Source organism: Intestinimonas sp. HCP28S3_D6 (genome assembly GCF_052065695.1).
Lineage (GTDB): Bacteria > Bacillota > Clostridia > Oscillospirales > Oscillospiraceae > Intestinimonas.
This window is the reverse complement of sequence record NZ_JBQHTM010000018.1, coordinates 1-56,608: the sequence shown is the minus strand read 5'-3', so window position 1 is coordinate 56,608 and position 56,608 is coordinate 1. Positions and strand designations below refer to the sequence as shown.

The window sequence follows — 56,608 nt, the reverse complement described above, 5'->3', positions numbered from 1 at the left end:
CTCCTCTTCGCCCTGCGCTGGGGCCTGAAGGACGGTCTGCTGGCCGGCTTCGTCTTTGGCCTTCTCCAGCTCATCTTTGACGGCGCCTACGCCTGGGGCTGGCAGTCCATGCTGCTGGACTACCTGCTGGCCTTCACCCCTCTGGGCCTGGCCGGTCTCTTTAAGGGCAAGGCCTGGGGCATCTTCCCCGGCACCGTGCTGGGCTGCGCCGCCCGCTTCGTCATCCACTACATCAGCGGCGTCACCATCTACCGCATCTACGCCCCCACCGAGGTGCTGGGGACGGTCTTTGATAACCCTGAGCTCTATTCCCTGGTCTACAACGGCTCCTACATGCTCCCCAACACCGTGCTGGCCCTGGTCATCGCGGCGCTGCTGTATGTGCCCATGAAGAAATACTATGCTGGGAGCGATCTTATCAGATAAGGTGTGATTTGATTGGGCAAATTTACGGGTGTGCTGCTGGCCAGCGACTTTGACGACACCCTGGTGGGGGACAGCTGTGTCCTCTCCCCCGCCAACCGGGCGGCGTTGGAGCACTTCACCGCCGAGGGCGGGGTGTTCACCGTCTCCACCGGCCGGGCCAAGCGGACCTTCGCCCCCTATGCCCACACCGTACCCATCAACGCTCCGGTGATCCTGGCCAACGGGGCCATGCTCTATGACTTTTCCGCCGACCGGGTGGTGGTGGACCTGCCCCTCCCGGAGACGGCGGCGGCCGACCTCAACGAGCTGAGCGAGGAGATGCCCGAGTTGGGCATCGAGTGCTACCACGGGGACGACGTCTACATCCACCGCCCCAACGCCCACACCCAGCGCCACGTGGAGCGGGTCAAGACCACCTGGACCGAGCGGTCCCTGCTGGACATGCCCACCCCCTGGAACAAGGCGGTGATCCAGGCCGACCACGAGGTGCTGCTGAAGGCCCAGGCGGTCATCCGGGAGCGCTGGGGGGACCGGTACGAGGCCATCTTCTCCAACGCCGTGCTGCTGGAGTGCACCGCAAAGACGGCCAGCAAGGGCGGCATGGTCCTGAAGCTGGCGGAGCTGCTGGGCATCCAGCGGGAGAACATCTACTGTGCCGGGGACAACCAGAACGACATCCCCATGCTCTCCGTGTCGGCCATCCCCTTCGCCCCGGGCAACTGCGCCCAGGCGGTGAAGGACTGGGGGGCCACCGTGCTGCGGCCCTGCGAGGAGGACTTCATGGCCCAGGTGGTGGGGATTCTGGACCTGCGCTACGGCGGCTGAAGCCCTCCGGGGCTTGACAAACGGCCCGGAAACGGATAAGATACTGTTCGCATATATGGAAAACGCGCGGAAAAGGACAGGTACCGCCCCCATCGCCGCACAGAGAGCCGCCGTATTGGTGCAAGGCGGAGGACGAGGGGACGGGAGGATCACCTTGGAGCGGCCCGCTGAACGGTCAGTAAGCGGGGACGGCAGGCACCGTTATCGGCCATGAAGTGGTCCGGGCATGTCCCGGGCAATGAGAGTGGTACCGCAGAGGTTTACGCGCCTTTGTCTCTTGAAGAGACAAAGGCGCGTTTTGTTTGGAGGGAATGCTGTGGAAGTTATGTGTCCAGACTGCGGAAAGCCCATGGAGGCCGGTCGTATTTTTGGTAAGATCCCCTTGCTGTGGAGTCCCAAGGATAAAAAATTCACCCTGATCAAGGGCAAGGAGGACGTGAGCCTGATCAAAGGACGCTTCCCCGAGGCCTGGATCTGCAAGGATTGCCAGACGGTGATTTTTCACTATGGAGAGGCCGCCCGGGCCCCCTCCGCAAAGAGTTCAAAATAAAAAATTCAGATAAAAGGAGAACACACCCATGGATTACAACCAGACCGTCCATCTGCCCCAGACCGACTTCCCCATGCGTGCCGGACTGCCCAAGCGTGAGCCCGACATGCTCCAGGAGATGTACGACCACGACCTCTATAAGAAGATGGTGGCCCGCAACGACGGCAAGCCCACCTTCGTGCTGCACGACGGCCCTCCCTACGCCAACGGCAACATCCACATCGGCACCGCCCTCAACAAGATCCTCAAGGACATCATCGTCAAAGAGAAGAACATGACGGGCTTCTGCGCCCCCTATGTCCCCGGCTGGGATACCCACGGCCTGCCCATCGAGTCCGCCGTGCTCAAGGATAAGAGCGTGAAGCGGGAGGAGATGACCACCGCCCAGTTCCGCACCAAGTGCCGGGAGTATGCCGAGAGCTACATCGCCAAGATGACCGAGCAGTTCAAGCGCCTGGGCGTCCTGGGCGAGTGGGACAACCCCTATATCACTTTGCTCCCCGAGTTCGAGGCCAAGCAGATCGAGGTCTTTGGCAAGATGGCCGAGAAGGGCCTCATCTACAAGGGCATGAAGCCGGTGTACTGGTGCCCCCACGACCAGACCGCTCTGGCCGAGGCCGAGATCGAGTACGCCGACGACCCCTGTACCACCATCTTTGTCAAGTTCCCGGTGAAGGACGACAAGGGCAAGCTGGGAGCGTACACCGACCTCTCCAAGACCTACTTCGTGATCTGGACCACCACCCCCTGGACCATCCCCGGCAACTTCGCCATCTGCCTCAACGCCGAGTTCGACTATGTCCTCCTCCAGGTGCCCTCCGGCGACGTGTATATCCTGGCCAAGGACCTGGCCGAGAGCGTGTGCAAGGCCGCCCACATCGACTTCGACGCCTGCAAGGTGCTGGCCACCCTGAAGGGCAGCGAGTTCGAGCTCATGACCGCCAAGCACCCCCTCTTCGACCGGGAGTCCGTCATCCTCAACGGCGAGCACGTCACCCTGGACGCCGGCTCCGGCTGCGTCCACACCGCCCCCGGCTTCGGCGCCGAGGACTTCCAGATCTGCCAGCAGTACGACAAGGCCGGCCTCACCCACATCGGCGTGCCCGTGCCGGTGAACGCCAAGGGCGTCATGACCGACGAGCGCTACAACGGCCAGTTCTACGCCAAGGGCAACGACATGGTGGTGGCCGACCTGGAGGCCGAGGGCTTCCTGGTGGCCAAGGAGAACATCACCCACTCCTACCCCCACTGCTGGCGCTGCAAGAACCCCATCATCTACCGGGCCACCGAGCAGTGGTTCTGCTCTGTGGAGGCCATCAAGGACACCGCTGTGGCCGCCTGCGACGGCATCCAGTGGCACCCCGGCTGGGGCAAGGAGCGCATGATCTCCATGATCTCCGAGCGCAACGACTGGTGCATCTCCCGTCAGCGCGTCTGGGGCGTGCCCATCCCCATCTTCTACTGCGACGACTGCGGCGCCGACATCGTGACCCCCGAGACCATCGCCCACGTGGCCCAGCTCTTCCGTGAGCACGGCTCCAATATCTGGTTCGACAAGGAGGCCAAGGACCTGCTGCCCGAGGGCTTCGTGTGCCCCAAGTGCGGCAAAGCCCACTTCTCCAAGGAGACCGACATCATGGACGTGTGGTTCGACTCCGGCTCCACCTGGGCCGCCGTGGCCGCCGAGCGTCCCTACCTGAAGTATCCCGCCGACCTCTACCTGGAGGGCGGCGACCAGTACCGCGGCTGGTTCCAGTCGAGCATGCTCACCTCCATCGCGGTGAACGGCGTGGCCCCCTACCACCAGATCGCCACCCACGGCTGGACCGTGGACGGCGAGGGCAAGGCCATGCACAAGTCCCTGGGCAACGCCGTCTCCCCCGACGAGGTCATCAAGGAGTACGGCGCCGACATGCTGCGGCTGTGGGTGGCCTCCGCCGACTACACCCAGGACATGCGCATCTCCAAGGAGATCATGAAGCAGCTCTCCCAGGCCTACCTGAAGATCCGCAATACCGCCCGGTACATGCTGGGCAACCTGTGCGACTTCGACCCCGACACTGACGCCGTGGCCCTGGACAAGCTGATGGACCTGGACCGCTACGCCCTCCACGCCCTCAACGAGCTGGTGAAGGCCGTCCGGGCCGCCTATGACCGCTACGAGTTCCACGGGGTTTATCGCGCCGTCTACAACTTCTGCGTGGTGGACATGTCCAACTTCTACCTGGACATCATCAAGGACCGGCTCTACTGCGGTGCGGAGGCCGAGCGCCGCTCCGCCCAGACCGCCCTCTACTATATCCTGGACGGCATGACCCGCCTCATCGCCCCCATCCTGGCCTTCACCTCCGACGAGATCTGGCACGCCATGAAGCATGCTCAGAGCGTGGACGCCGAGAGCGTGCTGCTCAACGACATGCCCTCTGACAACGCCGCCTTCACCCTGAGCACCGCCGATCAGGAGCGCTGGGGCAAGCTCATCTCCCTGCGCGACGCCGTCAACAAGGCCCTGGAGAACGCCCGCAACGCCGGCGTCTTCAAGAAGGCCCAGGACACCGAGGTCACCCTGTCCGTCTCCGCCGACGACGCGGCCTTCCTGAAGGACGTGGACCTGGCCTCCCTGTGCATCGTCTCCAAGGTTACCGTCACCACCGAGCACCTGGAGGGCGAGAAGAACGAGGAGTCCCTCATCCCCTGCACCATCGCCGTCAAGCTGTCCGAGGCCCCCAAATGCCCCCGCTGCTGGAACCACTGCGACACCATCGGCACCGCCGGTCACCACGCCGAGCTGTGCGACCGCTGCGCCGCCGTGGTGGGCGAATAATCATAACGCCATAAATCAAAAGAGACGTTCACCGACCGGTGAACGTCTCTTTTTCTATGTGGATGGGGCCGTAGAGGAACTCATATTCCCGAATGTGAAAGCGGAGGAGCTGACGGACGTGGCTGGACAGGGTGCGGTTGGCCTGGGCGGCCAGATAGGCGGCCTTTGCCTTGGTATCCCGGTCTACCTGCACGGAGATGGTCTGGTCTTTTTTCGGATAAGACATATTACTCACTCCTTTTGTATCTATATAATATCATATAGATACACCATGTCAATATCTTTTTGAATCTTTTAGAACTATTGAGACAATACCAAAAGGCAGATATGATGGTAGCATCTATTAGAGTCATAAGGAGTGACCGTGATGTCTGTGCAGGCCAATCCCTACCCCCTGCGGCTGGAAAAAGAGCATATGGACAAGATCCGTGTACTGGCCAAGGAGGGCCGCCGCTCCATCAATATGCAGCTGTGTATTGCCGTGGAGAGCTACTTGAAGGCATACGAACAGGAACACGGGGAGATCGTGACCGAGGAGTAGGGGCGGCTATTAGCCGCCCGCCGCGGCAGCATGGCATCCCCTTTGTGTGGGGCGCGACGTCGTCGGGGCAAAGTCCGCACCGCTCACCCCGGCCTGACGGCCAGGTCTCGCTTCGCTCCCTTGCCCCTCCTCTCCCCAGAAAAGCGCTGCGCGCTTTCCCGGGGCCCCTGATTGCGCGCCAAACCACCCCACGATTCTCTCTTGCTTATGGAGGAACGGCCTCCGGCGGCCTACTTTCGGGTGGCCGAAAGTAGGCAAAGGCCAGTCGGGAAGGGGGGATTTCGATTTCCCCCCTTCCCGACACCCATCCCCCTTGAAACGACCAAGCACAGGGGGGCTGCGGCCCCCCTATTGGATGTACCCCCCAGGCTCTCCTACCGTTCCGTCACTTGCACCGGCGGCTTACTCCGTAACGCCGCCGGTGCTCCGGCGTAGGGGCGGCTATCAGCCGCCCGTTAAACAACGCCGCAACTCGCACCCACTACGCCTCGACACCCGCCCACGCAGGCGGCGAAAAAAGTGAGGATCGAACCACAGCCTTTCCCTGTTCTACCGACGGAGTCTCCTGTGGACGGTGCTGGTCCTCAACGGGGGCGTAAAGACGGGCCGCCGGATTCCTATTTGGAGCCACTCAACCCACACGGGAGCCCCTTTTTCCTTGGATTCCAAAAACCGTTCTTTTTCCAGCAGGGAAAAAGAAACGGGTTTTGAACCGTCTCCCCCGTCCTTTCACGTAACAGAAAGCAATGAGCCAAAACGTGGTTTAGCGGGCGGATGATATCCGCCCCTACCCCCACCTTTGCGATGTGGTGCCGTGAGCGCGTCTGGGAAGCCGCGCCCCACTTTTTTGACTTTTCACCAAACAGTCAGCCCCCAGGGGAAGGCTGTGGGGTGCCTTGATCTGCCCAAAACGCAAAAAACGCGGGACCGCTTCAAACGGTCCCGCGTTTTTCATGTACTCACTTGATCTCGTAGTCCTTCCCGAACTGAAGGTGTTCCAGATCAATGCTCAGGCGCTTGGTGGGTTCCTCGTCCTCCGGCTCCGTGGCCTTGACCGGCTGTGCCATCTCAGCGGCCAGGCGCTCCGGGCTCACCTTGACCTTGCGCTCGGGCTCACCGTCATGGTCCACAAAGGTGGCGGTGAGGTCGCTGTAAAGCCCGCCGGGGCGCTCATCCTCCTGAGGAATGTCGTCCTCCTCCTCGGCCCGGGCCGGAGCGGGGACCTCCTCCTGGGCAATGCGGTCCACGGTGGCCTGGATCTCCTCGGCGGCGGCCTCCACCGGGTCGGCGGGGGCGGCAGGCTCGGGGGTGAGCTTGCCCAGACTGCCCAGGTAGTCCAGCTCGTGCTGGTAGAGCTCCTTGAGCTTGGCCACATAAGCGGTGGTGGCGTTCTGGGCGGCGGTGAGCCGCAGCTGTTCGGCCTCCACCTCCCGGCGCAGACCCTGGACACGGGCCTTGGCCTCTTCCTCAGCCTGATGCACCATGGTTTCCTTGCTCTCCTGGGCCTCTTTCACGATCTCATCGGCCATCCGCTGGGCGGTGAGCAGGGTCTTGCGCATGGCCTCCTCGGTGGAGCGGTACTCCTCCACCTTGTCCACCAGCACTTTCATCTTGCTCTTGAGGACGGCGTTCTCCTTGTAGAGCGTGGTATAGTCCTCGGTGAGCTGGTCCAGAAACTCGTCCACCATGGCCATATTGTAGCCGCCGAAGCCCGCCTTGGCAAAGGCGTGCTCGGAGACCTCCTGCGGCGTCAGCATAAAGGGTCACTCCCCGCTATTATAATCTCTTTTTGGTCGTCGTCGGCGCGCCGGGGCGCCAGAACGATATGTTAGAAGTAGAGACCGTTGTTCTCCAGTTCGTCGATGAGATCGCCCAGAATGTCCACGTTGTAGGGGGTGATGATGTAGGTGGAGATGGCCACCTTCTTGATCTTACCCTCGTTGGCGTAGGCCACGCCGGAGAGGAAGTCCAGCAGACGCCGGGCGATGTCCTTGTTGGTCTGCTCCAGGTTGAGGACCACGGTGCGCTTCTCCCGCAGGTGGTCGGCGATCTCGGCAGCGTTCTCAAAGCGGTCGGGCTTCACCAGCACCACCTGGAGCTGGGTGGTGGTGTGAATGTTGACCACCTTGTTGCTCCGACGGGGCTCAGGCTCGGCGGCGTAGATGGCGCCGGTGCTCTCACGGATGTCCCGGATCTTCTCCTTGCGCTCGGTGCGGGGGGCAGGGGCGTCATAGTCGTCGAACTCCTCATCGTCTTCCTCGTCCTCATAGGGACGGGCCAGACGCTTGATCTCATCAATGAATCCCATAGCGGTAACTTCCTTTCATTCTTCCTCACGCTGCCGGTCCCGGCAGGTTCAGGGGTGCATGGGGGGCCGGGGACCAAAGAGGGCGGTCCCCACCCGCACCAGGGTGGCGCCTTCCCGGATGGCGTCCTCATAATCGCCGCTCATACCCATGGACAGACAGTCTATATCAGTGTCATTATCCCCTATTTGACGTCTTATGTCAACATAAAGCTGCCGGGTAGCGGCAAAAAATCTCCGGTTGTCGCCGGGCTGGGCGGCCACGGGCGGAATGGCCATAAGGCCCCGGAGCCGCACATGGGGCAGGTCCATGGCCTGGCGGGCCAGGGCGGGCAGGTCCTCGGGGAGACAGCCCCCCTTGCTCTCCTCCCGGCCGATGTTGACCTCCAGCAGGACGTCCTGGACCAGGTTGAGCTTTTCGGCCTGGCGCTCAATGGCCTCCAGGAGCCGGGGGGAGTCCACCGACTCGATGAGGTCCACCCGGCCCACCACGAACCGGACCTTGTTGGTCTGCAAATGGCCGATGAAGTGGACCTTGGCGCCGTCGTAGGCGTAGTCGTCCAGGTGCCCGGTGAGCTCCTGGACCCGGTTCTCGCCGCAGATGGTGATGCCGGCGGCGATGGCGGCCCGGATGGTGTCCGAGGTCTGGACCTTGGTGGCGGCCACCAGGGCGATCTCCGCCGGGTCCCGGCCGGCCTCCAGGGCGGCCCGGGCCATATTGGCCTTTACCCGGGCAATATTTTCTTCCAGTGACATGGTGCGTTCCCTCCTGTCTTTCTCTGGGATCATTTGGTCATGACCTTGCCGTCATAGAGCTCGTCCGAGGAGACAATGACCTGGTCTCCGGCGCGGAAGGCGGTCTTGAGCTGGTTGTCGGTGGGCACATCGGGGAGCACCGCCTGGACCAGGTAGTAGTCGCCGTCGTCGGCCAGGATCTCCACCGCCTTGAACTCGGCCTGGGCGGCGGTGAGGACGTAGACGCCGATGACCTGCTTGGTGGTGGTCTCCCCGGTCTCCGGGTCGGTGACCTCCCGGTTCTCGGTGCGCACCGCCTTCTTGGGTACCCGGATGCCGCTCAGGCTGTTAAAGACGATGTCCACCGTCTGCTTGCGGAGCATGCTGGTGTCGGCCAGGTTTCGGGTGGAGGAGAGGATCACCAGGCAGGCGTTGTCCTGTGCCTGGCCCACCCGCTCAATCTTCATGGAGACCTCCCCCGACCAGTCCCGGGAGAAGCGCACCCGCACCGACCGGCCCGCCACCAGCCGCTCGGCTACCTCCGGCGAGACGGTGGTGGCCAGATACCACTTGGAGCTGGTGATGAGCTTGCCCACGGCGCCGGTGGGGGCGGCGGGGTCCTGGGTCATGAGCTGCTTGAGGCCGGTGGCGGTGAGGGTCTCCAGCATATCGGGGTAGAGGGTGGACTCGTAGCCGTCGGCCATGGCGGAGAAGGTCCCCGAGCAGGGAGCGTAGACGGTGGTGGTGTCCAGGGCGGAGGCGCTCTGGAGGGCCTGGATCTGGCCGTCCAGGGCGGTAATGGCGGCGGAGAGCTCGTCCACCCCGGCGTCGCTGGTGTAGCCGTGGCGGATGACCAGACTTTTGAAGGAGAGGGACTGCTCCTCCAGGCTGGTGAGGTCGCCGTAGGCGGCGGCCGTCCGCAGGCCCACCATGGCGTCCACAATGCTCTGGTCCAGGTGGCTGGTGTCGGAGCCGTCCTGGCCCTGGAGGGCGTATTTGGGCTGTTCCTCCTCCAGCATCAGGGTGCGCAGCTGGCGGCGGCGGTCCAGGGCGCTCTCGTCCTGGTAGAGGTAGGCCACGGCCGCCCCGGCGCGGACCTTCTCCCCCTGGTCGGGGAGCACGTCCACGATGGCGGCGGTCTGGCCGGTGACCACCGTCTCGGCCCGGATGAGCAGTCCGGTGGCCTCCACGGCGTCGTCCACCGTGTGGGCGTAGGTGGTCACGGTGTAGGTCCGGTCATCCAGGCTGCGGAGAACGGAGAAGAGAAGGTAGGCGCACACCATGAAGAACATGAGAACAATCATGATGCGGGTGATGACGGTACCCTGTTTCATAGGTCAAGATCCTCGATTTCTGCCCATTCCCTCCCCCGCTGGCGGGTCAGCCCTCCTGGGCCGGTTCCCCCTCCAGGGGCACCGCCCGCTCCGGGACGATGGTGGAAATGGCGTGCTTGTAAATGATCTGCTGCTTGTTGTCGGTCATGAGGACCACCACGAAGGAGTCAAAGCCGGTGATGATCCCCCGGAGCTGATAGCCGTTCATGAGGAAGAGCGTCACCCCCATCCGGCTGCGGCGGGCCCGGGTGAGAAAGGTGTCCTGAAGGTTGAATCTGGTCTGCATGGTATGTACACTCCTCTTTCTGTTGGAATGTACCCATCATATACCAAATTCTTCCATATATGCTGTCACTTTCTGTCGGCCCTGGGCCAGGTCGGGGGCATTTTCCCAGGTGACATACCGGATGCCGGGGGTGCGGCGGAACCAGGTGAGCTGCCGCTTGGCATACTGCCGGGAGCGGAGCTTGACCTCGGCCACCGCCTGGGCGATGGGCTCCTCCCCCCGGAGGGCGGCGGCGAACTCCTTGTAGCCGATGGCCTGCATGGAAGTGGCGGTGGGGGGCACGCCGGAGGTGAGGAGGTTCCGGACCTCCTCCTCCAGGCCGGCCTCCATCATCAGGTCCACCCGGCGGTCAATGCGGTCCCACATGTCTTCCCGCCGGGCGAAATTGAGGCACACCCGCAGGGCGTCGTACTTGGGGGGAAGGCTCCGGGTCCGCTCGTCGTGGGCGGTGATGGTCTCCCCCGTCTCGTACCACACCTCCAGGGCCCGGAGGATGCGCTTTTCATCGTTGGGATGAAGCTTCTCCGCCCGGTCCGGGTCGATGCGCCGGAGCTCTTCGTGGAGGGCGGGCAGGCCCTCCTCCCTGGCCCGGGCCTGGAGCCTTTCCCGCCAGGCGCCGGTGAAGGGGGCAAAGTCCCGGCCGGCGACGAGGTTGTCGATGTAGAGGCCGGTGCCCCCCACCACGATGGGGAGCTTTCCCCGGGCGAGAATGTCCCGGACGCAGGCGTCGGCGTCGTGGACGTACCGGGCCACGGAGTAGTCCTCCGCCGGGTCGGCCACGTCCAGCATGTGGTGGGGGACGCCCCCCATCTCTTCCGCCGTGGGCTTGGCGGTGCCGATGTCCATGCCCCGGTAGATCTGCATGGAGTCGGCGGAGACCACCTCGCCGTCCAGGGCCTGGGCCAGAGCCACCCCCAGGGCGGTTTTGCCCGAGGCCGTAGGGCCGCAGAGGACCAGCAGCTTGGGTTGATGTTCCATGGAGACCTCCTTTCGGGGTGATGGGGTTGGATGAGAGCCTTCCCCTGGGGGAAGGTGGCTGGCCGAAGGCCAGACGGATGAGGGGTAGCCTTGCGGCGTGGTTTATGTTACGGCCCGTGGGACTACTTTCCTTGTGAGGTGCGGCGCATCTCTTAAAACCTTCCCCCTTGCAGGGGGAAGGTGGCGGCATAGCTGCCGGATGAGGGTGCGCTAAGTGTTCCCTCAAGGAACGGTCAAAGACCGTTTCTTTTTCCCTGCTGGAAAAAGAACGGTTTTTGGAATCCAAAGAAAAAGGGGCTCCCGGGTGGGTTGAGTGGTCCCAAATAGGAATCCGGCGGCCCGTCTTTACGCCCCCATAGAGCACCGGCACCGTCCACAGGTGACTCCGCCGGTGGAACAGAGAAAAGCCGTGGTTCTATCCCCACTTTTTTCGCCGCCTGCGCGGGTGGGTGTCGGGACGTGGCACCCGCTGCCTGATATTCCCTTTGCTACGGCGCGGGGCGGTATTTATCGCTGTGTGGGCAGGCGTCGCGGCGTGCGGTGCGGCTCCGTCTCTCACCTATTCACTCTTCACTTTTCTCTCTTCCTTTTATTTGTGGGGCGCGACGACCCCGGCGCGCCAAACCACGCCCCGTAGATTGGGTAAGGGCGGATAGCATCCGCCCGCTGGCCTTACGCCCGCTTGAAGAGCTTCTCCAGCTGATTCCGGGTGAGCTCGATGGCCACAGGGCGGCCGTGGGGGCAGTATTTGACCTCCCCCGACATGACGGCTTCGGCCACCCGCTCCAGCTCGGGGGGACCGTTCTTCTGACCCCCCTTGATGGCGGCCTTGCAGGCCATGGTGGCCAGCAGGTGGTCCCGCACCCCGTCGGGGTCGGTCCGCCGGGCGGACAGCAGGTCCCCGGCCAGCTCCAGGAGGGTGGCCTCCACCTCACCGGCGTCCACATAGTCGGGACACTGGCGGACCACCACCGCCCCGCCGCCGAAGTCCTCACAGGAGAAGCCGAACCGCTCCAGCTCGTCGGTGTGCTCCAGCAGGGCGGCACACTCCTCCGGGGCGGGGGTGAACACCACCGGCGTCAGGAGCATCTGTACCATGGGGGTGTATCCCGCCGCCTTCAGCTTGTCGAAGTTCATCCGCTCATGGGCGGCGTGCTTGTCGATGATGAAAGCCTTGTCCCCCTGCTCCACCAGAACGTAGGTCTGGAAGAGCTCCCCCCGGACGGTCCAGAGTTCCGGTTCCGGCTGGGGTTCCGGCTGGGTGATCTGAGGCTTTGTCTCCACCGCCGGGACGGGTTCGGCCGTCGGCTCCGGCGCGGCTTTGACAACGGGTGTGGGCACCGTCTCCGGCTCCCGTGTGGGCGCTGCCGTGGGGACGGCCTCCTCTTTTACCGGCTCCGTCTCTGACTTCACCGGGGCGGGCTTTGCAAAGACCGGCTTTGCGAAATCGTGAATAGGCATTCCGCCAGTCTGCCGCACCGGGGGGACGGACTCCCGCCGGGGGGCCTCCGTTTTGGGCCGGGCCGGGGCCCAGGTTTTGGGCTGGCTCCGGGTCTGGACGGCCCGGCGGTACTCCTCCGATGACAGGTTGAGGAAGGTCTGATTGGGGGTGACGGTGTCGTGGCCGGCGGGTTTTCTGGGGGCGTCCAGGTGGGCCTGGGGAGGCTTGGCATTGGCCTCCAGCGCCCCCAGCACGGCGTGGTAGACGGCGTCAAAGATCTTCTTCTCGCTGACGAACTTGACCTCGGTCTTGGCGGGGTGGACGTTGACGTCCACGCCGTTGAGCCGGGTGGTGAGGTGGAGGACGCAGGCGGGGAACTTGCCCACCATGCGCTGGTTCTGGTAGGCCTGCTCCAGGGCGGCCATGAGGAGGCGGGACTTGATGAAGCGGCCGTTCACAAAGAAGAACTGGTAGTTCCGGGAGCCCCGGCAGCAGGCGGGCAGGGAGGCGAAGCCCTCCACGGTGACGGCGTCCTCGCCGGAGCCCTTCACGGGGAGCATGCCCAGGGCCAGTTCCCGGCCCAGCACGGCATAGAGGGCGGACTGGAGCTTGCCGTCTCCGGGGGTGAGGAGCTCCTGTTTGCCGTCCCGGAGGAATTTGAAGGAGACGCCGGGCCGGGCCAGGGCCTCCCGCTGGACGGCGGCAAAGACGGCGGCCCCCTCGGCAGTGTCCTTTTTCATGAACTTGAGCCGGGCGGGGGTGTTGTAGAAGAGGTCCCGCACCACCATGGTGGTGCCCTGGGGACAGCCGGCCTCCTCCCTGCCGGTGACCACGCCGCCCTCCAGGGTGAGGGCCACCCCCAGGTCGTTGCCGTCGGCCCGGGTGAGCACCTCGATGCGGGACACGGCAGCGATGGCGGCCAGAGCCTCGCCCCGGAAACCCAGGGTGCCGATGGCGGCCAGGTCGTGCTCGGTGCGCACCTTGCTGGTGGCGTGGCGGAGGAAGGCGGTCTCCACGTCGATGGGGGGGATGCCGCAGCCGTTGTCGGTCACCCGGATGTAGGACATACCGCCGTGCTGGATCTCCACGGTGACGGCGGCGGCGCCGGCGTCGATGGCGTTTTCCAGCAGCTCCTTCACCACCGAGGCGGGGCGTTCCACCACCTCGCCGGCGGCGATGAGGTCGGCCACGTGGCTGTCCAGGACTTGAATGTGGGGCATGGTGTCACCAGCTTTCTGCGGAGAGGATCAGAGGAGGGCCATGGCCAGGCTCAGGCCGTTGAGGGCCATGTGGAGGGCGATGGCCGACCAGATGGAGCCGCCCTTGTCGTAGCACCAGGTGAGGGCGGCGCTCATGGGGAGGTAGCGGACCAGCAGGAGCAGATAGGCGGGGTCGGGGCCCATGGGGGTCCACACAAAGGGAAGGACGCAGAAGAGGTCGTAACCCAGGATGGACACGGCGAAGGCCAGGCCCCGGCTGTACCGCCGCAGGCTGCCGAAGAGGAGCCCCCGGAAGAGGACCTCCTCCATGATGGGCATGAGGAGGACCAGCACGGCCACGGTGGCGGGGGGCGAGAGGAAGAAGGAGTCGGCGTAGGAGGCGGGGTTGGGGTCCTCCACTGGCAGGGGGAGGAGGGAGAAGAGGACCTGGAGGACGCCGCCCCCCACCAGACCGGCCAGGAAGGCGGTGAGATTTTCGGGCAGGTCGTCCAGGAGAATGTCGAAGCCCTGGCGCAGGAAGCTCCAGAAGAGGAGCAGGGTGGCGCACAGGAGAAGGAAGTAGTAGATGAGACTGAACTCGGGGGCCTGGAGGAAGAAGTCGAAGCGCTGGCTCAGCAGCATCTGGAGCCACCCCATGACCAGGGGGAAGACCAGCAGGTAGAGGACAAAAAACACCCAGCCCCGGCAGAATTCCGACGGGGTAAAGCGGGCTTTCCACTGTCGTTTGGGGTACATGGGAAGGGCCTCCTTCGGGTGTTTGTGGGAACGGCGGCCCCACATCCATCATATCAACTGTCCTTACAGAAGTTTTTTCAGCTCATAGACCAGATTGAGGGCCTCGATGGGGGTGAGGGTGTCCAGGTTGGTCTGCCGCAGGCGCTGGGCCACCTGGTTGGCCCCCATGTCCAGGAAGGACACCTGGTCGTCGGCGGGGGCCTGGACGGGGGCGGGGGCGGGACAGCCCTGACTCTCCAACTCGGACAAGATGTCCCGGGACCGGCGGATGACCCGGTCGGGCACCCCGGCCAGGGAGGCCACCTCGATGCCGTAGCTCTGGTCGGCGGGGCCGGGGACGATCTTTCGCAGGAAAATGACGTCGTCCTTCCGCTTCTTGGCGGCCACGTTGTAGTTCTTCACCCCGGGGATCTCCCCCTCCAGGCAGGTGAGCTCGTGGTAGTGGGTGGCGAAGAGGGTCTTGCAGCCCAGGCGGCGCTTGTCGGCGCAGTATTCCAGCACCGCCCGGGCGATGGCCATGCCGTCGTAGGTGGAGGTGCCCCGGCCGATCTCGTCCAGGATGAGGAGGCTCTTGGGGGTGGCGTTCTTCAGAAGCTCGGCCACCTCGGTCATCTCCACCATGAAGGTGGACTGTCCGGCGGCCAGGTCGTCGCTGGCGCCGATGCGGGTGAAGACCCGGTCCACCACGCCGATGCGGGCGCTCCTGGCGGGGACGAAGGACCCCATCTGGGCCATGAGCACCGTGAGGGCGGTCTGGCGCATGTAGGTGGACTTGCCCGCCATGTTGGGGCCGGTGATGATGGCCACCAGGTTGTCCTTGCCGTCCAGGTGGACGTCGTTGGGGACGAAGAGGGCGTCCTTGAGCACCTTTTCCACCACCGGGTGGCGGCCCTCCACGATGTCCAGGCGGTCGGAGAGGTCCACCTCCGGCTTGCAGTAGCGGCCCTCGGCGGCCACGGCGGCGAAGGAGAGGAGCACGTCCACCTGGGCCACGGCGGCGGCGGTGCGCTGGACGGCGTCCACCTGAGCGGCGGCGGCTTCCCGAAGCTGGCAGAAGAGCTCGTACTCCAGGGCGGTGAGCTTGTCCTGGGCGGAGAGGATGGTGTGCTCCATCTCCTTGAGCTCCTGGGTGATGAAGCGCTCACAGTTGACCAGGGTCTGCTTGCGGATGTAGTCCTCGGGGACCTGGTCGTAGTAGGACTTGGAGACCTCGATGTAGTAGCCAAAAACCTTGTTGTAGCCCACCTTCAGGCTCTTGATGCCGGTGCGCTCCTTCTCCCGGGCCTCCACCTGGGCCACCATGCCCTTGCCGTTGGTCTGGATGTCCCGGAGGTAGTCCACGTCGGCGTTCCAGCCGCCCCGGATGAAGCCGCCCTCCCGGACGGAGAAGGGGGGCTCCTCCACCAGGGCACGGTCCAGGGTGTCCCGGAGGGCGGGCAGGTCGTCCATGGCCTCCCGGAGGACGGTTAGGAGGGACGAGGAGAAGGGGGACAGAAGCTCCCGCAGCCGGGGAAGCTTCCCCAGGCCGGAGGAGAGGGCGGTGAGGTCCCGGGCCCCGGCGGTGCCGTAGACGATGCGGCCGATGAGCCGCTCCAGGTCGGTGACCTCCCGGAGGCAGGCGGAGAGCTCCTGGCGGGCGATGGCGTCCCCCACCAGCTCCTCCACGGCGTCCAGCCGCTTGTTGATCTGGGCGGGAGACAGGAGGGGCCGCTCCATCCAGGAGCGGATGAGCCGCCCGCCCATGGCGGTGCGGGTCTTGTCCAGCACCCACAGGAGGGAACCCTTCTTCTCCTTGCCCCGGAGGGTCTCGGTGAGCTCCAGGTTCCGCCGGGCGGTGAGGTCCAGCTCCATGAACTCGCCGCCGGCGGTGTAGTGGAAGGCGGTGAGGTGGGAGAGGTCGGTCTTTTGGGTGTCATAGAGGTAGGTGAGCATGCCGCCGCAGGCCCGGACGGCGTATTCCCCCTCCGGGGGCAGGTTATCCAGCCCCGAGCGGAACTGCTTTTGGCACAGCTCCAGGGCCCGGTCGGGGGCGAAGTCGGCCTCGTTCCCCTTCTCACACCGGCACTCCAGCCGGGCTTTCAGGAAGTCCCGCAGGTCCTTGCAGTCCCAGGCGGCGGCGTCCAGCACGGCCTCCCGGGGGGAGAACCGGCCCAGCTCGTTGGTGAGGTGCTCCTCCCAGCCCGGCCCGGTGAAGGCGGCGGCGGACACCTCGCCGGTGGAGATGTCGCAGAAGCAGACCCCGGCGGCGTCCTCGTCCAGGCAGACGGCGGCGATGAAGTTGTTTTTCCCCTCCTCCAGCATGGAGGACTCGATGAGGGTGCCGGGGGTGACGATACGGATGATGTCCCGGTCCACCAGGCCCTTGGCGGTGGCGGGGTCCTCCATCTGCTCGCAGATGGCCACCTTGTAGCCCTTGGCGATGAGCCGGGAGAGGTAGGCCTCCACCGAGTGGTAGGGCACGCCGCACATGGGGGTGCGCTGCTCGGGGGGCTTGTTCCGGTCCCGGGTGGTGAGGGTGAGGTCCAACTCCTGGGACACCAGCTTGGCGTCCTCGTTGAACATCTCGTAAAAGTCCCCCAGCCGGAACATGAGGATGCAGTCCGGGTGCTCCGCCTTCATCTGGAGGTATTGTTTCATCATGGGGGTGATTTCGGCGGGCATTGGGATTCCTCCTCTGGAAATAAATAAGGTAAGATCGTGGAGACGGTCTGTGTGGGAGCGCCGCAGGGTGCGTCTGGGAAGCCCCACGTCGCAATAAGGGCAATACCAGTCAGCGGCGCCACGCCCCGGTACCCACCCACGCAGGCGGCGAAAAAATGTTGGATAGGACCACAGCTTTTCCCTGTTCCACCGGCGGAGTCACCTGTGGACGGTGCCGGTGCTCAATGGGGGCGTAAAGACGGGCCGCCGGATTCCTATTTGGGATCACTTAACCCGTCCGGGAGCCCCTTTTTCTTTGGATTCCAAAAACCGTTCTTTTTCCAGCAGGGAAAAAGAAACGGGTTTTGACCGTCTCCCCCGTCCTATCCGGAGAAACCCGTCCAGCATAGCTGGCCGGGCCTACGCTAAAAATGTGCCACCGGCACATTTTCTTCACGCTGCGGCCTCATCAGTCTCGCTGCGCTCGACAGCACGGGCTGAGGAAGATATGATTTGCTCTGGCTGTCCCCCGGACAGCCAGACCCCCGGGGGAAGCCTTATGGTCAGGCCAGCTCGCCGAAAAGGGCCCAGGTGGAGGCGTCGGTGATCTTCAGATCCACGTACTGCCCCAGCAGGGACTCGTCCCCGGAGAAGTGGACCAGCCGTCCGCCGGCGGTGCGGGCGTTGAGGTTGTGCCGGGGGTCGTCGCTGAGCACGTCCACCAGGCAGCGCATGGTCCTGCCCACGTAAGCCGCCTGCTTCTCGGCGGAGATGGCGTTCTGGAGGTCCACCAGCCGCTGGAAGTTGGCCGCCTTCTCCTCCTTGGGCATGGGGTCGGGCATTTTGGCCGCCGGGGTGCCCTCCCGGGGGGAGTAGATGAAGGTGAAGAGGGCGTCAAAGCGGACGGCCTCCAGCACCTTGAGGGTATCCTCAAACTCCTCGGTGGTCTCCCCGGGGAAGCCCACGATGATGTCGCTGGTGAGGACGATGTCGGGGATGCGCTGCCGCAGGGCGGCGATGAGCCCCAGGTAGTGCTCCCGGGTATAGCCCCGGTTCATGGCCTTCAGGACCCGGTCGTTGCCCGCCTGGAAGGGGAGGTGGAGGTGGGGGGCCACCTTCTCGCACTTGGCCATCACGTCGAAGAGCCGCTCGGAGGCGTCTTTGGGGTGGCTGGTCATGAAGCGGATGAGGAAGTCCCCGGGGACGGCGTTCACCTGCTCCAAAAGCCAAGCGAAGTCCACCCCCTCCCGGCCCAGGTCCTTGCCGTAGGAGTTGACGTTCTGACCCAGGAGGGTGATGTCCTTGCAGCCCTCGGCGGCAAGCTCACGTACCTCGGCCAAAATGTCCTCCGGCTGGCGGGAGCGCTCCCGGCCACGGACGTAGGGGACGATGCAGTAGGAGCAGAAGTTGTTGCAGCCGTACATAATGGACACCCAGGCCTTCACCTTCCCTTCCCGGCGGACGGGGATACCCTCGGCGATGGAGCCGGCCTCGTCGGGGGTGTCGAAGATGCGGCCCCTCCGGGTGTGGATGCGCCACAAGAGCTCAGGGAACCGCCACAGGGCGTGGGGCCCGAAGACCAGGTCCACGTGGCGGAAGGACTGCCTGATCTTCTCGGAGACGTGCTTCTCCTGGGCCATGCAGCCGCAGACGCAGATGATCTGCCCCGGGTGGTTCCGCTTGGCGTGGACCAGGGCCCCCAGGTTGCCGAAAACCCGCTGCTCGGCGTGCTCCCGGATGGCGCAGGTGTTGAGGATGATGACGTCGGCGGCGTTCTCGTCGGCGGTGAAGCCGTAGCCCATCTCGCTCAGGTAGCCCCGCAGCCGCTCCGAGTCGGCCTCGTTCTGCTGGCAGCCGTAGGTGTCCACGTAGGCCAGGGGCTGGGCGGGCAGAGCGGCGTTCATGGCGTGGATCTGGGCGCAGAAGTCCTTCTGCCGGGCGATCTCCTCGGGGGAGATGCGGGTGGTATTCTGGTTCACGGCGGTTCCTCCATCGGTTCACGGTTTTCCCTTCATTTTATCAGCTTTTCCCCGGAAATACAAGCGCAGCGCCGGAGTTTTCCCCTGGAAAGGCAAGGGCTTTTCGTTGACGCTTCTGCCGGGGACTGATATAATGTTGTCTACGATACACCATAGACGAGAGAAAGGCGGCGACGCCGTGAAAACACTGGTGATCGAAAAGGAAGCCATCCGCCGCAACGCGGCGGTGATCAAGGAAAAGGCGGGGAGCGCGGCCATCTACGCCGTCCTCACCGGGGACGCCTGCGGCGCCGGGCTGGTGGACCTGGCCAGGCTCCTGCGGGAGGAGGGCATCGGCCGCTTCGCCGTGTCCGAGCCGGAGGAGGCCCGACAGCTCCGGAAGGCGGGCTTTGTGGACGAGGAGATCCTCATGCTCCGCTCCACCACCGACCGGGAGGAGCTGGAGGAGCTCATCGACCTGGGTGTGGTGTGCACCATCGGCTCCCACGACACGGGGGTGGCCCTCAACGGCCTGGCCGAGGCCCGCTCCACCGTGGTGGAGGCCCACATCCAGGTGGACACCGGCATGGGCTACGGCGGCTTTCTGGCCACCGAGCCGGAAAAGGTCCTGTCCATGTACCGGTACCTCCCCAACGTGGCCCTCTCGGGCATCTACACCCAGATCCACGCCGCCGGGAAAAAGGGCCGGGAGGCGGCGGAGCAGCTGGCCATTTTCCAGCAGGTGGTGGAGGCCGTCCACGCCGCCGGGTTTGAGACGGGCACCGTCCACGCCGCGGGGTCCAATGCCCTCATGAACTACGAGTTTGCTCGGCTGGACGCGGTGCGGGTGGGCTCGGCCTTCCTAGGCCGGTGCCGCCGCAGCCGCGGGGACCGGCTCACCACCGTGGGCACCGGAGAGGCCGCCATCGAGGAGGTCCGCTGGCTCCCCAAGGGCCACACCGTGGGCAACAGCGCCCTGGTGAAGCTGAAGAAGCCCACCCGGGTGGCGGTGGTGCCGGTGGGCTACCAGAACGGCCTGGGGGTGGAGCGCCCCCGGGAGACGGGACTCTTCTCCTTCCTGAGCGCCTGGCGGCGGAGCCGCCGGCGGTATGTCCGCATCGGGGAGCAGAAGGCCCGGGTCATCGGCCAGATCGGCGCCCTGGAGACCCTGGTGGACGTGACCAATATCAAGTGCGCCCCGGGAGACCTGGCGGTCTTTGCGGTGGACCCGCTCTACGCCAAGGGTCTCAAGCGGGTATACAGATAAAAAGGAGTTTTTTACGCCATGAGAGCAGTCGTGACAAGAGTGACCTCCGCCTCGGTGACCATCGACGGCAAGGTCAACGGCGCCATCGGCCGGGGCTTTCTGGTGCTGCTGGGCATCGGTCCCAACGACACCCCTGCCCAGGCCGCCAAGCTGGCCGACAAGGTGGTGGGCCTGCGGGTCTTTGAGGACGAGAACGAGAAGATGAACCTGAACCTGGCCACCGTGGGGGGCGAGCTGCTGGTGGTGAGCCAGTTTACCCTTTACGCCGACACCAAGTCCCGCCGTCCCAGCTTTACCGGGGCGGCCAAGCCGGACCGGGCCATCCCCCTCTATGAGGAGTTTTTGAGACAGTGTGAAGCCCTGGGCTTCCCGCCCCAGCACGGGGAGTTCGGCGCCGACATGGCGGTGGCCTCGGTGAACGACGGCCCCGTTACCATTCTGCTGGATACCGATACAATGTGAGGTGTTGAATATGCTGGTCAAGACCATGCAGGTGCCCCCCATCGGCACCAACTGCTACGTGCTCGCGGACGAAAAAGAAAAGGTCTGCGCCGTTATCGATCCCGGCGGGGACGCCGCCGGCATCCTGGAGCTGCTGAAGGAGGATGGCCTCACCCTGACTGCCATCCTCCTGACCCACGGCCACTTCGACCACACTGGCGGCGTGGCCGACCTGGAGAAGGCCTGCCCCAACACCCCCGTCTATATCCACAAGGGGGATGTGGAGGGGGCCAGCCCCTCCGTTTTCCCGCCCCTCACCGGCATTGCCCTCACCTACTACGACGAGAGGGACCGGGTCATGGTGGGCTCCATCCCCGTGGAGGTCCTCCACACCCCTGGCCACTCCAAGGGCTCGGTGGTGCTGAAGGCGGGGGATATCCTCTTCACCGGGGATACCCTGTTCCGGGGCTCCTGCGGCCGCACCGACCTGCCTGGCGGCAGCTATGAGGAGATCATGGCCTCCCTGAAGCGGCTCTCCGCCCTGCCCGGGGACTACCGGGTCTGCCCCGGCCACGAGGGGCTCTCCACCCTGGAGACCGAGCGGCGGCAGAACTACTATATGCGCGCGGCGGTGGAGGGCTGAGCCCGTCATCCCGCGACAGATAGGATCATATTATGAAGCTATACCTCAAAGGACACGACTATAAATACGCCACCGAACAGATGATGCTGATCTCCCCAGGGAATGTGCCATTCCGCGGGGACCCCGGTCATGATTTCACATCCTCGGCGGAAGTGAATTCCGCCTGCGGCAAGGTTTTGGCCGGAGGCCAAAACGCTTGGGACGCCCTGACGGGCGGCAGCATCAGGAGCGGGGAGAGGGGGAGCGTGCGATGAAGCTCTACCTCAAGGGGCACGACTACAAATACGCCACCGAACAGATGCTCCTGATGCTGTTTCCGGGCCAGCGGCCGGAGTACCCGGCCGAGCCGCCGGCGGAGGGGGAGGACAGTCTGGTGCTCACCCTGTCCCGGACCCAAGGCCGGGCCACCGGCCACGCCGTGCTCACATGGGCGGGGCGGCGTTACAGCCGCTTTGCCTGGGCGGGCGACCCGGGCGAGGAGGACCGCCTGGAGCGGGATCGGGTGCTCCAGCGGGTGCTCAAGAACGCCTTCTACCGGGCGGGGACCGACGCCCTGGGCCGGGAGCCGGCCTGGGGGGCCCTTACCGGGGTGCGCCCGGTGAAGATCCCCACCAAGGCTCTCACCAAGGGCCTCACGCCGGCCCAGGCCGACCGGCAGCTCCGGGACCTCTACCGTGTCTCCCCCGACCGGCGGAGGCTGGCCATGGACTGCGCCCGGGCCACCCTGGCCGTCCGGGACAGCCTGAAGCCGGAGGAGATCTCCCTCTACGTGGGGGTCCCCTTTTGCCCCACCCGGTGCGCCTACTGCTCCTTTGTCTCCGCCGACGTGGGCAAGACCCTGAGCATGCTCGAGCCCTACGCCCAGGCCCTGTGCCGGGAGATCGCCGCCGCCGGGGCCATGCTGAAGCGGGCCGGACGGAAGGTGCGCTCGGTCTACTTCGGGGGCGGCACCCCCACCACCCTGTCAGCCCAGCAGCTGGACCTTGTCATATCCGCCCTGGAGGAGCACGTGGACCTCTCCGGGTGCACCGAGTATACCGTGGAGGCGGGGCGGCCCGACACCATCACGGCGGAGAAGCTCTCCGTCCTCAGACAGCACGGCTGTGACCGGATCTCGGTGAATCCCCAGTCCATGTCGGAGGCGGTGCTGCGGGCCATCGGCCGCTCCCACACCCCGGAGGACATTCTCAAAGCCTGGGACCTGGTGGCCCAGGCGGGCTTCCCGGTGCGGAACATGGACCTCATCGCCGGGCTCCCCGCCGACAGCCAGGAGGGCTTCCGGGACTCCCTGGACCGGGTCATCACCCTGGACCCCGAGAACATCACCGTCCATACCCTGGCCCTCAAGAAGGGCTCCCGCCTCATGCTGGAGGGGAGCGGCCTCCCCACGCCGGAGGCGGTGGCCGCCATGCTGGACTACGCCTGGCAGACCCTGCGCGAGGCCGGGTACGTCCCCTACTACCTCTACCGTCAGAAGTACATGTCCGGCGGCTTTGAAAATGTGGGCTGGTGCCGACCGGGCACCGAGAGCCTTTACAACATCTGTATGATGGAGGAGCTCCACACCATCGTGTCCCTGGGCTCCGGCGGGGTGACCAAGCTCATCGACCCCGCCGCCGGGAGCCTGAAGCGGCTCAGCAACCCCAAATTCCCCAAGGAGTATATCGAGCACATCGACGACATCGTCGCCCAGAAGGAGGAGATCGCGTGGCCTATCAGCTAGAGGAGATCAACCGCCGCCTGAAAGAGGACCCGGCGGGATTTGTGGCCGAGTGCGACGGGGTGTACCAGAAGCGGCTGGAGACGGCCGCCGACCGCATCCTGGAGCGGATGAAGGAGAGCCCCATCGTCCTGCTGTCGGGGCCCTCCGGCTCGGGCAAGACCACCACCGCCCTGAAGCTGGAGCAGGAGCTGGAGCGGCGGGGGGTGCAGACCCACACCATCTCCATGGACAACTACTTCAAGACCCTCAACCGGAAGATGGCCCCCCGGAACGCCGAGGGGGACATCGACTACGAGTCCCCCGAGCTGCTGGACATGGACCTGCTGGACGAGACTTTTACCAAGCTCTCCCGGGGGGAGTGGGTCATCGTGCCCAAGTTTGAGTTCGCCCGCCAGATGAGAAACGACAGCCGGGGCACTCCCCTGAAGCTGGATAAGAACGAAATCGCCATTTTCGAGGGCATCCACGCCCTCAACGACGACATCGCCGGCCGCCACCCCGAGGCCACCACCCTCTACATCTCCGCCCGCTCCAACATCCTGGAGGGGGAGGAGCTGCGGTTCAAGGGCACCTGGATGCGCATTTCCCGCCGGGCGGTCCGGGACTATAATTTCCGGGGCACCGACCTGGTGGAGACGCTTTCCATGTGGTATAATGTGCGCCGGGGCGAGAAGCTGCACATCTCCCCCTTCAAGGGCCGGGCCAACGTCATCATCGACTCCTCCCTGCGCTACGAGGTCCCCGTCTTTGCCAACTACGCCGCCCCTCTGCGCCAGGCGGTGGAGCAGGTGCCGGCGGACAACGAGCGCCGGGCCGAGCTGGAGGCCATGGTGGACGCCTTTGGCTACTTCCAGCCCCTCTCCCCCGACCTGGTCCCCGCCGACTCCCTCATCCGTGAGTTCATCGGCGGCGGCAGCTATCACTACTGATCCTCCCCCATTCGGGGGTACAACAAAGGAAAGAAGGAAACGACACCATGTCAGAATGTACCCATGACTGTTCCACCTGCGGCGAGAGCTGCGGGGAGCGCACCGCCCCCATGGACCTGAGAGAGCCGGTCAACGGCCTGTCCAGCGTGGGCAAGATCATCGCCGTGGTCAGCGGCAAGGGTGGTGTGGGCAAGTCCACCGTCACCTGCTCCCTGGCCACCGCCATGGCCAAGCTGGGCAAGAAGGTGGCGGTGCTGGACGCCGACATCACCGGCCCCAGCGTCCCCACCGCCTTCGGCATCCATGAGCACGCCGTGGGCAGCGAGCTGGGCATCTACCCCGCCGTCAGCAAGGGCGGCGTGGAGCTCATGAGCCTCAACCTCCTCACCGAGCACGAGACCGACCCCGTGGTGTGGAGAGGCCCCATCATCGCCGGCACCGTAAAGCAGTTCTGGACCGACGTCATCTGGGGCGACGTGGACTACATGTTCGTGGATATGCCGCCCGGAACCGGCGACGTACCCCTCACCGTGTTCCAGTCCCTGCCTGTGGACGGGGTCATCGTGGTGACCTCCCCCCAGGACCTGGTGAGCATGATCGTCACCAAGGCGGTGAAGATGGCCGAGATGATGAACATCCCCATCCTGGGCCTGGTGGAGAATTACAGCTACTTCAAGTGCCCCGACTGCGGCAAGGAGCACGCCATCTTCGGCGAGAGCCACATTGAGCAGGTGGCCGCCGATCTGGGCCTGAAGGTCCTGGCCAAGCTGCCCATCGACCCGGCTCTGGCCGCCGCCTGCGACAACGGCGGCGTGGAGGACTACCAGCCCAATCCCCTGTCCGGCCTGGCCAAGGCCCTGGACGAGGGCACCGTATAAAAACTCTAAATCCCAAAAAGATCCCGTGGACCGCGGTCCACGGGATCTTTTTTGTCTGTCAACGTTTATACGGAGATGGTGCTTCCCCGGAGGCTGGCGTCCATGTTCTGGTGGTCCAGGGAGGCGAAATGGTCGCAGATGTGGCTGAAGAGCTGGTTGGAGGCGAAGGAGCGGTAGCCCTCCCGGCGGCGGATGATGGCGATCTCCCAGGGGATCGCCGGCTCCAGGGGGACGGTGACCAGCTCCTCGCACAGGTCGGGCTGGAGGATGGGCAGGGGCAGTACGGCGATACACTGCTGCATGCCCACCATCTTCAGGCAGAACCGGGTCATCAGGCTCTTATAGGCGATACGGGGGGCAAAGCCGCACTCGCCGCACATGCGGATGAAGCTGTCGTGAAGGGTGGCCGTTTCGCTGTAGGTGAGGATGGTCTCGTCCTTCAGATCCTTGATGTGTACGCTGCTCATCTGGGCGAAGGGATGGTGGCGGCTCACCACCAGGGAGCAGACATTGCTGAGGAGGGTCTTGCTCTCAAAGCGGTAGGGCTCATCCACCGGCAGCATGACCAGGCCCAGGTCGGCCCGGCCGGAGCCCACGGAGGCGGCGGTGAGCTTGGAGCCCTCTTCCACCACGGAGATGTCAATACCGGGGAAATGGCGGTGAAACCGGGTGAGCAGCGGGGGAAAGTAGACGTCCAGCAGCACGCCGGGGGTACTCAGGTGGACCTCCCCCACCCGCACAGAGCGCACGTCGTCCATGGTCTGAAAGAGATCGTCATATTGGAGGAGGAAGTCCAGGGCGCGGTCATAAAGGATGCGCCCGGCGTCGGTGAGGTAGAAGCTCTTGCTGGTGCGCTCGATGAGCCGGACGTTAAGCTCCTCCTCCAGGTGCTTAATGGAGCGGGTGAGCATGGGCTGGGTGACAAAGAGCTGGGCTGCCGCCTTGGTGAAGCTCTGCTGACGAACCACCTCTACAAAATACTTCAGCTGTTGAATCTCCATACCTATCCCTCCATATTCTCTCAAAAACGATAAAAAAGTGACAGTGCCCCCCTCACATCACTAAGACTTGTCCTTTATCATACCGGAAAACGGGCCATTTTTCCAATAAAACTTATCTAAATAATTGTGACGATTTTTGAAACAAATCCACAAATCCATTCTTTAGATGCATGGACCGATAACCAGGAGGTATAGTTCTGGAGAACTTCCACAAAAACCGGGAAATAATTTCTTTCGAAAGGTGTAAAGTGTAATTTTTTTGCATGCTTGCCGCCGGAAACGGCATTTTACACCTCCGGCCTTCTGCGGCTATACTTTGGCTACGCCGAGTGGCTTGTAGGCGTCCAACAGCCATTTTTCCCAAAAACTGTTTTCGTCTGCCCCCAAACGGCGCGGGACAAAAAACACGATCGCAAGTCAGGAAAGGAAGTGGTGTTCCATGCCAAAGGTCATGTCAGCACAGGAGGCCGTCCGCGCCTACATCCATGACGGAGCCACCGTCGCCTTCGGTGGCTTTGTGGGCGCCATGGTGCCGGAAGAAGTCAACAAGACCATTCAGGAACTCTACCTGAGCACCGGTTCTCCCAAGGGGCTCACCGCCATCTATGCCGCTGGCCAGGGCGACTCCGACCAGCGTGGCCTCAACCACCTGGGCGAGGAGGGCTTGCTCAGCCGGGTCATCGGCGGGCACTGGGGCCTGGTTCCCCGGCTGCAAAAGCTGGCCCTGGAGAACAAATTTGCTGCCTATAACTACCCGCAGGGTGTTATTTCCCAGCTTTTCCGCGACATTGCCGCCGGCAAGCCGGGGCTCATCACCCACGTGGGTATGAAGACCTTTGTGGACCCGGAGCTGGAGGGCGGTATGCTCAACGACAAGGCCCGGGAGGCCGGACCTCTGGTGGAGCGCATCGACATCGGCGGCGAGACCCGCCTGCTGTATAAGGCCCTGCCCATCAATGTGGCTGTCATCCGTGCCACCTACGCCGATACCCACGGCAACTGCACCTTCCAGCGTGAGGGCGTCAGCGCCGAGACCCTGGCCATCGCCCAGGCCGCCAAGAACTCCGGCGGCAAGGTCATCGTGCAGGTGGAGGACGTGGTGGAGTACGGCGCGCTGGACACCCGGCTGGTGCGGCTCCCCGGCATCTATGTGGACGCCATCGTGGTGGCCGCGCCGGAGAACCACATGCAGACCTTCGGTACCGGCTACAATCCCTCCTACTGCGGTGAGATCCGTGTGCCCATGAGCTCGGTGAAGCCCCTGAAGCTGGACCAGCGGAAGATCGTGGCCCGCCGGGCGGCCATGGAGCTGGTGCCCAACGCCATCACCAACCTGGGTATTGGTATGCCTGAGGGCGTAGCGGCGGTGGCGGCCGAGGAGGGCCTGGAGGGCATGGTGCTCACCACCGAGGCTGGTACCATCGGCGGCATCCCCGCCGGCGGCAAGGATTTTGGTGTCACCATCAACCCCGACTGTATTCTGGACCAGCCCTACCAGTTTGACTTCTATGACGGCGGCGGTCTGGATGTGGCCTTCCTGGGCCTGGCGCAGGCCGACGAGAAGGGCAACATCAACGTCTCCAAGTTTGGTCCCAAGATCGCCGGCTGCGGCGGCTTCATCAACATCACCCAGAACGCCAAAAAGGTGGTCTACTGCGGCACCTTTACCGCCGGCGGGCTGAAGATTGGTGTGGCCGACAGCAAGCTGCAGATCCTGCAGGAGGGCCGTGACAAAAAGTTCCTCAAGCAGGTGGAGCAGGTCACCTTCTCCGGCGAGTATGCCGTGGAGAAGGGCCAGCCGGTGCTCTATATCACCGAGCGCGCGGTCTTTGAGCTCACCCCGGAGGGTATGGAGCTCAAGGAGATCGCCCCCGGCGTCGATCTGCAGAAGGACGTGCTGGATCTGATGGACTTTACCCCCATCGTCAGGGACGTAAAGACCATGGACAGCCGCATTTTCCAGGAAGGCCCCATGGGTCTTTCCAATTGAGAGATGATTCAGTGAGAGATCCCCGCTCCTCCGGGAGAGAAAATGTGTTGAGGAGGTATCATTTATGAGTTTGTTGGGCATCGTATTGGGTCTGGTGCTCCTGATGTTCCTGGCCTACAAGGGCTATTCCATCATCTGGGTCGCCCCGGTGTGCGCCGTGGTGGTGGCCGTCCTGGGTGGCTACAGCATCCTGGACGCCTACATCGGCGACTACATGAAGGGTATGGCCGACTACGTATTCCAGTGGTTCCCCGCCTTCTTCCTGGGCGCCGTCTACGGCAAGATCATGGATCTCACCGGTTCCGCCCGCAGCCTGGCCAACGCCCTGGTAAAGCTGATCGGCTCCCGCTTCGCCGTCCTGGCCGTGGTTATCCCCTGTCTGCTGATGACCTACGGCGGCATTTCCCTCTTTGTGGTGGTCTTCGTCATCTACCCCATGGGCTATGCCGTCTATCGCGCCGCTGACCTGCCCCGCACCCTGCTGCCCGGCGCCATCGCCACCGGCGCCTTCGGCATCACCATGACCGCCATCCCCGGCACCCCCCAGATCCAGAACATGATCCCCACCCAGTACTACGGCACCACCGCCATGGCCGCTCCCGTGCTGTCCGTGGTGGCCTGCATCGTGATGTTTGTCCCCGCCTATCTCTATCTGGAGTGGCGTGCGGCCCAGTGCCGCAAGAAGGGCCTCCACTTTGTGCCCGATCCCAAGCACAAGGAGACCGACTTCAGCGACCGCAACCTGCCCTCCTGGCACTGGGTCACCGGCCTCATCCCCCTCGTCGTTGTGGTCCTGATGCTCAACCTCTTCCCCAAGCTGCTGCTGAACGCCACCGGCGTGGAGCTGGCCTCCAACTACGCCATCGTCATCGCTCTGGTCTGCGGCATCCTGGTGGCCTGCCTGCTCAACCTGAACCAGGCCAAGGTGCTGCTGCCCGCCATCAATGACGGCGCCAACGGCTCCATGGGCGCCATCATGAATACCGCCTGCGCCGTGGGCTTCGGCTCCGTGGTCAAGGCCGTTCCCGGCTTCGCCGTCCTCACCAATCTGGCCCTGAACATGCCCGGCTCCATCCTCTTCTCCGAGGCCGTGGCCGTCAACCTGCTGGCCGGCGCCACCGGCTCCGCCTCCGGCGGCATGTCCATCGCCCTGTCCGCCCTTGGCCCCAAGTACGCTGAGCTGGCTGCCGGCAACACTGCCATCCTGGAGGCCCTCCACCGCATCGCCTCCATCTCCTCCGGCGGTCTGGACACCCTGCCCCACAACGGCGCCGTCCTCACCCTGCTGGCGGTCTCCAACTGCACCCACAAGGAGTCCTACATCGATATCTGCATCACCACCTGCATCATCCCCCTGGTGGGTTCCCTGCTGCTGGCCCTGGTCTGGGGCTTCATCGGGATCTAAATTCCCCGGTTTGCTGTGCCCGGCCCCATCCACGGCTTCGGCACAGGCCAAATAGGAAGGAGCATACACCATGACCATTCAGGAAATGAAGATCGGTGATTCCGCCAGCACGGTGAAGACCATCGGCGAGTCCGATGTCTATCTCTTTGCCGGCATCACCGGTGACCTCAACCCCGCCCATACCGACGAGGTGTCGGCCAGCCAGACCCCCTTCGGCGGCCGGATCGCCCACGGTATTCTCTCCGCCGGCCTCATCTCGGCGGTGCTGGGCATGAAGCTCCCCGGTCCCGGCACCATCTATCTGGGCCAGGAGCTCAAGTTCACCAAGCCCGTCCACATCGGCGACACCGTCACCGCCACTGCCACCGTCAGTGAGATCGTGGCCGAGAAGAACATCGTCAAGCTGGAGACCATCTGCACCAACCAGAACGGCGATGTGGTCGTCAAGGGCATGGCCACCGTCATGCCGCCCAAACACTGAGTTCCCCTTTTTTCTGGGATCGTTCCCCTCCATACCAACAGCCATCGTGCCCCGGACGCTCTGCCGCGCATCCGGGGCACGGTGGCGTTTTGTGAGGTTCCATGAGAGACAGAAAAAAGCCCGCCGTGCGGCGGGCTTTTTCGCGGATTTGTGGATGTCACTGTCCCAACAGAGCGCGGTACTCCTCCTCGGCGGCGGGGCGGCCCACCACGGAGAGGGAGGCCTGGGAGAGCTGGAAGAGGCGCCCGGCCAGGTCCCGGACGTCCTCGGCGGTGACGGTGTTATAGGCGTCGATGACCTCTCTGGTGGTGAGGGTGCGGTTCTGGAGGAGGAGTCCCCGGCCCAGGGCGCTCATCCGGGACTGGGTGGACTCCAGGCCCATGAGGACGTTGGCCTTGGAGAGCTCCCTGGCCCGTTCCAGCTCCTCGGGAGTGGGTCCGTGTTCGGCGAAGTCGGCCACCACCCGGAGGATGGTCTCCAGGGCCTCCCGCTCGGTGTCCTTACTGAGGGCGGTGTAGATGGCGAAGACCCCCGTCTCGGCGTGGCCGGCGCCGTAGGTGTAGATGGAGTAGCACAGCCCCCGCTTCTCCCGCACCTCCTGCCACAGCCGGGAGGACATGCCGGAGCCCAGCATGGTGGAGAGAAGCTGGAGGACGAACCGGTCCTTGTCCCCGTAGGGCAGGCCGGGGAAGGCCAGGGTCAGGTGGTTCTGCTCGGTGGCCTTCTTTTTGAGGGTAATGGCGGGGGTGTAGACGGCGGGGACGGCGGTGGGGGTCTCCCCCGCCTCCAGAGGTAGGAGCCGGGCCTTCAGGGCGTCCACCATGAGGGGGGTGAAGCTTCCCGCCATGGCGGCGACCATGGAGCCGGGCCGGTAGTGGGTCCGCTGATAGCTTTTCAGCCACTCCCCCGTCATCTTGTCCAATGTGGCCTTCCGGCCCAGGATGGGCCGGGCCAGGGGGCTCCCCTTGTAGACGGCGGCCATGAGCCGCTCGGAGCACAGGTCCTCCGGGTTATCCTGGTACATGCCGATCTCCTCCAGGATAACCCCCCGCTCGGTGTCCACGTCGGCCTGGTCGAATTTGGAGTCAAAGACCATGTCGCACAGGAGGTCCAGGGCCCGGGGCAGGTGCTCGTCCAGGCACCGGGCGTAAAAGCAGGTGCACTCCTTGGTGGTGTAGGCGTTGACCTGGCCGCCGATGGCGTCCATCTCCTGGGCCAGCTCCCGGGCGGAGCGGCGCTGGGTGCCCTTGAAGACCATGTGCTCGATGAAGTGGGCGGCGCCGCTCTCCCCCGCCTTCTCGTGGCGGGAGCCGGTGGCCACCCACAGCCCCAGGGAGACCGACCGGACGGCGGGCACGGCCTCCGTGACGATGCGGGCCCCGTTGGGCAGGGTTTCAATGTCGTAGTGTTCTTCCATATGTGGTGACCTCTCCCGTGGTGAAAATGGGAACGCCTCAGCCGTCCCGGCGGATGGTGGTGCCCATGGTCTGGCCGGAGACGGCGTCCAGGAGCATGACGTGGTCGATGCGCCCGTCCAGGACCACCACCTCCGTCACCCCGTTTTCCAGGGCCCGGATGCAGCTTCTCAGCTTGGGCACCATGCCGCCCTGGATGAGGCCGCTGTCCAGCAGCTCCCGGGCCTCGGAGGCGGTGAGGGAGGGGATGGCCGTCTTGGCGTTGCGGCTGTCCATGAGGATGCCGTCCACATCGGTGAGAAAGACCAGCTTGTCCGCCTTCAGGGCCTCGGCCACGGCGCAGGCGGCGTCGTCGGCGTTGCAGTTATAGCTTTCCCCATTTTCTCCCGCGCAAACCGGGGAGATGACGGGAACATAGCCTCCGGAGAGGAGGAGGCGGATGAGCTCGCCGTCGGCGGCGGTGATGTCGCCCACGTGGCCCAGCTCGGGGTCCTTCTGCCGGGCGGTGAGGATGGCGCCGTCCTTGCCGGAGACGCCGGCGGCCTTCACCCCCAGGCCCCGGAGGGCCATGACCACCTGCTTGTTCATCTGGGCGGAGAGGACCATCTCGGCCACGGCCATGGCGGTGTCGTCGGTGACCCGGTAGCCGTCCCGGAACCGGGGGGTCTCCCCCAGTTTTTCCAGCCAGCCGGAGATGGTCTTGCCGCCGCCGTGGACCAGCACCACCCGGACGCCAGCCATCTGGAGGGCGGCCACATCCCGGAGGATGGAGTCCACCGCCCCGTTCTCCCCCAGGGCGGAGCCGCCGTACTTCAGAACCACCGTCTTTCCGGCGCTCCGGGCCAGCCGGGGCAGGGTGTCCAGCAGCCCCAGCACCTTCTCCATGCCGTCCAGGTGGTGCTCCACGTCGTACTCGTGGAGCCACTGCCTGGCATAGTCCACGTCGGAGGTGCAGTCGATATAGGCGGTGCCCCGCTTCTGGCGGGTCTCCGCCCCCTTGCCGGTGATGAGGATGACGGTGGGGGTCTCGGCCTCCATCACCGCCATGCGGATGGCCTCCCCCCGGTCGGGCTCGATGGAGTAGTCGCACTTGCCCTCGATGTGCCCGGCCATCTCACGGGAGATGTCCAGCACGTCCTCCTCACCGGGGTCCTCCTCGGTAATGATGATCTTGTCGGCGTATTTGGCAGAGATCTCCGAGAGGTCCTTCCGCCGGTCCAGGGCCTTCTTGCCCGGGCAGCCAAAGACGATGACCACCCGCTGGCCCGGGTACTCCTCCTTTACGGAGAGGAAGAGCTTTTCAAAGCTCAGGCGGTTGTGGGCGTAGTCCACGATGGCGGTGATGTGGCCGTCGGCGTTCTGGTAGACTTCCATGCGGCCGGGCACCCGGGCCTTCATGAGGCCCACGTAGATGTGCTGCTCGGGGATGCCCAGGCCCTCGCACACGGCGATGGCGGCCAGGGCGTTCTGGACGTTGAAGAGCCCCGGCATGGTGAGCCGGAACTCCCGGCTGAACCGGGGCGTCCGCACCCGGAAGAGGATGTCCCGGCCCTGCTTGCGCACGTCGGTGGCGTAGACCGTGGCGGCGGGGTCGTGCTCGGAGAAGGTGATGAGCCGCCCGCCGGCCTCCCCGGCGGCGTTCAATACGTCCTCCACCCGCTCGGTATCCAGGTTGACCACGGCCAGGGGGGCGTGGCGGAAGATTTTGAGCTTGGAGGCGAAGTAGTCCTCGAAGTCGGGGTGCTCGATGGGGGAGATGTGGTCGTAGCCGATGTTGAGGAAGACGGCGGCGGAGAGGGCCACGCAGTCCATGCGGTCGTACTTCAGGGCCTGGGAGGAGACCTCCATGGTGAGGTACTCCACCCCGGTGCCGGCGGCGTTGGCGAAGTGGCGCTGGAGGTCCAGGGGCTCCGGGGTGGTGAGGTGGGACTCGAACCGCTCCACGCCGTCGTAGGTGTCGATGGAGGAGATGACGCCGCTCTCCGGCTTTTTCCGGGCGGCCAGGTACTCGTCAAAGATATACTTGAGGTAATATGTGGTGGAACTTTTCCCCTTTGTACCGGTGATGCCCACCACGTGGAGCTTGGCGCTGGGGTGGTCGTAGTAGAAGTCGGCCAGGAGGGCCATGGCCCGGCGCACGTCGGTCACCTGGAGGCAGGGGGCGTCCCCGGCCTCGGGCCAGACGTGGTCGGAGAGGTAGATAAAGGCTCCCTTTTGGAGTGCGTCGGAGAGATACTGCCCCTTGAAGTGGGCCCCCTTGACGATGAAGAGGGTATTGGGGCGGACGTTCTGGGAGTCGCAGGAGACCAGCTCCACGGGGGTGGAGAGGAGGGCGGGCGAGAGGGCCTGTCCGCCGGTGAGGAGCCCCTCCTTCTGGAGGAGCTGCCAGTAGTCGCCCAGGGGGCGGATGGGAAGATCCATGTGTGTCACCTCATGAAAGATTATCGCAGGAGGGTATTTTCCGGGGTCACGGTCTCCATGCCGCTGCCGGCGGAGAAGTAGTACTCCAGAATCTCGGCGGCGATGTTGGCCAGGGTGGAGCCGGAGCCGCCCTTTTCCACCACGATGGCCAGGGCGATCTCGGGATTTTCATAGGGGGCGAAGGCCACGAAGAGGGCGTTGGACTCGGTGGCGCTGCTCACCTGGGCGGAGCCGGTCTTGGCGGCCACCTGGACGCCCAGGTCGGCGAAGTAGGCCTTGGCGGAGCCCTCGGTGGTCACCCGGAGCATGCCCTCGGTGACGGCGGAGAGGTTTTCGGGGTCGATGTCCAGCTGGTTGAGGACGGTGGGCTCATACTGCTCCACCACCTGGGAGAAGTCGTTGGACTTGACCTCCTTGAGGAGGTGGGCGGAATAGTGGGTGCCTCCGTTGGCCAGGGTGGCCACGTAGTTGGCCAGCTGGAGGGGGGTGAAGCGGCTGTTGCCCTGGCCGATGGCGGCGGGGAGGGTGTTGCCCTCGTACCAGGTCTGGCCCTGGCTCTCGGTGTACTCGGGGCCGTCCATCCAGCCGGTGGCCTCGTAGAGCTCGATGCCGGTGGGCTCCCCCAGGCCGAACATGGCGGTGTACTGCTCCAGCAGGCTGATGCCCAGCCGCCGGCCGGCGTCAAAGAAAAATACGTTGCAGGAGTCCTTAATGGCGTCGGAGACGTTCTCCTCGCCATGGGTGCTGCGGCCGCCGCTGTCGCGGTAGATCCAGCACTGGGGCCGGTAGTCGTCGTAGTAGAGGTAGCGGCCGGTGTCCAGGATCTCGGTGTCCGGCTCGATGATGCCCTCCTGAAGGGCGCCGATGGCGGTGACCATCTTAAAGGTGGAGCCGGGGGGATAGACCTCCTGGGTGGCCCGGTTCAGGAGGGGGTTGAGGGGGTCGGCCAGGAGGGTATTGTAGTTCTGGGTGTAGGTGGTGAGGTCGAAGGTGGGGTAGGAGGCCATGGCCAGCACGCCGCCGTCCCGGACGTCGATGACCACGGCGGCACCGCCCTGGGTGTCCTCTGACTTCAGGCCCTCGATGCCGGTGGCCAGGGCCCGCTCCACCGCCTCCTGGAGCTTGATGTCCAGGGTGAGGATCACGTTGTCGCCGGGGTCGGGGGCCTGGACCTCACCGGTGGTCTGATTCACCACCCAGTTGTCGTCCCCGCTGACCACCTTGCCCTGGTCGTTGGTCTCGATGTTGCGCTTGCCGGGGGTGCCGTGGAGGTAGGACTCGAAGGCCAGCTCCACCCCCTCCTTGCCCACGGTGGCGTTATAGGGGTAGTTGAGGGCCTGGTAGACGTTGTTCCACTCGTCGGAGTTCATGAGGCCCACCCGGCCCAGCAGGTGGGCGGCGTAGGCGGTGTTGTACTCCCGGACGGTGGTGGTGTCGATGTTGACGCCGGGCAGGTCGGCCTCCTTCACCGTGACGATGAAGGGCATCTGCACGTCCTGGGCAAAGACGTAGGCGGTGTAGGTCACCTCCCGGGAGCGGAGGGTGAGTTCATAGCGCACCCCCATCAGGGCCCGGGCCTCGCCGTCGGGCAGGAGGGGGTCGATCTCGTAGTACGTGCGCAGCTTGTCCAGGAAGGCGTCGGCGCTGGGGTAGCTGACCCCCTGGCCCTCCTGGGAGGCGGTGCGGATGGCGTCGGCCTCCTCCCGGGCGGGGAGGGTGTCCGTCCACTTCAGGCTCTCGGCCAGGGCATAGAGGTTGCTGATGGCGCCGGAGGAGGCGGTGTCAAAGGTGAAGACAAAGGGGGCCTCGTCGGACACGGGCAGGGTGTCGGCCCAGCTCACCCCCTGGGTGCGGCAGATGTCCAGGAGCTTGGTGAGGGTGGTGTTCACGTCCTCCATGAAGGAGGTGTCCAGGCTCACGTTGTAGCTCTCACGGTTGGTGACCAGCACCCGGCCGTAGCGGTCCAGGATCTCACCCCGGGCGGCCTCCACGGTCTCGGTCTTGGCGATCTTCCGCCGGGACTGGGCCAGGTAGTCGGCGCCGTGGACGTACTGGAGGTCGTAGAGGACCCAGGCGAAGAGGAGGATGAGGATGAGAAGCACGCCCACAATGCTGCGGACCCGCCAATGAAATTGTTTGCCGTCCATGAAGGCTCCTTTCTTGTATGGATGGGGGGTGCGGTCAGAGTCGAAGGGTTTTGATGATGCGCCGGCGGACCCAGTAGAACCAGGGGTACAGCAGGCACACGAAGCACAGGGACCAGAGGAGCTCGGGCACGGCCACCCGCAGCAGGGAGTAGAGGTCGGCCAGGCCGGTGAAGAGGCCGAAGGCCAGGTGGCAGAGCTCCAGCAGGCTCAATCCGGCGGCGCAGCAGAGGAAGCAGCCGCCGAAGTTCCGGCGCAGGACGTACTGGGAGGCGGCGCCGGCGCCCCAGCCCAGCAGGCACAATCCCAGGGTCATGCCGCCCCAGGCGCCGTAGTAGACGGCGTCGCATAGGACGCCCACGGCCAGGCCAAAGCCCGCGCCCCCCACGGTGCCCTCCAGCACCGCCACAGTGATGGCGGCCACGGGCAGCAGCCGGGGGCTCACCCCCAGGACGGTGAAGCGGTTGAGGACAAAGACGTCCAGCCACCACACCGGCAGCAGGGAGAGGCCGTAGAAGAGCCATTTTAAGATGAAATCCTGTCGGGTCAAAGGGGACACTCCTTGTGCTCAGATCATTCCACGATGTCGAAGGACTTGATGATAAAGACCTGGACCAGGCTGTCCAGATCGGCGGAGGGCTGGATGACGGCGTACCGGGAGACGCCGGAGGCGTCGGTGTGGATGGACTCAATGGAGCCCACCACCAGGTCGGAGGGGTAGTTGCCCCCCATGCTGGAGGTGAGCACCAGGTCGCCGGTGATGAGCTCGGTGTTCTCGGGCAGGTAGGTGAGCTTCAGCTTGCCCTCGGCCATGAGGGCAAAGTCGCCCTCCAGGATGGCGATGGACTCGGTGCGGGAGAGGAAGGCGCCCATCTCCAGGTTGGCATCCACCACCGTGAGCATGGTGGACCAGTTGGTCCCCACCTGGTCGATGATGCCCACCAGGTTGCCGGCGGCGTCCACCACGCAGTTGCCCGCCGCCACCCCCTGGTCGCTCCCCTTGCTCAGGGTGAGGGTGGAGGACCAGTTGGTGCTGCTCCGGGCGGTCACCGTGGCCGACTCAAACTCCAGCTCCCGGCGCTTCTGCCGCAGGCCCAGCAGCTCCCGGAGCCGCTCGTTCTCCTTGCTGTCGGCTTCGCCCTCCCGGGCGTCCTCTTCCAGCTCGGCGATCTCGGCCTTGAGACGCTCGTTCTCCGCCTGGAGCTCCTCATAGCGGAAGGAGTAGTTGTACACACCCTCCGCCCAGCCGGCCAGGGAGGAGATGCCGTTGCGGACGGGGGTGGTCACCACCCCCAGCACGTTGCCCAGGGGGTTGGGCACCCCCTGAAGGGCATAAGAGGCCACCGCCGTGATGGCACAAAGCAGCACGGCGATGACCAGAATGAGCCATCCGTTGTTGCGGAAAAAGTCCTTCAAGGCGTTTCCTCCCCGGTCCCGCCGGCCAGGGGGTCCAGGCCGAAGCGGGTGAGCATCCTGCCCACACGGCACAGGGGCAGGCCCATGACGTTGAAGTAGTCCCCCTCCAGTCGCTCGGCCAGCAGGGCGCCCAGGCCCTGGATGCCGTAGGCGCCCGCCTTGTCCATGGGCTCGCCGCTCTGGACATAGGCGTCGATTTCGGCGGTGGTGAGGGAGCGGAAGGTAACGGCGGTGACCTCATGCTCGGTGAGGATGTCCTCCCCCCGGGCCAGGGTGACGCCGGTGTAGACCTGGTGGGTGCGGCCGGAGAGAGCGGTGAGCATGCTCACGGCCTCCCCCCTGCTGTGGGGCTTGCCCAGGATGGCCCCGTCCAGGGCCACCACCGTGTCGGCGGAGAGGATGAGGTCCCCCTTCCCCGCCTGGGCCCGGGCCGCCTCCCCCTTCCGCCGGGAGAGAAGCTCCACCGCCGCGCCGGGGGCGATGCCCGCGGGCAGGGACTCGTCGGCGTCGGTGGGCCGGACCACGAAGTCGCGGATGCCGATCTGTTCCAGAAGCTGGCGCCGCCGGGGAGACCCGGAGGCCAGAATGAATTCCATAGGGATGTGCTCCTTTCGAGCGCGTGCTTGCACGTGCGAGAGATGGCTTATGTGCCGGTCGAGCCGAAGCCGCCGCTCCCCCGCTCCGTCTCGTCCAGGTCGGCCACGGGCACGGGGCTCACCTGGACCACGGGGACCACCGCCAGCTGGGCGATGCGGTCGGCGGGGGAAATGGTGTAGGGGGTGCGGGAGAGGTTGGTGAGCCCCACCTTGATCTCCCCCCGGTAGTCGCTGTCGATGACCCCCACCCCGTTGGAGAGGGCGATGCCGTGCTTGACACCCAGGCCGGAGCGGGCAAAGACCAGGGCCACATAGGCCGCCGAGGGGAGGGCGATGGCGATGCCGGTGGGGATGCTCACCAGCTCGCCGGGGGCGATGGTGACGGGCTCGTCCAGGCAGGCGTGCAGGTCCATGGCGGCGGCGCCGGCGCTGGCGTAGAAGGGATAGGGGATCTCCCCGCCGATCTTGGGGGAGACAGCCTTGATGGGTAAATCCATAGATACCTCCAGGGAAAAGGGGTTACTCCACGTCGCGATAGTAGAGCCCCCGGGTAATATCGTCCAGGGCGGGGCGCTCCTGGCCCAGGTACTGCCGGGCCACGTGGAGGCACTCCTGGGCGCTCTCGGTGGTGAAGCTCAGGCGGGCGGCCCAGGCGCCCACCCGGCGGTAATCATTGGCCTTGTCGGCCAGGTAGAGCCGCTTGGCGTTGAAGATCTCGCTGCGGCAGCCGGGGGCCCGGAGCACCGGGAAGCGCTCCCCCTTCCGGTCCACCAGAAGGCGGTTTTGGCCCTCACAGGACCGCTTGCAGCCGCCGTCCCGGTTCTTGAGGATGCAGTTTTCGGTGATCATCAGGGGCAGCCGGCCGTAGACCACCACCTCCAGGTCAATGAGCTTGGAGAGGTCCCGGATCTGGGCCAGCTTGAGCTCAAAGGAGGCGGTGCAGGAGGCGAAGCCCATGCGCTTGAGCTCCTTGATGGCCTGGGAGTTAAAGACGGAGAGGCCAAAGTCTCCCCGGAGGGTGAAGCCGTGGTCACGGGCGGGGGCGATGAGGTCCAGGGTGCCCACCAGGGCGTCGGTGACCCCCAGGCTCCGGGCGGCCTCCAGCTGCTTGTCCAGCTCCTCCCGCTCCCGGTCCCAGCAGATTCGGGGCAGGGTCACTCCCACCCGGACCCCGGCGGCCAGGGCGGTTTCGGCGGCCTCGGGATGGGCGGCAAGCTCCTCCGCCGACAGGTAGAGGAGAGCGGGCTTCAGGTCACACAGCGCCGGGGTGAGCTGCCCGGCGGAGCGGAGGGACAGGGTGAGGACGGGGGGCTCCTTGCGGTTCTCGTACCGGACACCGGTGTGGAAGGGTCCCACGTTGGGGGCGGCGGGGGCGGCACCCCGCTGGCGGGTGAGCTCCTCCAGCACCTGGCGGCGCAGGGCGTTGAGGGCGGCCACCGGCACGGAGAGGTCGGGCTCTACCAGGGCCCGGACCTTGGCGCAGCGGTAGGGGGTGCCGCCGGTGCGGGCGAGCTGCTTTTCCACCGCCTCGGGGGTGAGGGGTTTGGTGCGGGCGGCCTCGGGGACGGGGCCGGAGGCGGTGACCACCCGGCCGTCCACGTCCTGGACCCCCACCTGGATGGGTTCGCCGGGACGGACCATGGCGTAGAGGATCACGTCCACCCGCTGGAGCTCGCCGCTCTGATACTGGCTCCGGGCCTGGGCGAAGAGCTCCCGGGGCTCCGGGGTCTCCTCCCGGACGCCGAACATGGCGGGGCCTTTTTTATCCTGATAGTAGCCGTCGGTAAAGCCCTGGCGGGAGAAGGCGGCCTCCAGGTCCCGAAGCTCCTGGTCGGTGGGCTCCCGGTCCTCCTTGATCGCCCGGGCGTAGACCCCGGTGACCACCGAGACGTACTCCGGCCGCTTCATGCGGCCTTCAATTTTCAGGCACTTGACCCCCAGCTTCTTGAGGTCCTGGATGTAGCCGGCCAGGGACATGTCCTTGAGGGAGAGGGGATTGCCGTCGGCCTTCTTGCCCCAGCCGTATTTGAGGCGGCAGGGCTGGGCGCACAGGCCCCGGTTGCCCGACCGGCCGCCGATGACGGAGGAGAAGTAGCATTGGCCGGAGTAGCACATGCACAGGGCCCCGTGGACGAAGGTCTCGATCTCGATGGGGGAGTTGAGACAGATGTGCTCGATGGCGTCCCGGGAGAGCTCCCGGGAGAGGACCACCCGGGACATGCCCAGCTCGGCGCAGCGGCGCACGCCGTCCAGGGAGTGGACGGTGAGCTGGGTGGAGCCGTGGACGGCCAGACCGGGGGCGGCCTGGCGGAGCATCCGTAGGATGCCCAGGTCCTGGATGAGGACGGCGTCCACCCCCACCTCGGCGGCCTGGGCGGCCACCTGGGCGGCGGCGGGGAGTTCCCGGTCGGTGACCAGGGTGTTGAGGGTCAGATAGACCTTGGCGCCCCGGACGTGGCAGTAAGAAACCGCCGAGGCCAGCTCCTCCAGGGAGAAGTTTTTGGCGTTGCGGCGGGCGTTGAAGTCCCCGTAGCCCAGGTAGACGGCGTCGGCGCCGGCCTGGATGGCGGCGGTGACAGCCTCAGGAGACCCGGCGGGGGCGAGCAGTTCCAGCATGGCAAAAGTCCTCCAGGGAGAAGAATGGTGGGTGCGTCACCGCCGCAGCCGGCGCAAGCCGGCCCGGCGCAGTGCGCCGCACAAGCGTTTTGGGCGCAGCCCAAAACCTTGCCGCAGGGGCAATTCACTTGCCCCGAGGATGTGAAGTGAAAGGGGGAGCCCCGCGGGAGCGGTCAGCTCCCGTGGGGGGCGGTGACGGCCTCCGGCGACCCGGCGGGGGCGAGCAGTTCCAGCATGGCAGAAGTCCTCCAAGGGGGAAAGATGGTGTGGGGGAAAAGAGGCTGGGGTAGATCGCGGCATCACCTTGATGTGGGGCGCGACGACCCGGCGCGCCAAACCACATTTCGGTCCATTACCGTTCTGCAACGTAGAAGGACGGAGGATACGGCTCAAAACCCGTTTCGCTTCCCTGCTGGAAAAAGAACGGTTTTTGGAATCCAAAGAAAAAGGGGCTCCCAAGCGGGTTGAGTGGTCCCAAATAGGAATCCGGCGGCCCGGCTTTACGCCCCCGTTGAGGTCCAGCCCCGTCTACGGTAGACTACCTCGGTGGAACAGGGAAAACCAGTGGTCCGATCCCCACTTTTTTCGCCGCCTGCGCAGGTGGGAGTCGGGACGTGGCGCCGCTGCCTGGTATTACCGTTGCTGCGGCGTGGGTGGCACTCATTGCTGCGCCAGTGGGTGCTGCGGCGCGGGGGTGGCGTTGGCCGCCCGCGGTCCCGCTTATTTCTTGTTCTGGAGCTTGAAGATCTCCCGCTTGGCCTCGGAGAGCTCCATTTTCAGCTTGGTGGCCTCCTCCAGATATTCCTTGAGCTGGCGGCGCAGGTTCTCGGAGGCCTCGACCTCCTTGTAATATTCGTCGGCGATGTTGAGGGCGCCCAGGATGGCGCCGTCTACCAGGGAGACCTTGGACTCGTCCAAAACCTCCTGGACCTTGGCGTCCACGTGGGACGCCACTTTTTCCATATAGGCCGCGTCCTCGGCGGCCACCAGAGTATAGCTCTGACCGGCGATATTGACTGTGATCTTGTTTTTCACGACGGGCCCTCCCTATCTGTTTTTTCAGGCGTGTTCCGGTGGGGAAAGTCCCATAGACCGGAGCAGAGATGCTTGGAGAATATTATACCATAACTCCCCCCGCCGGGACAAGGGGCGGTGGGGCTTTCCGACCTGGGCCACAGGAGGGAAAGTGGCAGAAATTTGTCTTTTCTTCCGACGGATTTTGAGATAAAATAGTTCCTACGTAAACAAGGAAAGGAGGAGATGGATATGGCCGCAGGGGTGCTGCTTCCGGGGGGCGTACTCTCCATGACGTCTTCGGCGGCGGAGCGGCTGGTCCGGTCCGGCAGCGGGGACGCCGCCCTGCTGTATCTCCAGCTCCTCCGCCAGGGTGGACAGTTCGACGCCGAGGGGGTGCGGAAGGCCCTGGGCTGGTCGGCGGACCGGATTTCCACCACCTACACCCAGCTGGCCGACCTGGGCCTGGCCCGGAAGGATGCCGACCTCTCCCCCGCCCCGGCCCCGCCGGAGCCGGACAGCCCGCCGGACTACACCTCCGCCGACATCGCCCGGGAGATGGAGGGCCCCGGCGCCTTCCCCCACCTGGTCCGGGAGCTGGAGCGGCGGCTGGGAAAGGTCCTCTCGGCCTCCGACCTGAAGATGCTCTACACCATGTTCGACTACCTGGCCCTGCCGGCGGAGGTCATCCTGCTGCTCACCACCTGGTGCATCGAGGAGACCGAGCGGAAGTACGGTCCCGGCCGAAAACCCCGGATGTCCCAGCTGCGCAAAGAGGCCTTCCTGTGGCGGCGGCTGGGGGTGGACACCCCCGAGGCCGCCGACGCCCATGTCCGGGCCCTCTCCGCTCTCCGGAGCCGGGAGGCCCGGCTGCTGCCCCTGCTGGGCATCTCCGGCCGGGTGCCGGTGGAGGGGGAGCGCAAGTACATCAACGCCTGGATCGAGATGGGCTTCGACGACGAGGCCATCGCCCTGGCCTTTGAAAAGACCGTCCTCAAGAAGGGGTCTCTCAACTGGCCGTACATGAACTCCATCCTGCGCAGCTGGCACCAGAAGGGCCTCCACACCCGGCAGCAGGTGGAGGCCGGGGATTCGGCCTGGCCCAAGGACCGGCCGGCCAAGGCTCCGGCGGCCCAGGGTCCCGGCGCCCAGCCCACCGGCAAGGCGGTGGAGCGGCTCAAGGAGGACATGGACTGGATGGACCGCTTCCTGGAGCAGACCGGGGGAAAGGAGTAAGCCATGTCATACAGCCCCAACGTACTGCGCCGGGCCCAGGCCCGGCTTTCCCAGCGGCGGGAGGAGCGGCAGGCCCGGCAGGAGTCCCTGCGGCGGCAGGTGTACGCCCAGCTGCCCCGGGTGGCCGAGATCGACCGGCTGCTGCGCCGCACCATGGCCCAGGTCATCGCCGCCGCCCTCCGGGAGGGGGGCGACCCCACCGCCGAGGTGGCGGACATCCGTCAGAAGAACCAGGCCCTCCAGCGGGAGCGCTCCGAGCTGCTCACCGGCCACGGCTTCCCCGCCGACGCCCTGGACGACAAACCCCTGTGCGCCAAGTGCGGGGACTCGGGCTGGGTGGGCTCCGACATGTGCGACTGCCTGAAGGTGCTGTGCACCCAGGAGCAGATCAAGGAGCTCTCCCAGCTCCTGGACCTGGGGGAGCAGTCCTTCGATACCTTCGATCTGGGCTTTTACTCCCCGGAGGTGTGGCCGGCCTGGGGCCGGTCGCCCCGGGAGAACATGGAGAAAGTGTTGAAGATCTGCCGGGATTATGCCCAGAATTTCGGCCGTTACTACTTCAACAACCTCTTTCTCAGCGGCAGCACCGGCCTGGGCAAGACCTTCCTCTCGGCCTGCATCGCCCGGACGGTATCGGAGAACGGCTTTTCGGTGGTCTACGACACGGCAGGCGAGGTCTTTGCCCGGTTCGAGACCCAGAAGTTCTCCCGGGACGAGGAGGACGCCCGGGAGGCCCGGGATGACACCCGGCGGTATTTGAAGTGCGACCTGCTGATCCTGGACGACCTGGGCAGCGAGATGACCACCCCCTTTGTACAGTCGGCCCTCTACCAGTTGGTGAACAGCCGGCTGACGGCGGAGAAGCGGACGGTCATCAGCTCCAACCTGACCATGGACGACGTGCGGGGGCGGTACAGCCCCCAGATCGCCTCCCGGCTGGAGGGCGAGTACCGGGTCCTCCCCTTCTTCGGCGAGGACATCCGCCTCCAGCGGAAGGGACGCATGTGAAAGACGAAGGGAGGGGCCGCGGCATCTGCCGCGGCCCCTCCCTTTTTGCCGCGGGGCATAAAAAAGCCGCCCCTGAGCGTTGGCTCAGGGGCGGCTTTGCGTTTTTAGTTGAGGTAGGCGGCGGGGTTGACGGCGGTGCCGTTTATGCGGATCTCGAAGTGGCAGTGGCTGCCGGTGGAGCGGCCGGTGGAGCCGGCCTTGGCGATGACCTGGCCCTGGTAGACCTTGTCGCCGGCGGAGACCAGCAGGCTGGAGTTGTGGCCGTAGTAGGTCTGCTCGCCGTTGCCGTGGTCGATGATGACCAGGTAGCCGTAGCTGCCCTTGTAGCCGGCGAAGGTGACGGTGCCGCCGTCGGAGGCCTTCACGCTGGTGCCGTAGGGGACGGCGATGTCCAGGCCGGAGTGGTAGCTGTAGGAGCCGAAGATATACCGGTAGCCGAACCGGGAGGTGATGGAGCCGTACACCGGCCAGATATAGTTGCCGGTGGGGTACCAGGTGGGACGCTCCTTGGTGCCCACGGCGACGACCTTCTCGGTGGCCTCACGGACGGTGGTGGAGGAGGTGATGTTCCGCTCCCGCTCCACGCCGTTGACGTAGGTCACGTCGGCGGTGATGAGGGCCTCTCCGGGGACGCCCTCGTCCAGGACCTTGGAGTCGCCCTGGTACATGCTGTTGTCCTCCACCTCGCGGACGGGGCACTCAATGGCCTCGGTGTAGGTGAGGGAATCCACCGTCTCCACGCCCAGGAAGGGGATCTCCTCCTTGATGTTGAGGATCTGACCGATATAGAGCTTGTTGATGTCCACGTCGGGGTTGAGGGCCTCCATCTCGGCCATGGTCATGTCGTTGTCGAAGGCCAGGGCCATGAAGGTGTCGCCCTTCTGGACCTCATAGGTGGTCTGGCCGTTGGTGTTGGCGGTGAGGGCGGCCATCATGTCGGTCACGTCCTGCTCCACGTCGGAGGGGACGTACTCCCGGGTGATGTGGACGTTCTTGGTGTAGTTCACAGAAATGGTGTTATCGTTGACATAGGGGGCGGCCAGGTCCTCCAGCAGCTGGTCCAGGGCGGCCCGGTCGTCGGCGGCGCCCACCACCTGGCCGTCCACGGTGAGGACGTAGCTCTTCATGACCTCGCCGATCTGATCGAAGAGGTAGGTCTCCAGGTCGGCGGCGGGGGTGAGCTCATCCTGCTTCACCAGGGCGGAGGCGTAGGTCACGGTGTGGTCCAGGGTGTAATCATAGCCCAGGATGTTGCTGGCCCGCTCTTCCACCCGGGCCTCGGCCTGCTCGAAGACGGCCCTGTTCCGGACCACGCCCACGTCGGTACCGTCCACGGTGACCACATAGGCGGGGGTGTATATGGTGCCCACCACGGCCGCCACGCCGATGACGGCACTGATGGCCAGGAAGGGCAGAGGCGCCATCTTGGGCTTGCCGGCGATGGCCGACCAGGCCCGGTGGTAGATCCGGGTACCCTGCCGGTGGAGCACCTGGCTCCTGGCGCCGGCGGCGTCCATGAATTTGAAAAACCGCTCCTTCAGGCGCTCGGCCCTCTCTTCCCCGGCGGGGACGGAGCCTTTGCGCTGCCGACGGCGCGGCAGTTCTCGCTGTGGTGAATGCAGGATTTCATCCATGCAGGTGATGCCTCCCTTGCACGATCTACAGAAATTCCGACTGGAATAGTCGGACAAAAATGACAAACCGATCATAAATAATTACAAAAGGTTACAAAGGAATGATACACGCTTTCCCCCCCACCGTCAAGTCCTTTTTGGTCGAAGCAGGTCGGGCGGTACAGCACTTTTTAAACAAGAAAAAGTGAATATATCATTGGTTTACAATGTTATTTCGCATGTTTTTGTCGATATGGGACCTGAAATGGGGGGCTTGTTCCCCCGGCGCCGAGGGAAAATTTCGTGATTTTGCCGTAACAATTCTGTAACATAGCGAGAAAGATCGCCCACTTTAACTTCCAAAAAATAACTAAAAAAGGCACTCTCACCCTCCGGCTTCCACCGGTGGGCGGGAGTGCGCAGAATGTCAGGAGACGTTGTTTGACTGAAAATGGTGGAGGTGCCGGCTTTGTCAGCCCACGGCGGGGGTCATGAGGCGCTGAAGGATGACGGCCAGCTGGGCCCGGGTGGCGGCGCCGGCGGGCTCCAGGTTGCCCTCGTCGGTGCCGGTGATGAGCCCGGCGCCTACGGCGTGGGCCATGCCCTCCTTGGCCCAGGTGTGGACGCTGTCCACATCGTTATAGATGTCCAGGACGCCGTTGGCCAGCTCCTGACCGGCGTACTGGCTGTACCGGTAGAGAAAGACGGACAGCTGTTCCCGGGTGACGATGTAGCCGCCGCCGAAGGTGCCGTCACCCAGGCCGCTGGCGATGCCCACCTGCTGGGCCCAGGCCACGGCGTCAGCGTAGTAGTACCACTCCTCCACGTCGGGGAAGGTGCTGGGGGCGCTGGGGGCGGGGCTGCCGGAAAGCCGCCAGAGGACAGCCATCACCATGCCCCGGGTCACCTGCTCGTCGGGGGAGAAGGTGGCGGCGGTGGTGCCGTTCATGATGCCGGCGGCAGCGACCTCGTTCACCGCCTGGGCGTACCAGGCGTCGGAGGCCACATCGGTAAAAGCGGCGGCGGAGGCGGGCAGGGCGGTGCCGACGGCCAGGCCCAGGGCCAGAAGCCACGCGCAGATCGGTCGTTTCATCCTTGGAGTCACCTGCTTTTCTCTGTCCCGCCGGTGAGAGGGGCGGGCATAGTATTTGAGCAGGATACATTTTATCCTACTTTTGTTTCTAAACTGTGAACAAGTTCAAAAAAAAGAAAAAGGACCCCGGTCAGATGGCCAGGGCCCAGTTGAGGAGGAGGAGCAGACCGAAGCCCGGGGCGCCCAGCAGGGCCATGACCAGGGCATTGGCCAGGTTGACCCCCAAGGAGCAGCCCAGGAGGGCGCCCAGGGGGCTGAAGGCGGCCAGGGCGCCCAGAGAGACCAGGGTGCGCAGGCACAGGCCGCCCAGGCGGCGGATGGGCTCCCGGAGGAGGAGCAGGGCGCCCACCGCCGTGAGGCCCACCAGCAGCCAGGGCAGGGTGTCACCCAGCATGGCCATCCTTGGTCACCTGCCCTTCCAGGCCCTTGACCCGGCGCAGCAGGTAGGCATACCGGGCCTGGAGGGAATTGATCTCAAAGACGTAGGACTCGATGAGGTCGGGGTCGTCGGTGCCGTTGAAGCCGGCATAGGCCTGGTTGATGAGGACGCGGGTGCGGTCCAGGCCATCCTTCAGGGCGCGGAGTTCCCCCTCCCGTACGCTCTCCCCTTTGCGGCGGAAGAAAAAGACTTTTTTGCGCTGGGCCTCCACCATGGCAGCGCCTCCTTTCCGGTTGGTCCTGTTCTCACTGAACTCTATGCCTATTCTGGACAAATATGACAGGCTTTATACCAGAAAATGGGGTGCATCTCCGCCGGGGTACGGGACATACTAGACTCGGACAGGCCGAAAGGCAGTCCGCTGGACCTGGACAAAGACCTCTCCTTTTAAGCCGGTGCCGGGTGACGTCACCCTCTGGCGAAAGGCGAAAGGACGGGGCGTTTCCTCCGACGAAGGGGGAGACGGACAGCGGAATTGGACCCTGTGGTCCCTGTCCCGCAAATCCGGGCCGGTCCGGGTCGGGGCAATGTCCCCGGCCAGACGGACCGGGCACGGTAAAAAGGCCCTCCGCCGGGTAATCCGGCGGAGGGCCTTCAGCATACATTTCTATATTTATGGTAGAGCGGACCTCAATAGGCGGGGGCGGAGGTGGGGATGCCGTGGAACTCCTCCCGGGGCAGGAGCCCCTTGAAATCCCGGTCCAGCCAGGGGTCCAGGGCGGCGCCGGTCTCCACGGCCCGGAAAAGGCGGGTAATCTGATTGGCGGCCTCGGGGACGGTGTCGGCCAGGCGGCGGCTGAGGAAATCGTTGCTCTTGGCGTACCGGCTGTGGGAGTCGGCGGTGAGGAAGACCCCACGGAGGGCCCGCAGGGCGGGCAGAGAGCCCACCAGCCGGTTCACCGGGCGGCTGAGCTTATGGCCGGAGAGCCGGGCGAAGAGGGCCGTGTCCCGGCACATGGAGCGGTAGCCCTCCTCCACCTGCTCCGGGGAGGACCTCACATAGGCCCGGGCGGCGGCGGCAAAGACGGCGGCCTCCGGGGGCTCAGGCAGGTAGGACTTGCCCAGGGAGACCAGCCCCGCCCGGTCCATGAGGAGGCGGTCGAACTCGGCCTCCATGGCCAGGTGGGTCACGGGGCCGGCGGCGGCCTGCTGGTCCACCCACTTGTGGCAGGCGTTGTCCAGGGCCAGGTGGCACAGGAAGCCGGCGGCATAGCCCGAGGCCATGGGGAGGCCCTCCTCCAGAGCGCCCCGGAGCCGCTCAAAGGCGGGCATGGCGGATTTGGCGTGCATGGTCATGCCCTCCCGGCGGACGGCGTTGGGTCGGCCCACCCGGTAGAAAAAGAGAGGGTCCGGGCCCAGACAGCCCAGATCGAAGGCGGGCCGCTCCCGCTCCAGGCGCGCGCGCAGCTCCCGGGGCAGGCGGTCCAGACACTGGGCGCCGAAGGTCAGATGGGCAAAGTAGTTGGGCATGACCGCTCTCTCCTTTTTTATGAAACGGATATCAAGTGGTATTTTACCACCATTTCCGTCTCGGGAAAAGTGGGAAATTTGCCAAAGAAAAAAGTGCCCGGCGAAGTTTCGCCGGGCGCTGGGGCTGAAATTCTTTCGAACACCTGCTTGTGCGTGCGAGAGGCGGTCAGCCGCCCAGGTAGGCCTTTTTCACGGCCTCGTCGGCCAGCAGCTCCTTGCCGGGGCCGGTGAGGGTAATGCGGCCGGTCTCCAGCACGTAGCCGCGGTCGGCCACGGAGAGGGCCATCTGGGCGTTCTGCTCCACCAGGAGGATGGTAGTGCCCGCCTTGTGGAGGCGCTGGATGATCTCAAAGATCTGCTCCACCAGGATGGGGGCCAGGCCCATGGAGGGCTCGTCCAGCATGAGGAGCTTGGGGTTGGACATGAGGGCGCGGCCCATGGCCAGCATCTGCTGCTCGCCGCCGGAGAGGGTGCCGGCCACCTGCCGCCGCCGCTCCTTGAGCCGGGGGAACTGCTCGTACACCCGCTCCATGTTGGGGGCGATGGTGGAATTGGCCTGGGTAAAGGCCCCCATCTCCAGGTTTTCCTCCACAGTCATCTGCTGAAAGACCCGGCGCCCCTCGGGCACCTGGGCCAGGCCGTGGGCCACCAGCTTGGAGGCGGGCACGTTCTGGATGGCCTTGCCCAGAAACTCGATGGACCCGGTGCGGGAGCGCAGCAGGCCGGAGATGGTCTGGAGGGTGGTGGATTTGCCGGCGCCGTTGGCGCCGATGAGGGTGACGATCTCCCCCTCGTCCACGTAGAAGGAGATGTCCTTGACGGCGTGGATGGCGCCGTAATAGACGTTGATGTTGTCCACTTGGAGCATGCTCATAGCGTCACTCCCCCTTTCCCGAACCCAGGTAGGCCTTGATGACCTCGGGGTCGTTCTGGATCTCGTCGGGCGTGCCCTTGGCGATGATCTGGCCGAAGTTGAGCACGGCGATGCCCTCGCAGATGCCCATGACCAGGCTCATGTCGTGCTCGATGAGGAGGACGGCGATCTGGAAGGTGTCCCGGATCTTGACGATGTTCTCCATGAGCTCGGCGGTCTCGGAGGGGTTCATGCCGGCGGCGGGCTCGTCCAGCAGCAGCAGGCTGGGGTTGGTGGCCAGGGCCCGGACGATCTCCAGCCGGCGCTGGGCGCCGTAGGGCAGGCTGCCCGCCTTGGCGTTGGCCAGGTCCTGCATGTCGAAGATGGAGAGGAGCTCCAGAGCCCGCTCATGGGCGATCTTCTCCTCCTTCCAGTAGTTGGGGAGACGCAAAAGACCGCTGAAAAGACCGTAGCCGATGTGGTTGTGCAGGCCGATCTTCACGTTGTCCTCCACGCTCAGGTTGGAGAAGAGGCGGATGTTCTGGAAGGTACGGGCGATGCCCATTTTGTTGACCTGGACGGTGGTCTTGCCGGCGGTATCGTGTCCGTCCAGCAGAATGGTGCCCCGGGTGGGCTGGTAGACCTTGGTGAGCAGGTTAAAGACGGTGGTCTTGCCGGCGCCGTTGGGGCCGATGAGACCGGCGATCTCGGTGCGGCCGATGGCCATGTTGAAGTCGTTGACGGCGGTGAGGCCGCCGAAGTCGATGCCCAGGTGGCGGGCCTCCAGGATGGGGGACTTGTCCACGTCGCGCTCGGGGATCTTGTTGGTGCTGGGCACCGGCACCAGCTTGGTGGGCTCTTTCTGGAACTTACTCATGGCCTTCGCCTCCTTTCGCCTTGGCATCGGCCTTGGCCATGGCCCGCTCCCGGAGCCACTCCTGGAACCGGCCCTTCAGATCCCGGAAGAAGGGGCTGTTGGTGGCCAGCATGACCAGGATGAGGACGATGGCGTAGATGAGCATGCGGTAGTCATAGAAGTCGCGGAGGAGCTCCGGCAGCACGTAGAGGAGGGCGGCGGCGATGATGGAGCCCCGGATGTTGCCCAGGCCGCCCAGCACCACGAAGACCAGAATGAGGATGGAGGTGTTGAAGTCAAACTTCTTGGCGGCCAGAGAGGAGTAGTTCATGGCGTAGAGGGCGCCGGCGGCGCCGGCCAGCACGGCGGAGGTGACGAAGGCGGTGAGCTTGAACTTGGTGGCGCCGATGCCCACGCTCTCGGCGGCGATGCGGTTGTCCCGCAGGGCCATGATGGCCCGGCCGGAGCGGCTGTTCACCAGGTTGAGGACCACGGTGAGGGCGATGAGCACCAGGATAAAGCCGGCGGTGAAGGTGGAGAGCTTGGTATTGGTCGTGACGCCCATGGGCCCCTTGAGGATGGCCTTGCCGCCCTCGGCCAGATTGAGGGCCATCTCATTCTGGGTGGAGAAGTGGAGGCCGTTTTCATCCACACCGATGTAGAGGATGTTGATGATGTTCTTGATGATCTCGCCGAAGGCCAGGGTGACGATGGCCAGGTAGTCGCCCCGGAGCCGGAGGACGGGGACGCCCACGATGGTGCCGGCGATACCGGCCAGAATGGCGCCGATGACCATGGCCACCAGCAGCCGGACGGGGCCGGAGGGGATGGCGGACTGGAGGGAGAGGTTGGCCACCACGCCGGAGAAGGCGCCCACGCTCATGAAGCCGGCGTGACCCAGGCTGAGCTCGCCGGAGATACCCACCACCAGGTTGAGAGAGATGGCCATGGTGACGTAGGCGCAGATGGGCACCAGCTGGCCCTGGAGGGAGGGGGAGAGCATGCCGCCGGCGTTGAGGATCTGGAGGATCACAAAGGCGGCGATGACCATGGCGTATGTAATGATGTTGTTGAAGAGCCGCTTGCGGCCGGGAGCGATCGTTTTCATAGGGACCACCTCACACTTTCTCCCGCACGACCTTGCCGAGAAGGCCGGTGGGCTTGACCAGCAGCACCACGATGAGCACGGCAAAGACCACTGCGTCGGAGATGTTGGTGTTGAAGGCCTTGGCGAAGATCTCGATGATGCCCAGCAGGATGCCGCCCAGCATGGCCCCGGGGATGGAGCCGATGCCGCCAAAGACGGCGGCGGTGAAGGCCTTGATGCCGGGGAGGGAGCCGGTGGTGGGCATGAGGGAGGGATAGGTGGAGCACAGCAGCACGCCGGCGATGGCGGCCAGGGCGGAGCCGATGGCGAAGGTCATGGAGATGGTACGGTCCACGTCGATGCCCATGAGCTGGGCGGCGGCCTTATCCTCGGAGCAGGCCCGCATGGCCTTGCCCATCTTGGTGCGGCCGGTGAACCAGGTGAGGGCCAGCATGATGACCACGCAGGCCAGCACGGTGACGATGGCTACGTGGGTGATGGTGAGCTGGCCGCCGAAGAGCTTCACGGAGCCGTTGCCCACCACGGAGGTGAACACCTTGGGGTCGGACTTCCACAGGAGCAGGGCGGAGTTCTGGAGGAAGTAGCTCACACCGATGGCGGTGATGAGGACGGCCAGGGAGGGCGCCTGGCGCAGGGGCTTGTAGGCCAGGCGCTCGATAACCATGCCCAGCACGGTGCACACCACCATGGCCAGCAGCACGCCCACCAGGGGGGGCAGGCCGAACTGACCGGTGGCGAAGAAACAGACGTAGGCGCCCACCATGATAACGTCGCCGTGGGCGAAGTTGAGCATCTTGGCGATGCCGTAGACCATGGTGTAGCCCAGGGCGATGATGGCGTAGACGCTGCCCAGGCTGATGCCGTTGATGAGGTTATTGAGGATGCTCATATCGGGTCACCTCTTTCTTTCTCTCTCGGGGAATGGCTGTATGGCAGGCACATCCGCGGCCGGCGTGGGCTGCGGATGTGCCCGCCATACAGGCGGGTAGGGCCGTGAGGCCCGAAACGGGGAAAAAGGGCTGCCGGCGCAGGCCGACAGCCCTTTCTTCAGGGCCGTTGGAAAGGTCCTTACTGGGTGACGTAGACGCCGCCCTCGACCTTGACCACGACGGGGGCCTTGGAGACCTCGCCGCTGGTGGACCAGGTCATACCGGTACCGGTCAGGCCGTCCACGCTGAAGTCGGCGGAGGTGAACTGGGCGATCAGGGCCTCGCAGATATCCTGGGCGCTCATGTCGGCGGTGATGCCGGCGGCCTGGCAGGCCTCATAGATGGCGTACATGCAGTCGTAGCCGTCAGCGGCGAACTGGTTGGGGATGCCGCCGTAGGCCTCCTGGTACTCGGTGACGAAGTTGACGGTGCGCTCATCCTCGCCCCAGGCGTTGAAGGGGGTCATGAGCATCAGACCCTCGGCCAGGGAGGTGTCGAAGCCCTCCAGGTCCAGGATGCCGTCCATGCCGTCGCAGCCGAAGAAGGTGGGCTCATAGCCCATGGTCTTGGCCTGATTCAGGATCAGAGAGGTGGGGGTGTAGTAGATGGGCAGGAACACCAGGTCGGCGCCGGCGCTCTGGGCGTCGCCCAGCTGCACGGTGAAGTCGGTGTTGGTGTCGTCGGGGAAGGTGGTCACGGAGACGATCTCCAGGCCGATCTCGTCAGCGGTGGCCTGGAAGGCGTTGTAGATGCCGGTGGAGTAGGCGTCGCCGTTGTTGTAGATGACGGCCACCTTGGTACCCAGGTTGTTGTCCTTGATGTAGTTGGCGGCAGTGATGCCCTGGTTGGGGTCGGTGAAGCAGACCTGGAACACGTTGTCCTTACCGGCGGTGACGTCGGTGGAGGAGGCGGAGGGGGTCAGCTGGAAGTAGCGGGCGGCGTTGGTCTCGGCAGCCACGGCCACGCAGGGGGTGGTGGTGGTGCAGCCGTAGATGATCTGAGCGCCGTCGCCGATGAGGGCGTTGTAGGCGTTGACGGCCTTCTCGGCGTCACCCTCGTCGTCCTGGAAGTCCAGCTCGAACTGGAGGCCGCCCAGGGCGTTGATCTCGTTCACGGCCACCTCAGCGCCCTGCTTGGTGGCAAGGCCGTACACGGCGGCGGAGCCGGTCAGGGGGCCGATGCCGCCGATCTTGATGACGCCGGAAGCAGCGGTGGAGCCGGTCTCAGCGGGAGTGGTCTCGGCGGAGCCGGTCTCGGTGGGAGCGGGAGTGCTGCTGGTACCGCCGCCGCAGCCAGCCAGCAGGCTGAGGCCCAGCGCGCCAGCCAGAGCAAGAGACAAAGCGCGATTCATTTTCATTGTAAAAACCTCCTTTAGGTTGTTGACAATTATAAGCCTGCGCCCCGTAAATTGTCAACCGTCGTTTTGACCAACCGGATGGGGGAAATGTGTCCGAATCATGAACAAAAGACACAATGTCCGCCTTTAGAGGAATCCCCCGTCCACCCCGATGACCTGTCCGGTGAGGAAAGACGCCTCCGGGGAGGCCAGAAAGAGGAGGGCGTTGGCCACGTCCCGGGGGGTGCCCAGCCGGCCCAGGGGGGTCTCCCCCGCCAGCTCATCCAGGGCCTCGGGGCCCAGATGGGCGTTCATTTCGGTGTCGATGACCCCCGGGGCCACACAGTTTACGGTGATGCCGGAGGGGCCAAGCTCCTTGGCCAGGGCCTGGGTGAGACCGATGACGCCGGCCTTGGCGGCGGAATAGGCCGCCTCGCAGGAGGCCCCCGACCGGCCCCACATGGAGGAGACGGTGAGGATACGCCCGGTCTTTCGGGAGACCATGTGGCGGTAGACCGCCCGGCAGCAGTAAAAGACGCCGTCCAGGTCGGCCCCCATCAGTGTCCGCCACTCCCGGTCGCTCATGTCGCACAGCAGACCGGTCCAGGCCCGGCCGGCATTACATATCAGAATGTCAAGTTGACAAAAATTATCCAACACATTGTCAACCATTGCCCGGACCTGCTCCGGGTCGGAGACGTCGGCCCGGACGGCCATGGCGGTGTGCCCGGCGGCGGTGAGCTGGGCGGTGAGGGCCAGGGCCTCGGCCTCGGAGGTGTGGTAGTGGACGGCCACGGCGTAGCCGGCGGCTGCAAAGGCCCGGGCGGCGGCGGCGCCAATGCCCCGGCTGGCGCCGGTGATGAGGACGGTCTTTTGTTCCATATAGGGCTCCTCCCTTCCGGGCCCGGGCGGCGGCCCGGGTCACCGTCTGATGTCGTAGTTCATGTTCATGAGGTTGAGAATGGCGTTGGCGTCGTCGGTGATGTTGGCGTCGCCGTGGATGGTGTGCTTGATGGCGCTGCTGGCCACGGCGAAGTTCACCATGTCCATGGGCCGGAAGTCGTGCATCATGGCGTAGATGAGGCCGCTGGCGAAGGCGTCGCCCCCGCCCACCCGGTCCAGGATGTTGAAGGTGAAGAGCTTGCTCTCAAAAGTATGGCCCTCGTACCACAGGAAGGCCTTCAGGCTGTTCTCGCTGCCGGAGTAGGCGTAGCGCACGTGGCGGGCGATGCACTTGAGGTTGGGGTAGCGGCGGATGAAGGCCTGGAAGATCTCGTCCTGCTCCTCATAGCTGGGCTGGAGGGGGACCCCGTCCTTCCACTCTCCCCTGCTGTGGTCGGCCTCATCCCTCCAGAGGTGGTAGGGCTCAATGCCCAGGAGGACGTCCACATAGGGCAGGCACTGGGTGCAGAAGTCCCGGGCCTCCTCCCAGCTCCAGAGGGTGGAGCGGAAGTTGCCGTCGAAGCTGACGGTGAGCCCCAGCTCCCTGGCCACCTTGAGGCAGTCCATGGTGAGCTGGCGGCAGTTGGGGGCCAGAGCGGGAGTGATGCCGCTGAGGTGGAGCCAATCGAAGCCCTCCAGCAGGGCGCGGAGGTCCACCTGGGAGAAGTCGTACTCGGTGATGGCGCTGTGCTTGCGGTCGTAGGTGACCTTGCTGGGGCGGATGCCGTAGCCCGTCTCCAGGTAGTAGGTGCCCAGACGGTGGGTGGGGGTCTCCTCCGGGGTAGAGAGGATGATGGGGGTGCAGTGGACGTCGTTGCTGCGGAGCATGCGGATGGCGCTCTTGCCCAGGCTGTTGTTGGGCACCACGCTGAAGAAGGTGGCGTCCACACCCAGGTTGGCCAGGGCCAGGGCGATGTTGGCCTCGCTGCCGCCGTAGCTGGCCTCGAAGCTGGTGGCCATGCGGATCTTCTCGTAGTCCGGCGGGGTGAGCCGGAGCATAATCTCACCGATGGTGATGAATTTCTGGGGACTGATGTTGTCTTTGAGCAGGGGATTGAAATGTTCCATGGGAGCCTCCTTGGGTCACGGCGGTCAGCCGCCGCTGGTATGGTACATTGTACCGGTTGAGCGGCAAAAATGCAACGGCCATCCGGTCTCTGACGGACACGGGGTGGGATGGCGGAGAAAAAGCGCGGCCCCCGCGCCGGGTCGGCCGGGGCGCGCTTTGGGCTGCGGTGGTCAGTGCTGGGCCATCTGGCAAAAGCGCATGAGGATGGTGGCCACCTGAGCCCGGGTGGCGGAGCCGCCGGGGACCAGGGTGTGGGCGCTGACGCCGGTGATGAGCCCCCGGTCCACCGCCCAGCCCATGGGTGCGGCGGCGTAGGCCGAGACCAGTCCGGCGTCGGTATAGCCGCTCAGGTCGGCCTGACCGGCGGTGCTCTGTCCGGCAAAGCCGGCGTAGCGGTACAGGATGGCGGCCATCTGCTCCCGGGTGATGGGGTCACTGGGGCCGAAGCGGCCGTCGCCGTAGCCGGTGACGATGCCGTTGGCGCTGGCCCAGGCCACGCCATTGGCATACCAGTCGCCGGACGCCACGTCGGTGAAGGCGGCGGCGCCGGAGACGGCGGGGCTGCCCGCCAGGCGGTACAGGATGGTGACCAGCATGGCCCGGTTGGTGGTGAGGTTGGGGGAGAACTGGTTCTGGGCGGTGCCGCTCATGAGACCCTGCCGGTAAACGTAGGCTACCGCCTGGGCGTACCAGTCGCCGGATGCCACATCGGTAAAGGGCAAAGGCTCCTCCTTCTCCCCTTCTGTCTGGCCCTTCGGGGTGAAGACGGCGGAGACGGTGACCTTGGCGGCGGGCATGGTAAAGGTGTAGGTCCCATCCTTCTGCTTGGTGAGGGAGAGGGACTTGCCGGCGGCGGTGACGGCGGTCACCTTCTGGAGTACGTAGCCCTCATTGGGTACGGCGGTGAGGGTGACGGTCCTGCCGCTGGCGGACTGGGAGCGGCTGACGGTGAGGGTGCCTCCCGTGGGCCGGTCCACCTGGATGGACCATAGATCCTCAACGGAGCCGCCGCTGGTCTGACCACCGGAGCTGCCGGAGCCGCTGCCGGGGCTACTGCCGCCGGAACTGCCGCTGTCGGAAGGGCCGACGCCCAGCTCCCCGCTGTTGCTCCCCAGCAGCTTGCTGTCGGAAAAGCCGGTCACGGCAAAGGAGGTGCCGGGGGTGGAGAGGGTGCCCAGAGTGAGGCTGCCGCTGTCGGTGAGGGTCCCGGTGCGGAGGGTGACGTAGACCGTCACCCGGTCCCCCTCCTGCTGGTGGGTGGCGTGGACGCCGGGCAGGGCGGCCAGGGAGCCGTCCAGGGCAAAGTCATAGCTGGGGCTGGACTGGGAGAGGGTGAAGGTGACCTGGAGGCTCTGGCAGTCCTCGGGCACACCGGTGAAGCCCACCGCCTGGCTGGTGGCCTCCTGGTTGGAGGTCACCAGGGCCAGTCCGCCGGAGGGGGGGGGGGGGCCCCCCGGGGGGGGGGGGGGGGGCGGCGC

50 protein-coding genes and 1 other annotated feature (1 of these 51 cut by a window edge) are annotated in these 56,608 nt (G+C 65.1%); of the genes, 16 read left to right on the top strand and 34 right to left on the bottom strand.

Annotated elements, in window-relative coordinates; all coding sequences use genetic code 11:
* The 4 genes from thiT to ileS all read left to right on the top strand — a co-directional run.
* Positions 1-426: the 3' portion of an energy-coupled thiamine transporter ThiT gene (gene thiT / locus ACTNBK_RS07940; protein ID WP_441145133.1), read on the top strand. Its footprint begins 162 nt before the window's first position; 426 of the gene's 588 nt are visible here — the last part of the coding sequence; the start codon falls outside the window, past its left edge; it ends in the stop codon at positions 424-426.
* A 12-nt stretch (positions 427-438) separates the two neighbouring features.
* Positions 439-1,251 carry an HAD-IIB family hydrolase gene (locus tag ACTNBK_RS07935; protein WP_441145131.1) on the top strand — a complete coding sequence of 271 codons (813 nt, stop codon included), beginning with the start codon at positions 439-441 and terminating at the stop codon, positions 1,249-1,251.
* 58 nt (positions 1,252-1,309) lie between these two features.
* Positions 1,310-1,532, top strand: a binding site (T-box leader).
* A gap of 44 nt (positions 1,533-1,576) precedes the next feature.
* On the top strand, positions 1,577-1,801 hold the full coding sequence (locus ACTNBK_RS07930; RefSeq protein WP_441145139.1) for a PF20097 family protein: 225 nt from the start codon (positions 1,577-1,579) through the stop codon (positions 1,799-1,801).
* A gap of 28 nt (positions 1,802-1,829) precedes the next feature.
* Positions 1,830-4,625 (top strand): isoleucine--tRNA ligase, encoded by a 2,796-nt coding sequence (gene ileS, locus ACTNBK_RS07925; protein ID WP_441145129.1) that lies wholly within the window; start codon positions 1,830-1,832, stop codon positions 4,623-4,625.
* A gap of 28 nt (positions 4,626-4,653) precedes the next feature.
* Here the strand turns inward: ileS and ACTNBK_RS07920 are convergent, their stop codons facing one another.
* Complete coding sequence (locus ACTNBK_RS07920) at positions 4,654-4,851, bottom strand: hypothetical protein (RefSeq protein ID WP_441145127.1); 198 nt, start codon at positions 4,849-4,851, stop codon at positions 4,654-4,656.
* 141 nt (positions 4,852-4,992) lie between these two features.
* On the opposite strand from ACTNBK_RS07920, the gene ACTNBK_RS07915 reads away from it, so the two are divergent.
* Positions 4,993-5,166 (top strand): Arc family DNA-binding protein, encoded by a 174-nt coding sequence (locus ACTNBK_RS07915; protein ID WP_130848774.1) that lies wholly within the window; start codon positions 4,993-4,995, stop codon positions 5,164-5,166.
* Positions 5,167-6,125: 959 nt separating this feature from the next.
* Here the strand turns inward: ACTNBK_RS07915 and ACTNBK_RS07910 are convergent.
* The 10 genes from ACTNBK_RS07910 to miaB all read right to left on the bottom strand — a co-directional run bounded on the left by ACTNBK_RS07910 (position 6,126) and on the right by miaB (position 18,744).
* Positions 6,126-6,923 (bottom strand): DivIVA domain-containing protein, encoded by a 798-nt coding sequence (locus tag ACTNBK_RS07910; RefSeq protein WP_441145125.1) that lies wholly within the window; start codon positions 6,921-6,923, stop codon positions 6,126-6,128.
* A 71-nt stretch (positions 6,924-6,994) separates the two neighbouring features.
* A complete protein-coding gene (locus ACTNBK_RS07905) occupies positions 6,995-7,474 on the bottom strand; it encodes a cell division protein SepF (RefSeq protein WP_441145123.1) in 480 nt (159 codons plus the stop codon).
* Between the two features lie 48 nt (positions 7,475-7,522).
* Entirely contained in the window at positions 7,523-8,227 is a 705-nt protein-coding gene (locus ACTNBK_RS07900) for a YggS family pyridoxal phosphate-dependent enzyme (RefSeq protein ID WP_441145121.1), read from the bottom strand.
* A 29-nt stretch (positions 8,228-8,256) separates the two neighbouring features.
* On the bottom strand, positions 8,257-9,540 hold the full coding sequence (locus ACTNBK_RS07895) for an HlyD family efflux transporter periplasmic adaptor subunit (protein ID WP_441145119.1): 1,284 nt from the start codon (positions 9,538-9,540) through the stop codon (positions 8,257-8,259).
* A 46-nt stretch (positions 9,541-9,586) separates the two neighbouring features.
* Positions 9,587-9,826 (bottom strand): RNA chaperone Hfq, encoded by a 240-nt coding sequence (gene hfq, locus ACTNBK_RS07890; protein WP_441145117.1) that lies wholly within the window; start codon positions 9,824-9,826, stop codon positions 9,587-9,589.
* A 36-nt stretch (positions 9,827-9,862) separates the two neighbouring features.
* The gene (gene miaA, locus ACTNBK_RS07885) at positions 9,863-10,804 is read right to left on the bottom strand and encodes a tRNA (adenosine(37)-N6)-dimethylallyltransferase MiaA (RefSeq protein ID WP_441145115.1); all 942 of its coding nucleotides are present in this window, start codon (positions 10,802-10,804) and stop codon (positions 9,863-9,865) included.
* Positions 10,805-11,476: 672 nt separating this feature from the next.
* Positions 11,477-13,465 (bottom strand): DNA mismatch repair endonuclease MutL, encoded by a 1,989-nt coding sequence (mutL, locus tag ACTNBK_RS07880; protein ID WP_441145113.1) that lies wholly within the window; start codon positions 13,463-13,465, stop codon positions 11,477-11,479.
* A gap of 27 nt (positions 13,466-13,492) precedes the next feature.
* Positions 13,493-14,200, bottom strand: a complete 708-nt coding sequence (locus ACTNBK_RS07875; protein ID WP_441145111.1) for a lysostaphin resistance A-like protein — start codon at positions 14,198-14,200, stop codon at positions 13,493-13,495.
* A gap of 63 nt (positions 14,201-14,263) precedes the next feature.
* Positions 14,264-16,861 carry a DNA mismatch repair protein MutS gene (gene mutS / locus ACTNBK_RS07870; RefSeq protein WP_441145109.1) on the bottom strand — a complete coding sequence of 866 codons (2,598 nt, stop codon included), beginning with the start codon at positions 16,859-16,861 and terminating at the stop codon, positions 14,264-14,266.
* Positions 16,862-17,403: 542 nt separating this feature from the next.
* Positions 17,404-18,744, bottom strand: coding sequence for a tRNA (N6-isopentenyl adenosine(37)-C2)-methylthiotransferase MiaB (miaB, locus tag ACTNBK_RS07865; RefSeq protein WP_441145137.1), 1,341 nt, complete (start codon positions 18,742-18,744; stop codon positions 17,404-17,406).
* A gap of 253 nt (positions 18,745-18,997) precedes the next feature.
* On the opposite strand from miaB, the gene ACTNBK_RS07860 reads away from it, so the two are divergent.
* The 6 genes from ACTNBK_RS07860 (at position 18,998) to ACTNBK_RS07835 (ending at position 24,679) form a co-directional block, all read left to right on the top strand.
* The gene (locus ACTNBK_RS07860) at positions 18,998-20,065 is read left to right on the top strand and encodes an alanine racemase (RefSeq protein WP_441145107.1); all 1,068 of its coding nucleotides are present in this window, start codon (positions 18,998-19,000) and stop codon (positions 20,063-20,065) included.
* An 18-nt stretch (positions 20,066-20,083) separates the two neighbouring features.
* Positions 20,084-20,527: a D-aminoacyl-tRNA deacylase gene (gene dtd / locus ACTNBK_RS07855; protein ID WP_441145105.1), complete on the top strand. Its 444-nt coding sequence runs from the start codon at positions 20,084-20,086 to the stop codon at positions 20,525-20,527.
* Between the two features lie 10 nt (positions 20,528-20,537).
* Positions 20,538-21,149, top strand: coding sequence for an MBL fold metallo-hydrolase (locus ACTNBK_RS07850; protein ID WP_441145103.1), 612 nt, complete (start codon positions 20,538-20,540; stop codon positions 21,147-21,149).
* A gap of 196 nt (positions 21,150-21,345) precedes the next feature.
* Positions 21,346-22,872 (top strand): coproporphyrinogen dehydrogenase HemZ, encoded by a 1,527-nt coding sequence (gene hemZ, locus ACTNBK_RS07845; RefSeq protein WP_441145101.1) that lies wholly within the window; start codon positions 21,346-21,348, stop codon positions 22,870-22,872.
* Complete coding sequence (locus ACTNBK_RS07840; RefSeq protein ID WP_441145099.1) at positions 22,857-23,801, top strand: adenylyl-sulfate kinase; 945 nt, start codon at positions 22,857-22,859, stop codon at positions 23,799-23,801. Before hemZ ends, ACTNBK_RS07840 begins: the two co-directional genes overlap by 16 nt.
* Positions 23,802-23,848: 47 nt before the next feature.
* Positions 23,849-24,679, top strand: a complete 831-nt coding sequence (locus ACTNBK_RS07835; RefSeq protein WP_441145097.1) for a P-loop NTPase — start codon at positions 23,849-23,851, stop codon at positions 24,677-24,679.
* Between the two features lie 65 nt (positions 24,680-24,744).
* Here the strand turns inward: ACTNBK_RS07835 and ACTNBK_RS07830 are convergent, their stop codons facing one another.
* On the bottom strand, positions 24,745-25,680 hold the full coding sequence (locus ACTNBK_RS07830) for a LysR family transcriptional regulator (protein WP_441145095.1): 936 nt from the start codon (positions 25,678-25,680) through the stop codon (positions 24,745-24,747).
* 439 nt (positions 25,681-26,119) lie between these two features.
* On the opposite strand from ACTNBK_RS07830, the gene ACTNBK_RS07825 reads away from it, so the two are divergent.
* From ACTNBK_RS07825 to ACTNBK_RS07815, 3 genes are all read left to right on the top strand, one after another.
* Positions 26,120-27,670: an acyl CoA:acetate/3-ketoacid CoA transferase gene (locus ACTNBK_RS07825; RefSeq protein WP_441145093.1), complete on the top strand. Its 1,551-nt coding sequence runs from the start codon at positions 26,120-26,122 to the stop codon at positions 27,668-27,670.
* 64 nt (positions 27,671-27,734) lie between these two features.
* On the top strand, positions 27,735-29,075 hold the full coding sequence (locus tag ACTNBK_RS07820) for a GntP family permease (RefSeq protein ID WP_441145091.1): 1,341 nt from the start codon (positions 27,735-27,737) through the stop codon (positions 29,073-29,075).
* A gap of 70 nt (positions 29,076-29,145) precedes the next feature.
* On the top strand, positions 29,146-29,556 hold the full coding sequence (locus ACTNBK_RS07815; RefSeq protein ID WP_294510481.1) for a MaoC family dehydratase: 411 nt from the start codon (positions 29,146-29,148) through the stop codon (positions 29,554-29,556).
* Between the two features lie 157 nt (positions 29,557-29,713).
* Here ACTNBK_RS07815 and ACTNBK_RS07810 read toward each other — a convergent pair whose 3' ends face one another.
* The 9 genes from ACTNBK_RS07810 to ACTNBK_RS07770 form a co-directional block, all read right to left on the bottom strand.
* Positions 29,714-30,973, bottom strand: a complete 1,260-nt coding sequence (locus tag ACTNBK_RS07810) for a M16 family metallopeptidase (RefSeq protein WP_441145089.1) — start codon at positions 30,971-30,973, stop codon at positions 29,714-29,716.
* 37 nt (positions 30,974-31,010) lie between these two features.
* The gene (argB, locus tag ACTNBK_RS07805; RefSeq protein WP_441145087.1) at positions 31,011-33,392 is read right to left on the bottom strand and encodes an acetylglutamate kinase; all 2,382 of its coding nucleotides are present in this window, start codon (positions 33,390-33,392) and stop codon (positions 31,011-31,013) included.
* 20 nt (positions 33,393-33,412) lie between these two features.
* Positions 33,413-35,539 carry a penicillin-binding transpeptidase domain-containing protein gene (locus tag ACTNBK_RS07800; RefSeq protein ID WP_441145086.1) on the bottom strand — a complete coding sequence of 709 codons (2,127 nt, stop codon included), beginning with the start codon at positions 35,537-35,539 and terminating at the stop codon, positions 33,413-33,415.
* Between the two features lie 34 nt (positions 35,540-35,573).
* Positions 35,574-36,095, bottom strand: a complete 522-nt coding sequence (gene mreD, locus ACTNBK_RS07795; protein WP_441145084.1) for a rod shape-determining protein MreD — start codon at positions 36,093-36,095, stop codon at positions 35,574-35,576.
* A gap of 14 nt (positions 36,096-36,109) precedes the next feature.
* Positions 36,110-36,952 (bottom strand): rod shape-determining protein MreC, encoded by an 843-nt coding sequence (gene mreC / locus ACTNBK_RS07790; protein ID WP_441145082.1) that lies wholly within the window; start codon positions 36,950-36,952, stop codon positions 36,110-36,112.
* Positions 36,949-37,548, bottom strand: coding sequence for a Maf family protein (locus ACTNBK_RS07785; RefSeq protein ID WP_441145080.1), 600 nt, complete (start codon positions 37,546-37,548; stop codon positions 36,949-36,951). The genes mreC and ACTNBK_RS07785 overlap by 4 nt, the downstream gene beginning before the upstream one ends.
* A gap of 47 nt (positions 37,549-37,595) precedes the next feature.
* Positions 37,596-38,045 carry a dUTP diphosphatase gene (gene dut, locus ACTNBK_RS07780; protein WP_441145078.1) on the bottom strand — a complete coding sequence of 150 codons (450 nt, stop codon included), beginning with the start codon at positions 38,043-38,045 and terminating at the stop codon, positions 37,596-37,598.
* A gap of 22 nt (positions 38,046-38,067) precedes the next feature.
* Positions 38,068-40,164 carry a DUF3656 domain-containing U32 family peptidase gene (locus tag ACTNBK_RS07775; RefSeq protein ID WP_441145076.1) on the bottom strand — a complete coding sequence of 699 codons (2,097 nt, stop codon included), beginning with the start codon at positions 40,162-40,164 and terminating at the stop codon, positions 38,068-38,070.
* Positions 40,165-40,884: 720 nt separating this feature from the next.
* Positions 40,885-41,199, bottom strand: a complete 315-nt coding sequence (locus ACTNBK_RS07770) for a cell division protein ZapA (protein ID WP_441145074.1) — start codon at positions 41,197-41,199, stop codon at positions 40,885-40,887.
* Positions 41,200-41,430: 231 nt separating this feature from the next.
* Between ACTNBK_RS07770 and ACTNBK_RS07765 the strand changes: the two genes are divergently transcribed.
* Both ACTNBK_RS07765 and ACTNBK_RS07760 read left to right on the top strand, forming a co-directional pair.
* On the top strand, positions 41,431-42,414 hold the full coding sequence (locus tag ACTNBK_RS07765; protein ID WP_441145072.1) for a DnaD domain protein: 984 nt from the start codon (positions 41,431-41,433) through the stop codon (positions 42,412-42,414).
* Positions 42,415-42,417: 3 nt separating this feature from the next.
* The gene (locus tag ACTNBK_RS07760; RefSeq protein WP_441145070.1) at positions 42,418-43,422 is read left to right on the top strand and encodes an ATP-binding protein; all 1,005 of its coding nucleotides are present in this window, start codon (positions 42,418-42,420) and stop codon (positions 43,420-43,422) included.
* Between the two features lie 104 nt (positions 43,423-43,526).
* Here the strand turns inward: ACTNBK_RS07760 and ACTNBK_RS07755 are convergent, their stop codons facing one another.
* From ACTNBK_RS07755 to ACTNBK_RS07695, 13 genes are all read right to left on the bottom strand, one after another.
* Positions 43,527-45,056 (bottom strand): peptidoglycan DD-metalloendopeptidase family protein, encoded by a 1,530-nt coding sequence (locus ACTNBK_RS07755; RefSeq protein ID WP_441145069.1) that lies wholly within the window; start codon positions 45,054-45,056, stop codon positions 43,527-43,529.
* Positions 45,057-45,507: 451 nt separating this feature from the next.
* Positions 45,508-46,128, bottom strand: a complete 621-nt coding sequence (locus ACTNBK_RS07750) for an S-layer homology domain-containing protein (protein ID WP_441145068.1) — start codon at positions 46,126-46,128, stop codon at positions 45,508-45,510.
* Between the two features lie 130 nt (positions 46,129-46,258).
* On the bottom strand, positions 46,259-46,528 hold the full coding sequence (locus ACTNBK_RS07745) for a pro-sigmaK processing inhibitor BofA family protein (protein WP_441145066.1): 270 nt from the start codon (positions 46,526-46,528) through the stop codon (positions 46,259-46,261).
* Complete coding sequence (locus ACTNBK_RS07740) at positions 46,512-46,781, bottom strand: DUF2508 family protein (protein WP_441145064.1); 270 nt, start codon at positions 46,779-46,781, stop codon at positions 46,512-46,514. Before ACTNBK_RS07740 ends, ACTNBK_RS07745 begins: the two co-directional genes overlap by 17 nt.
* A 416-nt stretch (positions 46,782-47,197) precedes the next feature.
* Positions 47,198-48,037, bottom strand: coding sequence for a zinc dependent phospholipase C family protein (locus ACTNBK_RS07735; protein ID WP_441145063.1), 840 nt, complete (start codon positions 48,035-48,037; stop codon positions 47,198-47,200).
* A gap of 166 nt (positions 48,038-48,203) precedes the next feature.
* Complete coding sequence (locus ACTNBK_RS07730) at positions 48,204-48,905, bottom strand: ABC transporter ATP-binding protein (RefSeq protein WP_294510672.1); 702 nt, start codon at positions 48,903-48,905, stop codon at positions 48,204-48,206.
* A 10-nt stretch (positions 48,906-48,915) separates the two neighbouring features.
* Positions 48,916-49,767, bottom strand: a complete 852-nt coding sequence (locus ACTNBK_RS07725) for an ABC transporter ATP-binding protein (protein ID WP_130848738.1) — start codon at positions 49,765-49,767, stop codon at positions 48,916-48,918.
* On the bottom strand, positions 49,760-50,854 hold the full coding sequence (locus tag ACTNBK_RS07720; protein WP_441145061.1) for a branched-chain amino acid ABC transporter permease: 1,095 nt from the start codon (positions 50,852-50,854) through the stop codon (positions 49,760-49,762). The genes ACTNBK_RS07725 and ACTNBK_RS07720 overlap by 8 nt, the downstream gene beginning before the upstream one ends.
* 10 nt (positions 50,855-50,864) lie before the next feature.
* Positions 50,865-51,743: a branched-chain amino acid ABC transporter permease gene (locus tag ACTNBK_RS07715; protein WP_441145059.1), complete on the bottom strand. Its 879-nt coding sequence runs from the start codon at positions 51,741-51,743 to the stop codon at positions 50,865-50,867.
* Between the two features lie 179 nt (positions 51,744-51,922).
* Entirely contained in the window at positions 51,923-53,134 is a 1,212-nt protein-coding gene (locus ACTNBK_RS07710; protein ID WP_441145135.1) for an ABC transporter substrate-binding protein, read from the bottom strand.
* A gap of 132 nt (positions 53,135-53,266) precedes the next feature.
* Entirely contained in the window at positions 53,267-54,001 is a 735-nt protein-coding gene (gene ymfI, locus ACTNBK_RS07705; protein WP_441145057.1) for an elongation factor P 5-aminopentanone reductase, read from the bottom strand.
* Positions 54,002-54,040: 39 nt separating this feature from the next.
* On the bottom strand, positions 54,041-55,129 hold the full coding sequence (locus ACTNBK_RS07700) for a sugar kinase (RefSeq protein WP_441145055.1): 1,089 nt from the start codon (positions 55,127-55,129) through the stop codon (positions 54,041-54,043).
* A gap of 171 nt (positions 55,130-55,300) precedes the next feature.
* The coding region (locus tag ACTNBK_RS07695; RefSeq protein WP_441145053.1) for an S-layer homology domain-containing protein at positions 55,301-56,608 on the bottom strand (1,308 nt) is incomplete at its 5' end.

Bases quoted from the DNA above. Each gene is read 5' to 3' on its own strand.
- ACTNBK_RS07785 (WP_441145080.1), bottom strand. From the start codon at position 37,548: ATGGAATTCATTCTGGCCTCCGGGTCTCCCCGGCGGCGCCAGCTTCTG.
- ACTNBK_RS07905 (WP_441145123.1), bottom strand. From the start codon at position 7,474: ATGGGATTCATTGATGAGATCAAGCGTCTGGCCCGTCCCTATGAGGAC.
- ACTNBK_RS07915 (WP_130848774.1), top strand. From the start codon at position 4,993: ATGTCTGTGCAGGCCAATCCCTACCCCCTGCGGCTGGAAAAAGAGCAT.
- ACTNBK_RS07725 (WP_130848738.1), bottom strand. From the start codon at position 49,767: ATGAGTAAGTTCCAGAAAGAGCCCACCAAGCTGGTGCCGGTGCCCAGC.
- ACTNBK_RS07830 (WP_441145095.1), bottom strand. From the start codon at position 25,680: ATGGAGATTCAACAGCTGAAGTATTTTGTAGAGGTGGTTCGTCAGCAG.
- ACTNBK_RS07715 (WP_441145059.1), bottom strand. From the start codon at position 51,743: ATGAGCATCCTCAATAACCTCATCAACGGCATCAGCCTGGGCAGCGTC.
- hfq (WP_441145117.1), bottom strand. From the start codon at position 9,826: ATGCAGACCAGATTCAACCTTCAGGACACCTTTCTCACCCGGGCCCGC.
- ACTNBK_RS07895 (WP_441145119.1), bottom strand. From the start codon at position 9,540: ATGAAACAGGGTACCGTCATCACCCGCATCATGATTGTTCTCATGTTC.
- ACTNBK_RS07875 (WP_441145111.1), bottom strand. From the start codon at position 14,200: ATGTACCCCAAACGACAGTGGAAAGCCCGCTTTACCCCGTCGGAATTC.
- miaA (WP_441145115.1), bottom strand. From the start codon at position 10,804: ATGGAACATCAACCCAAGCTGCTGGTCCTCTGCGGCCCTACGGCCTCG.
- mutS (WP_441145109.1), bottom strand. From the start codon at position 16,861: ATGCCCGCCGAAATCACCCCCATGATGAAACAATACCTCCAGATGAAG.
- ACTNBK_RS07775 (WP_441145076.1), bottom strand. From the start codon at position 40,164: ATGCTGGAACTGCTCGCCCCCGCCGGGTCTCCTGAGGCTGTCACCGCC.
- ACTNBK_RS07810 (WP_441145089.1), bottom strand. From the start codon at position 30,973: ATGGAAGAACACTACGACATTGAAACCCTGCCCAACGGGGCCCGCATC.
- ACTNBK_RS07740 (WP_441145064.1), bottom strand. From the start codon at position 46,781: ATGGTGGAGGCCCAGCGCAAAAAAGTCTTTTTCTTCCGCCGCAAAGGG.
- ACTNBK_RS07900 (WP_441145121.1), bottom strand. From the start codon at position 8,227: ATGTCACTGGAAGAAAATATTGCCCGGGTAAAGGCCAATATGGCCCGG.
- ACTNBK_RS07835 (WP_441145097.1), top strand. From the start codon at position 23,849: ATGTCAGAATGTACCCATGACTGTTCCACCTGCGGCGAGAGCTGCGGG.
- ACTNBK_RS07800 (WP_441145086.1), bottom strand. From the start codon at position 35,539: ATGGACGGCAAACAATTTCATTGGCGGGTCCGCAGCATTGTGGGCGTG.
- dtd (WP_441145105.1), top strand. From the start codon at position 20,084: ATGAGAGCAGTCGTGACAAGAGTGACCTCCGCCTCGGTGACCATCGAC.
- ACTNBK_RS07850 (WP_441145103.1), top strand. From the start codon at position 20,538: ATGCTGGTCAAGACCATGCAGGTGCCCCCCATCGGCACCAACTGCTAC.
- ACTNBK_RS07765 (WP_441145072.1), top strand. From the start codon at position 41,431: ATGGCCGCAGGGGTGCTGCTTCCGGGGGGCGTACTCTCCATGACGTCT.
- ACTNBK_RS07910 (WP_441145125.1), bottom strand. From the start codon at position 6,923: ATGCTGACGCCGCAGGAGGTCTCCGAGCACGCCTTTGCCAAGGCGGGC.
- ACTNBK_RS07735 (WP_441145063.1), bottom strand. From the start codon at position 48,037: ATGCCCAACTACTTTGCCCATCTGACCTTCGGCGCCCAGTGTCTGGAC.
- miaB (WP_441145137.1), bottom strand. From the start codon at position 18,744: ATGAACGCCGCTCTGCCCGCCCAGCCCCTGGCCTACGTGGACACCTAC.
- ACTNBK_RS07820 (WP_441145091.1), top strand. From the start codon at position 27,735: ATGAGTTTGTTGGGCATCGTATTGGGTCTGGTGCTCCTGATGTTCCTG.
- ACTNBK_RS07730 (WP_294510672.1), bottom strand. From the start codon at position 48,905: ATGCTCCAAGTGGACAACATCAACGTCTATTACGGCGCCATCCACGCC.
- ACTNBK_RS07710 (WP_441145135.1), bottom strand. From the start codon at position 53,134: ATGAATCGCGCTTTGTCTCTTGCTCTGGCTGGCGCGCTGGGCCTCAGC.
- ACTNBK_RS07930 (WP_441145139.1), top strand. From the start codon at position 1,577: ATGTGTCCAGACTGCGGAAAGCCCATGGAGGCCGGTCGTATTTTTGGT.
- dut (WP_441145078.1), bottom strand. From the start codon at position 38,045: ATGGATTTACCCATCAAGGCTGTCTCCCCCAAGATCGGCGGGGAGATC.
- argB (WP_441145087.1), bottom strand. From the start codon at position 33,392: ATGGATCTTCCCATCCGCCCCCTGGGCGACTACTGGCAGCTCCTCCAG.
- ileS (WP_441145129.1), top strand. From the start codon at position 1,830: ATGGATTACAACCAGACCGTCCATCTGCCCCAGACCGACTTCCCCATG.
- ymfI (WP_441145057.1), bottom strand. From the start codon at position 54,001: ATGGAACAAAAGACCGTCCTCATCACCGGCGCCAGCCGGGGCATTGGC.
- ACTNBK_RS07745 (WP_441145066.1), bottom strand. From the start codon at position 46,528: ATGGCCATGCTGGGTGACACCCTGCCCTGGCTGCTGGTGGGCCTCACG.
- ACTNBK_RS07700 (WP_441145055.1), bottom strand. From the start codon at position 55,129: ATGGAACATTTCAATCCCCTGCTCAAAGACAACATCAGTCCCCAGAAA.
- ACTNBK_RS07920 (WP_441145127.1), bottom strand. From the start codon at position 4,851: ATGTCTTATCCGAAAAAAGACCAGACCATCTCCGTGCAGGTAGACCGG.
- mutL (WP_441145113.1), bottom strand. From the start codon at position 13,465: ATGCCCCACATTCAAGTCCTGGACAGCCACGTGGCCGACCTCATCGCC.
- ACTNBK_RS07755 (WP_441145069.1), bottom strand. From the start codon at position 45,056: ATGGATGAAATCCTGCATTCACCACAGCGAGAACTGCCGCGCCGTCGG.
- ACTNBK_RS07760 (WP_441145070.1), top strand. From the start codon at position 42,418: ATGTCATACAGCCCCAACGTACTGCGCCGGGCCCAGGCCCGGCTTTCC.
- ACTNBK_RS07750 (WP_441145068.1), bottom strand. From the start codon at position 46,128: ATGAAACGACCGATCTGCGCGTGGCTTCTGGCCCTGGGCCTGGCCGTC.
- ACTNBK_RS07825 (WP_441145093.1), top strand. From the start codon at position 26,120: ATGCCAAAGGTCATGTCAGCACAGGAGGCCGTCCGCGCCTACATCCAT.
- ACTNBK_RS07815 (WP_294510481.1), top strand. From the start codon at position 29,146: ATGACCATTCAGGAAATGAAGATCGGTGATTCCGCCAGCACGGTGAAG.
- ACTNBK_RS07720 (WP_441145061.1), bottom strand. From the start codon at position 50,854: ATGAAAACGATCGCTCCCGGCCGCAAGCGGCTCTTCAACAACATCATT.